At 27.5% G+C, this 57671-nt stretch carries 58 protein-coding genes; 7 read left to right on the forward strand and 51 right to left on the reverse strand.

Features of this window, described 5'->3' with window-relative positions:
* Window positions 1-277: 277 nt before the first annotated feature.
* The 6 genes from VJI93_RS04320 to VJI93_RS04345 form a co-directional block, all read right to left on the reverse strand.
* Window positions 278-604, reverse strand: coding sequence for a hypothetical protein (locus VJI93_RS04320; protein ID WP_323999640.1), 327 nt, complete (start codon window positions 602-604; stop codon window positions 278-280).
* A gap of 516 nt (window positions 605-1120) precedes the next feature.
* Window positions 1121-1720, reverse strand: coding sequence for a molybdenum cofactor guanylyltransferase (locus VJI93_RS04325; RefSeq protein WP_323999638.1), 600 nt, complete (start codon window positions 1718-1720; stop codon window positions 1121-1123).
* A complete protein-coding gene (locus tag VJI93_RS04330) occupies window positions 1717-2181 on the reverse strand; it encodes an aminoacyl-tRNA deacylase (RefSeq protein WP_323999636.1) in 465 nt (154 codons plus the stop codon). Before VJI93_RS04330 ends, VJI93_RS04325 begins: the two co-directional genes overlap by 4 nt.
* Window positions 2168-2803 carry a uridine kinase gene (udk, locus tag VJI93_RS04335; RefSeq protein ID WP_323999634.1) on the reverse strand — a complete coding sequence of 212 codons (636 nt, stop codon included), beginning with the start codon at window positions 2801-2803 and terminating at the stop codon, window positions 2168-2170. The genes VJI93_RS04330 and udk overlap by 14 nt, the downstream gene beginning before the upstream one ends.
* A 9-nt stretch (window positions 2804-2812) precedes the next feature.
* Window positions 2813-4039 carry a tyrosine--tRNA ligase gene (tyrS, locus tag VJI93_RS04340; RefSeq protein ID WP_323999632.1) on the reverse strand — a complete coding sequence of 409 codons (1227 nt, stop codon included), beginning with the start codon at window positions 4037-4039 and terminating at the stop codon, window positions 2813-2815.
* A gap of 182 nt (window positions 4040-4221) precedes the next feature.
* Window positions 4222-4887: an MgtC/SapB family protein gene (locus VJI93_RS04345; protein ID WP_323999630.1), complete on the reverse strand. Its 666-nt coding sequence runs from the start codon at window positions 4885-4887 to the stop codon at window positions 4222-4224.
* A gap of 202 nt (window positions 4888-5089) precedes the next feature.
* Between VJI93_RS04345 and VJI93_RS04350 the strand changes: the two genes are divergently transcribed.
* Complete coding sequence (locus tag VJI93_RS04350) at window positions 5090-5467, forward strand: hypothetical protein (RefSeq protein ID WP_323999628.1); 378 nt, start codon at window positions 5090-5092, stop codon at window positions 5465-5467.
* A gap of 131 nt (window positions 5468-5598) precedes the next feature.
* On the opposite strand, the gene VJI93_RS04355 is transcribed toward VJI93_RS04350, so the two are convergent.
* From VJI93_RS04355 to VJI93_RS04550, 40 genes are all read right to left on the reverse strand, one after another.
* Complete coding sequence (locus VJI93_RS04355) at window positions 5599-7632, reverse strand: TcaA second domain-containing protein (RefSeq protein ID WP_323999627.1); 2034 nt, start codon at window positions 7630-7632, stop codon at window positions 5599-5601.
* Between the two features lie 24 nt (window positions 7633-7656).
* A complete protein-coding gene (gene pepF, locus VJI93_RS04360) occupies window positions 7657-9405 on the reverse strand; it encodes an oligoendopeptidase F (RefSeq protein ID WP_323999625.1) in 1749 nt (582 codons plus the stop codon).
* A gap of 115 nt (window positions 9406-9520) precedes the next feature.
* A complete protein-coding gene (locus VJI93_RS04365) occupies window positions 9521-9844 on the reverse strand; it encodes a DsrE family protein (protein ID WP_323999623.1) in 324 nt (107 codons plus the stop codon).
* 8 nt (window positions 9845-9852) lie between these two features.
* Entirely contained in the window at window positions 9853-11253 is a 1401-nt protein-coding gene (locus VJI93_RS04370) for a peptidoglycan D,D-transpeptidase FtsI family protein (protein WP_323999621.1), read from the reverse strand.
* A gap of 9 nt (window positions 11254-11262) precedes the next feature.
* Window positions 11263-12522, reverse strand: coding sequence for an FtsW/RodA/SpoVE family cell cycle protein (locus VJI93_RS04375; RefSeq protein ID WP_323999620.1), 1260 nt, complete (start codon window positions 12520-12522; stop codon window positions 11263-11265).
* Window positions 12515-13021: an FHA domain-containing protein gene (locus VJI93_RS04380; protein ID WP_323999619.1), complete on the reverse strand. Its 507-nt coding sequence runs from the start codon at window positions 13019-13021 to the stop codon at window positions 12515-12517. Before VJI93_RS04380 ends, VJI93_RS04375 begins: the two co-directional genes overlap by 8 nt.
* Window positions 13022-13120: 99 nt before the next feature.
* A complete protein-coding gene (locus VJI93_RS04385) occupies window positions 13121-14641 on the reverse strand; it encodes an ATP-binding cassette domain-containing protein (protein WP_323999617.1) in 1521 nt (506 codons plus the stop codon).
* A gap of 270 nt (window positions 14642-14911) precedes the next feature.
* Window positions 14912-15073, reverse strand: coding sequence for a hypothetical protein (locus tag VJI93_RS04390; RefSeq protein ID WP_323999615.1), 162 nt, complete (start codon window positions 15071-15073; stop codon window positions 14912-14914).
* Window positions 15074-15120: 47 nt separating this feature from the next.
* Window positions 15121-15768 carry an ABC transporter ATP-binding protein gene (locus VJI93_RS04395; RefSeq protein ID WP_323999614.1) on the reverse strand — a complete coding sequence of 216 codons (648 nt, stop codon included), beginning with the start codon at window positions 15766-15768 and terminating at the stop codon, window positions 15121-15123.
* Window positions 15769-15783: 15 nt separating this feature from the next.
* Window positions 15784-17997, reverse strand: a complete 2214-nt coding sequence (locus VJI93_RS04400; RefSeq protein WP_323999613.1) for a hypothetical protein — start codon at window positions 17995-17997, stop codon at window positions 15784-15786.
* A gap of 83 nt (window positions 17998-18080) precedes the next feature.
* Complete coding sequence (locus tag VJI93_RS04405; protein WP_323999611.1) at window positions 18081-18389, reverse strand: hypothetical protein; 309 nt, start codon at window positions 18387-18389, stop codon at window positions 18081-18083.
* A gap of 160 nt (window positions 18390-18549) precedes the next feature.
* Entirely contained in the window at window positions 18550-18783 is a 234-nt protein-coding gene (locus VJI93_RS04410) for a helix-turn-helix transcriptional regulator (RefSeq protein ID WP_323999610.1), read from the reverse strand.
* Between the two features lie 125 nt (window positions 18784-18908).
* A complete protein-coding gene (locus tag VJI93_RS04415) occupies window positions 18909-19538 on the reverse strand; it encodes a hypothetical protein (RefSeq protein ID WP_323999609.1) in 630 nt (209 codons plus the stop codon).
* A gap of 207 nt (window positions 19539-19745) precedes the next feature.
* A complete protein-coding gene (locus VJI93_RS04420) occupies window positions 19746-20396 on the reverse strand; it encodes a hypothetical protein (protein WP_323999608.1) in 651 nt (216 codons plus the stop codon).
* Entirely contained in the window at window positions 20396-20893 is a 498-nt protein-coding gene (gene trmL / locus VJI93_RS04425) for a tRNA (uridine(34)/cytosine(34)/5-carboxymethylaminomethyluridine(34)-2'-O)-methyltransferase TrmL (protein ID WP_323999607.1), read from the reverse strand. The genes VJI93_RS04420 and trmL overlap by 1 nt, the downstream gene beginning before the upstream one ends.
* Window positions 20894-20904: 11 nt before the next feature.
* Window positions 20905-21561, reverse strand: a complete 657-nt coding sequence (locus VJI93_RS04430) for a YoaK family protein (protein ID WP_323999606.1) — start codon at window positions 21559-21561, stop codon at window positions 20905-20907.
* Between the two features lie 128 nt (window positions 21562-21689).
* Window positions 21690-22868, reverse strand: coding sequence for a DUF819 family protein (locus VJI93_RS04435; RefSeq protein WP_323999605.1), 1179 nt, complete (start codon window positions 22866-22868; stop codon window positions 21690-21692).
* A gap of 187 nt (window positions 22869-23055) precedes the next feature.
* Window positions 23056-23568, reverse strand: coding sequence for a GNAT family N-acetyltransferase (locus tag VJI93_RS04440; RefSeq protein ID WP_323999604.1), 513 nt, complete (start codon window positions 23566-23568; stop codon window positions 23056-23058).
* Window positions 23569-23618: 50 nt separating this feature from the next.
* Window positions 23619-25151, reverse strand: a complete 1533-nt coding sequence (locus VJI93_RS04445; protein WP_323999602.1) for a ClC family H(+)/Cl(-) exchange transporter — start codon at window positions 25149-25151, stop codon at window positions 23619-23621.
* An 81-nt stretch (window positions 25152-25232) separates the two neighbouring features.
* Window positions 25233-25940 (reverse strand): pseudouridine synthase, encoded by a 708-nt coding sequence (locus VJI93_RS04450; RefSeq protein ID WP_323999601.1) that lies wholly within the window; start codon window positions 25938-25940, stop codon window positions 25233-25235.
* Window position 25941: 1 nt separating this feature from the next.
* Window positions 25942-26532 (reverse strand): hypothetical protein, encoded by a 591-nt coding sequence (locus VJI93_RS04455; RefSeq protein ID WP_323999599.1) that lies wholly within the window; start codon window positions 26530-26532, stop codon window positions 25942-25944.
* Window positions 26532-27413, reverse strand: coding sequence for a DMT family transporter (locus tag VJI93_RS04460; protein ID WP_323999597.1), 882 nt, complete (start codon window positions 27411-27413; stop codon window positions 26532-26534). The genes VJI93_RS04455 and VJI93_RS04460 overlap by 1 nt, the downstream gene beginning before the upstream one ends.
* A gap of 34 nt (window positions 27414-27447) precedes the next feature.
* On the reverse strand, window positions 27448-27912 hold the full coding sequence (locus VJI93_RS04465; protein ID WP_323999595.1) for an 8-oxo-dGTP diphosphatase: 465 nt from the start codon (window positions 27910-27912) through the stop codon (window positions 27448-27450).
* A 206-nt stretch (window positions 27913-28118) separates the two neighbouring features.
* Window positions 28119-29294: a D-alanyl-D-alanine carboxypeptidase family protein gene (locus tag VJI93_RS04470; RefSeq protein WP_323999592.1), complete on the reverse strand. Its 1176-nt coding sequence runs from the start codon at window positions 29292-29294 to the stop codon at window positions 28119-28121.
* A 9-nt stretch (window positions 29295-29303) separates the two neighbouring features.
* Complete coding sequence (gene serS / locus VJI93_RS04475) at window positions 29304-30569, reverse strand: serine--tRNA ligase (RefSeq protein ID WP_323999588.1); 1266 nt, start codon at window positions 30567-30569, stop codon at window positions 29304-29306.
* Between the two features lie 2 nt (window positions 30570-30571).
* Entirely contained in the window at window positions 30572-31756 is a 1185-nt protein-coding gene (locus tag VJI93_RS04480) for an AI-2E family transporter (RefSeq protein ID WP_323999585.1), read from the reverse strand.
* Window positions 31757-31765: 9 nt separating this feature from the next.
* Window positions 31766-32746, reverse strand: coding sequence for an ATP-binding protein (locus VJI93_RS04485; protein WP_323999580.1), 981 nt, complete (start codon window positions 32744-32746; stop codon window positions 31766-31768).
* Window positions 32747-32748: 2 nt separating this feature from the next.
* Entirely contained in the window at window positions 32749-33507 is a 759-nt protein-coding gene (locus VJI93_RS04490) for a DnaD domain-containing protein (protein ID WP_323999578.1), read from the reverse strand.
* Window positions 33491-34102, reverse strand: a complete 612-nt coding sequence (locus VJI93_RS04495) for a GNAT family N-acetyltransferase (protein WP_323999575.1) — start codon at window positions 34100-34102, stop codon at window positions 33491-33493. The genes VJI93_RS04490 and VJI93_RS04495 overlap by 17 nt, the downstream gene beginning before the upstream one ends.
* Window positions 34095-35417 carry a replicative DNA helicase gene (dnaB, locus tag VJI93_RS04500; protein WP_323999573.1) on the reverse strand — a complete coding sequence of 441 codons (1323 nt, stop codon included), beginning with the start codon at window positions 35415-35417 and terminating at the stop codon, window positions 34095-34097. Before dnaB ends, VJI93_RS04495 begins: the two co-directional genes overlap by 8 nt.
* Before the next feature lie 3 nt (window positions 35418-35420).
* Window positions 35421-35867 carry a 50S ribosomal protein L9 gene (gene rplI / locus VJI93_RS04505; protein ID WP_323999571.1) on the reverse strand — a complete coding sequence of 149 codons (447 nt, stop codon included), beginning with the start codon at window positions 35865-35867 and terminating at the stop codon, window positions 35421-35423.
* Window positions 35848-37845 (reverse strand): DHH family phosphoesterase, encoded by a 1998-nt coding sequence (locus tag VJI93_RS04510; protein WP_323999570.1) that lies wholly within the window; start codon window positions 37843-37845, stop codon window positions 35848-35850. The genes rplI and VJI93_RS04510 overlap by 20 nt, the downstream gene beginning before the upstream one ends.
* On the reverse strand, window positions 37830-38681 hold the full coding sequence (locus VJI93_RS04515; protein WP_323999568.1) for a hypothetical protein: 852 nt from the start codon (window positions 38679-38681) through the stop codon (window positions 37830-37832). Before VJI93_RS04515 ends, VJI93_RS04510 begins: the two co-directional genes overlap by 16 nt.
* 377 nt (window positions 38682-39058) lie before the next feature.
* Window positions 39059-39607: a hypothetical protein gene (locus VJI93_RS04520; protein WP_323999564.1), complete on the reverse strand. Its 549-nt coding sequence runs from the start codon at window positions 39605-39607 to the stop codon at window positions 39059-39061.
* 54 nt (window positions 39608-39661) lie between these two features.
* The gene (locus tag VJI93_RS04525) at window positions 39662-39862 is read right to left on the reverse strand and encodes a hypothetical protein (protein WP_323999563.1); all 201 of its coding nucleotides are present in this window, start codon (window positions 39860-39862) and stop codon (window positions 39662-39664) included.
* An 18-nt stretch (window positions 39863-39880) separates the two neighbouring features.
* On the reverse strand, window positions 39881-40414 hold the full coding sequence (locus tag VJI93_RS04530) for a hypothetical protein (protein ID WP_323999562.1): 534 nt from the start codon (window positions 40412-40414) through the stop codon (window positions 39881-39883).
* 396 nt (window positions 40415-40810) lie between these two features.
* Complete coding sequence (locus tag VJI93_RS04535) at window positions 40811-41266, reverse strand: GNAT family N-acetyltransferase (protein WP_323999560.1); 456 nt, start codon at window positions 41264-41266, stop codon at window positions 40811-40813.
* Between the two features lie 100 nt (window positions 41267-41366).
* Window positions 41367-41858 carry a GNAT family N-acetyltransferase gene (locus VJI93_RS04540; RefSeq protein ID WP_323999557.1) on the reverse strand — a complete coding sequence of 164 codons (492 nt, stop codon included), beginning with the start codon at window positions 41856-41858 and terminating at the stop codon, window positions 41367-41369.
* Window positions 41859-41999: 141 nt separating this feature from the next.
* Window positions 42000-42380, reverse strand: a complete 381-nt coding sequence (locus VJI93_RS04545; protein ID WP_323999556.1) for a hypothetical protein — start codon at window positions 42378-42380, stop codon at window positions 42000-42002.
* A gap of 264 nt (window positions 42381-42644) precedes the next feature.
* A complete protein-coding gene (locus VJI93_RS04550) occupies window positions 42645-45629 on the reverse strand; it encodes a hypothetical protein (protein WP_314720422.1) in 2985 nt (994 codons plus the stop codon).
* 242 nt (window positions 45630-45871) lie between these two features.
* On the opposite strand from VJI93_RS04550, the gene VJI93_RS04555 reads away from it, so the two are divergent.
* Window positions 45872-46519 (forward strand): TetR/AcrR family transcriptional regulator, encoded by a 648-nt coding sequence (locus VJI93_RS04555; RefSeq protein ID WP_314720424.1) that lies wholly within the window; start codon window positions 45872-45874, stop codon window positions 46517-46519.
* Window positions 46520-46528: 9 nt separating this feature from the next.
* Window positions 46529-47536 (forward strand): alpha/beta fold hydrolase, encoded by a 1008-nt coding sequence (locus VJI93_RS04560; RefSeq protein WP_314720425.1) that lies wholly within the window; start codon window positions 46529-46531, stop codon window positions 47534-47536.
* A gap of 334 nt (window positions 47537-47870) precedes the next feature.
* Here the strand turns inward: VJI93_RS04560 and VJI93_RS04565 are convergent, their stop codons facing one another.
* Window positions 47871-48260, reverse strand: a complete 390-nt coding sequence (locus VJI93_RS04565; protein ID WP_269753262.1) for a nuclear transport factor 2 family protein — start codon at window positions 48258-48260, stop codon at window positions 47871-47873.
* Between the two features lie 137 nt (window positions 48261-48397).
* Here VJI93_RS04565 and VJI93_RS04570 point away from each other — a divergent pair, with 137 nt between their 5' ends.
* Window positions 48398-48742: a winged helix-turn-helix transcriptional regulator gene (locus VJI93_RS04570; protein WP_150262839.1), complete on the forward strand. Its 345-nt coding sequence runs from the start codon at window positions 48398-48400 to the stop codon at window positions 48740-48742.
* 302 nt (window positions 48743-49044) lie between these two features.
* On the opposite strand, the gene VJI93_RS04575 is transcribed toward VJI93_RS04570, so the two are convergent.
* Together VJI93_RS04575 and VJI93_RS04580 are read right to left on the reverse strand one after the other, a co-directional pair.
* Window positions 49045-49758, reverse strand: a complete 714-nt coding sequence (locus VJI93_RS04575) for a carbon-nitrogen hydrolase family protein (RefSeq protein ID WP_323999551.1) — start codon at window positions 49756-49758, stop codon at window positions 49045-49047.
* A 10-nt stretch (window positions 49759-49768) separates the two neighbouring features.
* Window positions 49769-50254, reverse strand: a complete 486-nt coding sequence (locus VJI93_RS04580; RefSeq protein ID WP_323999548.1) for a GNAT family N-acetyltransferase — start codon at window positions 50252-50254, stop codon at window positions 49769-49771.
* A 162-nt stretch (window positions 50255-50416) separates the two neighbouring features.
* On the opposite strand from VJI93_RS04580, the gene VJI93_RS04585 reads away from it, so the two are divergent.
* Window positions 50417-52396 (forward strand): alpha/beta hydrolase family protein, encoded by a 1980-nt coding sequence (locus VJI93_RS04585; RefSeq protein ID WP_323999545.1) that lies wholly within the window; start codon window positions 50417-50419, stop codon window positions 52394-52396.
* A gap of 79 nt (window positions 52397-52475) precedes the next feature.
* Here VJI93_RS04585 and VJI93_RS04590 read toward each other — a convergent pair whose 3' ends face one another.
* Together VJI93_RS04590 and VJI93_RS04595 are read right to left on the reverse strand one after the other, a co-directional pair.
* Window positions 52476-53126, reverse strand: coding sequence for an HAD family hydrolase (locus VJI93_RS04590; protein ID WP_323999543.1), 651 nt, complete (start codon window positions 53124-53126; stop codon window positions 52476-52478).
* 123 nt (window positions 53127-53249) lie between these two features.
* On the reverse strand, window positions 53250-53807 hold the full coding sequence (locus VJI93_RS04595; RefSeq protein WP_323999541.1) for a TetR/AcrR family transcriptional regulator: 558 nt from the start codon (window positions 53805-53807) through the stop codon (window positions 53250-53252).
* Between the two features lie 160 nt (window positions 53808-53967).
* Between VJI93_RS04595 and VJI93_RS04600 the strand changes: the two genes are divergently transcribed.
* Both VJI93_RS04600 and VJI93_RS04605 read left to right on the forward strand, forming a co-directional pair.
* Window positions 53968-55851, forward strand: coding sequence for a heavy metal translocating P-type ATPase (locus VJI93_RS04600; RefSeq protein ID WP_323999539.1), 1884 nt, complete (start codon window positions 53968-53970; stop codon window positions 55849-55851).
* A 103-nt stretch (window positions 55852-55954) separates the two neighbouring features.
* Window positions 55955-57322, forward strand: a complete 1368-nt coding sequence (locus VJI93_RS04605) for an MATE family efflux transporter (RefSeq protein WP_323999537.1) — start codon at window positions 55955-55957, stop codon at window positions 57320-57322.
* The last annotated feature ends 349 nt before the right edge of the window (window positions 57323-57671 follow it).

The following is a 57671-nucleotide window of genomic DNA, read 5'->3' on the forward strand; positions in this document are numbered from 1 at the left end:
GGAATGTCTCCTATTGATTATAGATTACATTCCTTTGAATAATTTATTTAACTGTCCGTGTTTTTGGGTTCAGCTCAAATCGTCATTAATCTTTTTTTATATCTAATAATAAAAATATTATTTAATAAATATATTTGTTCCTATTTCTCTAAGAGCCATATATATTATTTAATTGAATTGATATAACTATAGTAGAAATTATAATAGAAAAAGCTATCAGTATTCTACCAATTAAGGCATATTTATCTCTTTTCCTCATAAACTATCTCCATTAAAATTAATATAAACTAAATTTACCTTTATCACTTATAGGTAATCTATAATAAACTGTTCCTCCACTCGTATAAGATTTTGAAAAACCTAACATGTATAAATTGATGCCAATAGAGTCACTTTCCGATTTTGAAATCTTAGCTAACAATGTGCCACTATATGCATATGAAACTGGATATCCATTGGATTTCCATGTACTTACTGATTTATTTTCTATTTCCATAATTGAAATCGGATTTATTATTCTAAGTCCACTTCCATAAACATCTAGTATTTCTCTAAAACTTCCATTTATATATAAATCAACATGAACATTCACTTCTAATGCCATTTTGCCAATATACTTATGTCTACTAAATATATAGTTCAGTATGTTCTCTCCTATTTAATGCTATCTCTTCAATCTTTTCAAGTAATTTACCAGAATATCTATCAAATATTTTTGCTATTTTTCTAATATTTCTAGTTTCATAAACTACATGTCATTTTTCGAAATCATATCTATCATCTAAAATTTTCAACTTAGTGAATTCTATATTTAAAAGTTTCTTTTCGCTTGCACTTAATATATTATGAATATTTTAAAAAATATCCCAATAATAAAAATCAATACAAATTTTGAAACATTTTTTTATTAAAAATAACATTTCTCATTAAACAAATATCAATTTAAACTAACACATAAATAAATTTCGTATCTCCATTTTTGTACCTACTAAAATTATAATATACCATTCCCGTTTTTCCTCCTAATATGACTACCAACTCAAATTTATTCTTTTTCAATATGATTATATCGTCTTTTAAATCTTTTGTTAAATAAATAAAATGACGATAAAAATCATCATTAATCACTTAATTTGTTCAATAATTTCTTTTTAAATTCTTCCAGTTCCTTTATAGTATTTAAGTTTTCAAATATATTTTTCTTATCAAAAATTTTCCAATCTTCATATTTTAAAAATTTAAAATTATTATCTTCAATAAATCTTACAAATTTTCTATTATCTTTTATCAATTCTTCTCTTAAATTTTCTTTTAAAGAATTTTTGTAAATTCCATTCATTGGTAATATTTTTCCTTCTTCCGAAAGACAAACTAATCCGTCAAAATTTACATCCAATTTTGAAATCAAAAATTTAATGAATTTTTCATCCATATTAGGCATATCACATGCTGTCAAAAAAGAAAATTGACTATTAGAATAACAAAGTCCACTATGAAGTCCAGCCATTGGACCTTTCTTGTAAAAAATATCCCTAACAACTCTAACTTTTAAATCTTTGTAATGCTCTTTATTATTTGAAACGACAACTATATCATCAAAAATATTTTTCAGGACTTCTATTGAATTGTGAATTAAATATTTTTCTTCTATATCTATATATTCTTTTGGAAAAGTCATTCTTATAGAATTTCCACCTGCTAGTATAATACAATTTATCATTGTTCTGCCACCAAATCAGTAAAATCCGCATCACAAAAGTTTGCAAATTCAACAGGATTTACTATAATTGAATTTCTAACCTTTCCTGCACTTACAAGAAATTTTTCCATATTCTTTGCAGTTTCATCAAAAACAGTTTTAAATTTTGTCTTCATGCCAACAGGACTACATCCACCATGAACATAACCCGTTAAAGGCTCTAAGTCTTTTTGTAAAATCATTCTAACACTCTTTAATTTTAAAAATTTACTTACCTTTTTTAAATCCAAATGAGCATCAATCGGAATAACACAGACATAATGATTTTTATCACTTCCCTCTAGGACAAGTGTTTTAAAACAAATATTTCTATCTATTCCAATTTCTTCAAATTCTTTGTCTTCTTCTCTAACTACAAATTCATATTTTATTTTTTTACTATCTAAAATTCTACATACATTTGTCTTACTATTTTTTTTCATTTTTATCCAAAAAAGTCTTTAAATGTTGAACCAACATCTGTATTGCTGGAGTATTTTCTCCCCCACGAGGAATAATTATATCAGCATGTTTTTTGCTCGGCTCAATAAATTCTTCATGCATTGGTTTAACCGTATTTTGATATTGAGTTAAAATACTTTCTAGACTTCTTCCTCTCTTTTTTGTATCTCTTAAAATTCTTCTAATAAGTCTTTCATCGGCATCGGCATCTACATAAACCTTTAAGTCCATAAGCTCTCTAAGTTTTGGATCTTCCAAAATTAAAATACCTTCAATTATTATTACAGACTTTGGATATACTCTTAAAGTTTCTTTACTTCTAGTATGCATTGTATAATCATAAATCGGTAAATCTACTGCTTTTCCTGATTTTAAAATCTTTATATCCTCAATAAGTTTGGAAGTTTCAAAAGACTTCGGATGGTCATAGTTTAACTTTGCCCTTTCTTCTAAAGTCTTGTCATCATTTGCCCAATAATAAAAATCATGGCTAATCATAACTATTTCGTCTTTAAATTGTTCTTTCAACTTTTCAACAATAGTGGTCTTGCCAGAGGCAGAGCCTCCTGCAATCCCTACAACATAAATATCTTCTTTTTTCATCAAAAACTCCTATAAAGCAATTACTCTATGATATATTTTTTTACCTTTTTTAATAACAATTTCTTCTAAATTAAGAGAAACTTTTGTATTTGTATCTGTAATTTTTTCTCCATTTAAAGAAATTCCGCCTTGTTCTATAAGTCTTCTAGCTTCTCCATTAGACTTTGAAAGTTTACAAGTTCTGATTAAATCTAAAATTCCTATTTCTTCATTTTCAAAATCTGATTTTTTTATTTCAGTTGAAGGCATATTTTCATCTAAAAGTTCTCCACTAAATAATGCTCTAGCTGTTTCCAATGCTTTTTGTGCCTTTTCTTCTCCGTGAATAATCTTAGTTACTTCAAAAGCTAAAATTTCTTTAGCTTCATTAATTTTTTCATCCTTATATTTCCCTAATTCTCTACATTTTTCAGTTGGTAAGAAAGTTAGCATTAGTAAGAATTTTTCAACATCTCTATCATCAACATTTCTCATATATTGGAAAAGTTCATAAGGAGAAGTTTTTTCTTCATCCAACCAAACAGCACCCTTTTGAGATTTCCCCATTTTAACACCATCAGCAGTTGTTAAAAGTTTAAAAGTCATCGCATAAACTTTATCTTGTTCAAGTTTTCTAACAAGGTCATATCCACCGAGAATATTACTCCATTGATCAGAACCACCTAATTGTAATTTACAACCATGTTTTCTGTAAAGGTACAAGAAATCATAACTTTGCATTAACATATATGAAAATTCAAAGAATGTAAGACCCTTTTCCATTCTATTTTTATAAGCATCACAAGTTAACATTTTATTTACACTAAAATGAACTCCCACTTCTTTCATAAATTTTATAAAATTTAAGTCTAAAAGCCAATCCTTATTGTTTTCTATTATAGCATTACCATCTGAAAAATCTATAAATCTTGAAAGTTGTTCAAAAAATCTTTGTGCGTTATAATTAATTTGTTCTTCGGTCATTACCATTCTCATATCGCTTCTTCCTGAAGGGTCTCCTATCATTGTAGTTCCACCACCCAAAAGTGCAATTGGAATATGACCATAGTTTTGCATTCTCTTCATAACCATAATTTGAATAAAATGTCCGATTGTCAAGCTATCTGCTGTTGCATCAAAACCTACATAAAACTTTACTCTTTCCTTAGACAATAACTCCTTTAATTCATCTTCATAAGTTGCCTGTTCAAAATATCCTCTATCGACAAGCTCTTCAAAAATATTATTGTATTCCATAAAACCTCCTATAAAAAAAGACCTAAAACTGTGAAAGGACGACTTATCGTGGTACCACCTTTCTTCGCATAGGCCTCATATTGTTTAAGCACAATTACTTTTGAGCTCCTGTGTTGTAAGCACAATCAACGCCCAGTATTAAATATTGAAATAATTATATAAAAAATAGTCAAAAAAGTCAACTACATTTCTATCTTCTTAACTCTCTCATCATCAAAAATTAAATCTTCTAAATGTTCTCTTTCAAAATCTAAAGGAACAACAGTATGAAATTTAACTATCACAGATTTACTTTTCTTTAGGATTTCTACATTTTGAATTTCAAGTTTAAATCTTTCTAAACAATTTCTAATTTCTCTAATGGTATTAAAACTATCTTCTAAACCTATCTCAAATGTTATAGTCAAATGATCCTTATTTAGAAAAGTATCTTTATGCATTAAAATTTGAACAATTACAATTAAAAGAGTTCCAAAAACCGCAACTGCATAAAGTCCTGCTCCCATGGCAAGTCCAATTCCGGCAGTAGCCCAAACTCCTGCAGCAGTCGTAAGTCCATTTACAGCATTATTTTTTATAAAAATAAGTCCAGCTCCTAAAAAGCCAATCCCAGAGACAACTTGAGCTGCAACACGAGCCGCATCGTATTCATCTACATCAAAAAATCCATATTTAGAAACTATAATCATAAGTGCAGATGCCAATGCAACTATTGCATGAGTTCTAATACCCGCTTCTTTATTTCTACTCTTTCTTTCAAAACCGATTATTGCTCCCATAGAGGTTGCAAGAATCATTTTTATCAAAAATTCTAAATTTTGATAAATTATTCCCATATCAATATTCATATAATTCTCCTAACTGAGTTTTACTAATTTAACTATATATTCTACTAAAAAATTCTCTTTTCATTATTAAACTAATATACTATTATCTTATAATTATATCATATTTTCACAAAAATTATTAGTCTTTTATTTATTATTTTTTATGATATAATTAGTTTATAGTGCAAAAGCACTAAATATAATATTGGAGGTGTTCAATAACATGAAAAAATTTTTAAAAAGATGTTTTATTATTACTTTAGTTACTTTAATTTTTTGCTCTTGTTCAGCAAAAGGAGTAAAAATAGAACAGCTAAGCGGTAAAGCTTTCGTCTCAAAAGAAAAACTTTTTATTATTAAAGAAAATAAAAATAATGAAAATTCTTCCGATTCAAAAAAATATTACTTAGTTTTATATGAAAAAACAAAATCTGGTGGTGCTGGTTATATGGTATATGAAAACGCAAAAATATCAAAAAAAGATGGAAAAGAATTTATTACTGCTGATAATTTGAATATGGATTTGGAAATAATAAATGACAAAACCATAAAAGACACAAAAAATAATGTTGAATATGAAGAATATACAAAAGAAGAATAGTCTATTAATTTTGATTAAATTAAGTAAGATAAAAATTACAGAAGATATACAAAAACAAAAAGCTTAAAGCTCATCTAATTTACTTAGATGAGCTTTTGTATACTTTATAAAATTATGTCAACATATTGTTTTTATCTTGCAATCATATCTTTTGATATGTCAACACTTTTTATATTATTTCTCGTAATTGTTCTTGTAGTAAAACCCCAAATGTTACTGTACCAATTTTTCTTTTGTTTATCATAGATAAAATGGAACCCTACTCTAGATTCTACAGGAGTTATTGATGACAGTTGTGGTGGTTTACCATTTTTAGGATAAGTTGTTTCTTGAACTAATAAATGTCCACCTATATACATTTCATAAGTATCCCCATATTCTCTTATATCGAAAGAATTAAGATCAAATTCCATTGAAGGATAACCTCCAACATATTCTCTTCCACTATTTATCAATGATTCCACTCTTCTTTTTTCAACTTGTAAAGATGGATCTATCATTGTAGTTAATAAACTTGCATCTTTTTTCCCTCTTGATTGAACATCTTCTCTTAATAATTCAATAGTTCTGGCGATTGCAACATTCAAAAGTCTTTTATCTGCAAGAGGTGTACTTACATTTATTTTTCTTTCTCCCTGATAAGTAACCCCTTCAGAAATTGTATATCCCCAAGGCATTTTAGTTACAACTTTTAAAATGTCCCCTTTCTTTATATTTGTTCCTGATAATTTGTTAAATTCTTTTACAGTTAATTCTGTATTTTTATCATTTACAAACAAAATACTATTTTCATCTCTTGTTACAATTTTAAATGAGCTTTCTTTTGAATTCGTATCAAGTTTTTCAACTTCGTTGGCTAATTGGTAATCAGTTCCAGCTCCATAAGAAACAGTTTTAACAGTTGACTTTTCATCATAGAAAAGAGAAAATTCTTCTTTTAATTTTACATTGTTATCATAATAAAAAACTGTATACTTTCCTGGAAATAGCTCATATTCTTTATCTGAAACGGCCTCTTCTTTACCATTTAACAAAATAGAAGTTTGTACCTCTTCATTTTTTTCTACTTTCAACTTTATCGGATCTAAATGAATTTTATAATCATCAAAAAGCCCTAAAACTTTTCCACTTTTTTGAAGTCTAACAGGTCTATCGCTCTTATAGTTTTCATCCTTTTTCAAATTTTCAGCATCTTCTTTAAGCCACTTTTTAATTGTAGCTAACTTTGTTTCGTCTTCTTCAAACATAGATATAAGATATTCTGCCTGTTCTTTATCTATAACTTTTCCGTTGAAAACAAAGTTTGAAGTATAAAATCCGATTTTTTTAGACTCAACTCCTGATAAAATACTTGGAAGTTTAACTCCAAGAGAGTGATATGCTTTAAGCCCAAAGAAACCAACTACTGACATTGCCAAAAGCATTGTAAATGTAAAAAGTATCTTTAAAATCTTTGGAACTTTTGGCATATCATATTTATTTACTTCTTTTTTATCTTTATTTTCTTTTGGTTTTGAATTTTCCTTAGTTTTAGGATTTTCCTTAGGCTTAGAATCTTCCTTTGATTTTAAGGTTTCGTCAGCCTTCTCAGTTTCTTTTGGCTTTTTGGCTTCTTTTTGTTCAGTACTTTCTACTGACTTTTGAGAAATTTCTTTTTCTGGAATTTCTTTCTCTTCACTCTCAGTATTTTCTAAAACTTCTAGTTTTTTTTCTTTATTTTTCCCCTTATTTTTATGTTTAGAGGATTTACTTCCTCTACGACGTCTTTCATGTAGAGGAACAACATTTCCATAAATAAGTTGAAGTCTTTGTGTTTCAGTTAAAATTTCATCTTCTTCGTTATTTTCTTCTTTATTCTCTTTTTCTTTTTCATCCTCTGAATTTGTTTTTGATTTTTCTTCATCAGTTGAAAAAGTATGGTCTTCCACTTCTGAATTGATAAGATTTGATTTGAAATCTAAGTCTTCAACTTTATCGGCTTCTTGAATTCTATCAGCCTCTTTTTCTTTAGTGGATTCGAGAACAACTTCTTCAGAAATTTCTTTTTCGGAATAATCTTCTCTCCATTGAGAATAGTCGGATAAAATAGATTTATCAAATCCTCCCTCTGAAAAATTTGAAGAATTTTTTTCAATTTTATTCTTTTTTTTCTTTTTCTTAGACACGAAAAAAACCCTCCTTAAATCTTTCTACGCTTCTAATTCTTTTTCAAGTTCATCAACCAAGCCTTTGAAAACATCAAGAGCTTTATTTATAGAATTTTTATCTTCCATATCTATTCCTGCTGATCTTAATTGTTCTATCGGTTGATGCCTACATCCGTCCTTTAAAAAGTTTCTATAGCTCTTTAATGCTTCCTTATCTCCTTTAATAACTCTGCTTGATAAGAAACTTGCAGCACAGAAACTTGTTGCATATTTATATACGTAGAAATTAGTGTAGAAATGAGGAATTCTTGCCCATAAATAACTAGCTAAATCACTCTTTTCAACATTTTCTCCGTAATATTTGTCATTTAATTTGCTCATAATACTTGTGAAATCATCGGCAGTTAAAGCGTTCCCAGCTTCAACTTCTAAATGTGTATTCTTTTCAAATTCAGCAAACATAGTTTGTCTAAATACCGTTCCGATAAACATATTGATATAATAGTTTAAAATATAAATCTTTTCTTGTTTATCTTTAACATTTTTCAACATATAGTCTAATAGAGTTAATTCATTAAAAGTTGATGCAACTTCTGCAACAAAAATCTTATATTGTGCATATAAATAGTCGTTATCTGATTTTGAATAATAACTATGCATTGAATGTCCAAATTCATGAGCTAATGTAAACATACTGTCTAAAGTATCAGTATAATTCATCAAGATATATGGGTCTGTATCATAACTTCCCCACGAATATGCTCCACCAGCTTTTCCCTCTCTTGGATAAACGTCAACCCAACAATCATCAAAACCTCTATTTAAAACTTCAATATAATCTTCTCCCAAAGGTTTAAGACCTTCAGTTATTAATTCTCTAGCTTTTTCATAAGGGTATTTTTGATTAAATTCTTTTTCTAAATTGATAGAAACATCCCACATATATTGTTTATCTTTCTTTAAAGCTTTCTTTCTCAATCCATAATATTTATGAAGAGACGGCAAATATTCTTCTATACTTTCTATCAATGAGTCATAAACTGTTTCAGGTACACAATCTTGGAATAATTCCATATATCTAGCTGAAGGATAATTCTTAACCTTAGCAAGTATTGTTAAGTTCTTAATCGCACTGTATAAAGTTGTAGCATAAGTATTTTTAAACTTTGAAATAGTTCCATACATTTTATCAAATGCTTCTTTTCTTACTTCTTCATTTTCATCTAAAAGAAAAGTATTGAAATTTGCAGGAGTCAATTTTTCGTCATCTTTGCTCCCAATTTTACCATAATCCATATCAGCAAAACTTAACATATAAAATGAATTTTGACCCGTTCCCATCATTTCACTACAATTTGCAAGAAGTTTTTCTTCATCTGCACTTAAAGTGTGAGGTTTTAGTCTTAAAATATTTTCAAAATGTACTCTATATTTTTCGTTATCTCCCTCTTTGTAAAAGTTTTCTAATTCTTCATCGGATAAACTCATTAAGAAAGGATCGAAAAATGCCATAGCAGAACCTGCTCTTGTTCCCAAAGAATTTACTTCCAAAGCTAGTTTTTGAGATTCGGGAACCCTACTGTCCTCATCTCTTTTCATATATGAATAAGTAAATAATTTTTCCAAAAGTCTATTTGCCTTTTCGGATAAATCCATAATATTTTTTAAGTTTTCAATAGATTTTTCTTCTTTTAAAAGTTTTTCAATAAATTCATCACAAAGTTTTATCTCTGCTCTGGCTTCATCAGAATTCTTGTAAATCTTTTCCAAAGACCAATTATATTTTCCCATCATGCCCTCCAAATAAAAAAATTAAAATTTCACACATTAATTTTACCATTTTTTTCACTTTTTATCAATATTATTATAAAAAAAGAATGTTTGCACATTCTTTTTCAAATAAATTTTATTCTATTGTATATTCAATCCAACCCTCAGATTTCCTCTTAATTACTTCTCCAATTCCTGCTGACACTATTTGAATATTTTTTTGCTCATAATTTGGTTTTAATCCGTTTAGAGCATTTTTACAGAGTTTAACTTGTAAACTTTCGTCTTTAAAAAACTCATCTTCTTCTAAAAAATGTGTAACAACATTACCTGCACAAACAATTTCTATTTCGCAAGTATCACCCATTTCTTCACAATATTTTCTGTAATTTATAATTTTTGCTTTTAATTTATCTATAAGTTTTAATCTTTCAATTCTAAATAGTACTTTATAATTCATACCTACTCCTAATATCCAAGTTCTATTGCTTTATTTACAAGTTTTTTTACAAGAGGAATCATTTCAAGTGCTAATTTATTTTCCTCTTCAAAAAATGCTGTACAAACAATTTTAGGATTATCTGCTGGATAAAAAACTGTTACCCAAGAGTGAATTTTATCCTTTGTTTTTTCGGCAGTTCCTGTCTTACCAGCAACTTTTTTTCCTTTTACAAATCCAACGAAATTCTTATCTCCTGAGGATTTCAAATAATCTTTCATAGCATCCATTATTTTTTTATCAGCAACTTTTGATAAAACTTCAGGTGTAGTCTTTTCGATTACTTTCCCATTAGGATCTAAAATTTCACTTACAATATGAGGTTTCATCATATTTCCACCATTAGCAATTGCACTTGTATACATTGCGACATGCAATGGAGTAACCAAGTCTTTACCTTGTCCAAATGCTGCAGTTCCAAGTTCCAAAGCAGTAGTTTTTTCATTATATGGAATTGGAGAAATGGCAGTTTTTAACTCAAAAGGAATTTCTTGACCAAACATAAATCTTTTACTTATATCAATCATTGAATCAACACCAATTTTTTGTACTTGATCAGCAAAATAAGTGTTTGATGATTTTACCAAAGCTTTTCTCAAATCTATATTTCCATTAGCTTCCTTAGCATAGTTATTTATTTTGTAATGGTCAATAGTTGTTGACCCCTTATCATTGTAATTCAAATCTTTTCCACTGAGTTTTTCAAGTAATGCTGTTCCTGTTATTAATTTATAAACAGACCCGGGTGTGAAAAGTCCGGATGTACTTCTCGCTAAAAGTGGTGCATTTTCTTCATCTGCAATAATATTTGACCAATTTGATTCTATTGTATTTGGATCAAAAGTTGGTCTATCAGCCATTGCTATTATTGAACCAGTTTGTGGATTCATCAAAATCATTGACCCCTTATGTCCTTCTAAAAGAGAAAGTGCATATTTTTGTAATTCAGTATTTGTAGTCAATTTTACTGAATTTCCCTCTTTTTGGTCAACTAAGATTTTCTTTAACTCTGCAATAGGAGTTTTATCCTGTTTATTTAAAAGGGTTGTATTAAATTTCTTCTCAATTCCAGTCTTTCCGTATTTTTTACTATTATATCCGACAATATGAGCATAGGCTTCCCCATAAGGAAAATATCTAAATTTATCTCCCTTTTCATCGGTTTTAGTTTCCGCTAAAATATTTCCTTCAGAATCTAAAATATTTCCTCTTTTTAATTTATTATCATCAACCCAATTTCTTTTATTATCTTCAGAGTTTTTAAGTTTATCCGCTTTTGCAACTTGAAAATAAGTCATATATCCAAGAATTAAAATAAACAATAAACTTATAAATGTTAAAACTCTTTTATATCTTTTTGTTTCAATCATATTATCCTCCTATATATTTTCTTCAGAGGCATACTGTAAAATTCCCAAAGCAATAAAACTTGAAAGAATTGAAGAACCTCCATAACTGACAAAAGGAATTGTAATTCCTGTTAGTGGAATAAGTTTTAAAATTCCTCCGAACATTATCAATGACTGAAAAGCGAAAATTAATGAAAGACAAAAAGCTACATATTTGTAGAATTTATTATGTTGTGCCATAGATGTTTTTAAGCCTCTGTATGTTAAGATTAAGAACAACATAACTACTCCCATTCCCATTAAAATTCCCATTTCTTCACAAATACTTGCAAATATATAATCACTTTCTGCAAAAGGAATATAATCCGGTCTTCCAAGTCCGAGACCTCTACCGAAAAATCCACCACTTGCAATTGCATAGAAACCTTGAATTATTTGATAGCCCATACCATCGGCATATTTAAAAGGATCTAGCCAAATTTTTACTCTGACCTTAACATGAGTAAACAAAACATACCCCAAAATTGCTCCAAAAGAAAGAACTAAAAGATTCGCAAGTATATACTTTCTATGTGGTTCGTACATATACTGTGCAAAGATAAAAACTCCTGAAAACACAAGTACTGTACCTAAGTCTTTTTGTAAAAATAGAAAGCCTAAAAATGTGTAGAAAAAGAAATGTAAACTATATTTTTTAAAAACATCTCTTTCAAACTTTTCTCTATTTTTATAAAAAGCAGCAATAAGGAAAACAAAAGCAATCTTTATAAGCTCAGATGGTTGGAAAGCAAAATTTTTCCCCAATCTTATCCAGTTTTTTGCCCCATTAATTCTACTGCCCAACAGGAATGTTGCAATAAATAAAAGATATGAAATTCCAGCATAAAAATAATACATTTTGCTCCAGATTCTTATATATTTTAAAATTAAATATATAACCCAAAAGGCTACAATTCCAATACAAAACCAAATAATTTGTCTATATGCCAATTTATTATTCAGCCTGTAAATTTCTAAAATTCCAATAGAAAAAAGCATATTTGCAATAAGCATTATATAATAATCGCCCCTAGTAAACTTTTGTACCAATTTCCCTGAAATATATACAAAACCAATCAAAGCAATCATAAAATACAACTTAGTTTTGTCAAAATTTGCAAAATCCCTAGCCATGATTAGAAATAATCCTAAAATTTGAAAGAATAACAAAAGTCCTTGAATACTCTTTGTGCTTACATGGGAATTTACAGTTAAAGTTCTAAATCTTGACATTAATTTTTTACTAATCATCATCAACTTCCTCATTTACAAATAAGAACTCAATTCGACCAACATCAATCAAATCCTTATCTTTAAGTTCAATGGCCTCTGTAATTGCTTCCCCATTAAGCAAAGTTCCATTTGCAGAACCTAAATCTTCAATATAATAAATTCCATCTTCTTTAATAATTCGCATATGTTTTTTAGAAATAAATTTATCATTTATTACAATATCATTAGAGTCTCCACGACCCAAAGTTGTCTCATTATTTATATAATAATGTTCGTGAACTTTAAAAGGCAGACTTTCCTTTCTGTTTATAAGTTTTAAATAGGTATTAGAAATTTCACTCATTTCACTTGTTGTGCTAATATCAAAATATATCATTTTTATTATATTATATATAAAATAATAGATAATAATTACAAAAATATATTTAAAAATAATTGCCATTAAATCATATAGCTTTAAATTTCCAAAGGTTTCAACCGAAAAAATACCCTCCAAAACATCAAAAATCTTATCCATATATCCCCCTGTATTTATGTTAGAGTCCTACTTTATTAGTCTTTATTTTACCATAAATACAAAAAGTAGTCAAAATTTTGCTTATATGCCTTCTCCCTTTTAAATTACAAATTCCAATCCATTTTTGTTAAGCCTATATACCTTATCACAAACCTCATTAATATATTTTTTATCATGAGAAACTGAGATTATTGCTCCTTTATATGATTTTAATAATTTTCTGATTTCAACTGACGAAAAAGGAGATAAATTTCTTGTAGGTTCATCTAAAATCAAAACTTCAGGATTTTCTAAAATCATTTTTAAAAAGTAAATTTTCGCCTTTTGTCCTCCGGAAAGTGATTTTAAATTATGAAACATCTCATCAGCAGTAAACTTCATTGACCCTAAAAATGTTCTGATTTTTGTAGTCTCTTCCTTTTCGTAAGTCTTACTCAAATAATCTATAATACTCATATCAACATTCATCTTATCGTCATAATTCTGTGGCATATAAGCAATCTTTACATTTTTCTTTATATTTTCCAAAATTATCTTTAAAAGAGTTGTCTTTCCTATTCCATTTTCTCCGATTATACAGATTTTATCAGTACCAAATACCTTTAACTCTATATTTTCACTCAAAATTTTAGAACCGATGACAAGTTTTTGCAAATTCAAATCTAAAATTTCCTTTTTTGAAGAATAATTAACAGCTTCATCAAATTTTACAAAAATAGATTCTTCATAATCGGGAAAATCAAGTAAATTCTCCTTTTCTTTTTCAAGTCTTCTCCCGATAGACTTTACAGTATGCATTTTATCTTTAAGATTTCTTCCTATTAAATCGTCTTTTGTACTCCTTATCTCATGTTGTACTCTCTCATAAACTTTTTGATATCTCTTTACCTTCCTATCAAATTCTTCTCTTTGTTTTTTTGCAATTCTTTCCTGTCTTTCAATAGTATTTCCTCTATTCTCAACATAATTTTCATAATCCAACTTTTCAATTGAAATCTTTGGCTTTTGTTTTCTCATAAGCTGTTCAATATGAATAATTACATTTGCACAATTTTCAATTAAATCCTCATCATGAGAAATAAATATTATTGGAATATCAGTATTCTTTATAAAATTCTTAAGCCATTCAATAGAATTTATATCCAAATCATTACTAGGCTCATCCAATAAAAGACAAGTCGGCTCCTTCATAAGTTCACAAAGTAAAATATATTTAATTCTTTCTCCACCTGATAATTCACTTATCCTTTGCTTTTCATTTATTAAATTTTCATCAAAATTTAACTCTTTTAATAATTTGTAAAATAAATTGTAGTCAAAAAATTCCTCTTTAATCTTATTTTCAAGATATTCTTTCGTTGAAAAATCTAAAATATTTGTTTCAAAAATCTGTGGTAAATATCCAATAACTTCATTAGACTTATTTATATCTCCAATTATTTCAGCATATTCTTTTAAGCCCTCATCATCTACTATCGCCTTTAAAATGCTGGACTTTCCATTTCCCTCTTCTCCAATTATACAAACTTTCATTCCGTTTTCTAAAGAAAAACTAAAATTTTCAATTACTGTTCTTAAATCTTTCACTAAATATATCGTTAAATTTTTTATACTAAGCATATATCCTCCTAAATTAAGCCACAAAAAAATGGCAATCCACTTATTGCCATTTCAACATTCATTTTGCAACTCAAAAAGGAGTTCTAAAAAGAACACAAAAAGGAATGCATAACTAAAATGGCAACAAAAAACTAAGCTCCAAAAAGCTATTAAATTTCTGTCTCATAATAGTTATCTAATTAACATTCCTTCCTCCTGAATTTTTTATTAATTTTTGATATATCTCTACATCATTTAAATTCTAACACAAACAAATTAAAGTGTCAAATTTTAATTAAAGTAAATAAGTATTCCCACAATTACTAAAACTAAAAGTATTCCTAAAATAATATTTTTTCTTTCTAATTTTATTTCTCCATCTAATTCTTGAGATTTTTCAAAAAGTACATACACAAAAGGAGATAGCTTTAGACTACCTCCTCTATATATCATATATAATACTTCTAGCCCTTATATCCCATCATACAATATTAGTTCTGTTACAAATTTGATATATCTATAATCATATCTGCTTGATTCGCTATTTCTAGATTATGTGTAACTAAAATGATAGTTTTCCCATATTCATCTCTCAATTTTTTTATTAAATCAAAAACGATATCAGCCATCTTATTATCAAGCGAACCAGTAGGTTCATCTGCTAAAATTAAATCTCCAGGTTTTAAAATACATCTGGCAAGAGCGACTCTTTGTTGTTCTCCTCCAGATAGTGTATTAACTTTCTTATTTGTTAAATGTTTTATTTCCAATTCTCTAAGAATTTTATCAATAAGTTTATTTTTTTCTTTTTTTGATAAATCCATAAACTCCATTGCTATATATAAATTTTCTTCAACGGTTATATCATTTATCAGAGCAAATGACTGAAACAAATAATTAATTATATTTCTTCTAATTAATACAGCTTTATGACTATTAATTGATGGTATCTTTTTACCCCTTATTTTTATAACTCCACTATCAACACTTTCAAGCATTCCTATCATATTCAATATAGTGCTTTTACCAGATCCAGATTTCCCCACAATAGCTATAATAGAGTTTTCAGGTACACTAAATGTTAAATCCTTTATTATATGTCGATCCCCAAATCTTTTATTTACCGAGTCAAGTTCTAATATATTCATCCTAATTCCTCCAAATCATAATTTTAAATAGTCAACTATCTTTTTAAATTCATTATTTATCATAATTATATAAAAAACAATTAACTGTAAAATATTGATTACTGATATATAGATAATACCTATCTTGGACTTCAACATAACTATAGCTACTAAATCAGCTATCATAATAAACAATATTATTAGAATTGGAGTTTTATATATCTTAATGTTATCATAACCCAAAAATCTTTTTACAAATATTATTTCTTTATATGATACTTGAAATAATGATATAATTGTAATTAATAATGATATTATAATAAACGTTATAGCAATTATCATAACGAAAAATAATTGCACTGTCTGCCAAAGTTGCTTTTGAAGGCCATCGACAAATAACTTTATTTTTGAAAACTCTATGTTATTATCATCTAAATTAAATTTTGATAAATATGTTGAATCTAAATACTTTGATACTGCATTTTCATCAAGTTTCATATAACTTGACCTCAAACCCTTTGCAACTAAACTTTCAGATTCTTTATATGTCATATTATTTGGCGTTGTAAGTAAAATAACAGGATTTTTTACATTTAAAGATTTCTCCAAATCAGTATCCCACGAGAAAAAACGACCTTCAAAATGATAATTTATAAAATCAAACTTTTTTTCTTTATTAAATACAGTTTCTATGTCATCTTCTCGAATACCTCTTGTGTCTTTTTCTTTTAACCAATTTTTAATAACATTACTATCATCTTTTGAAATGTTATCTGGTATTAAATATACTCTATATCCTTGTTTTGCCATATTAATAGCATTTTCATTTACATTTATTCCCATTTTTTTCAAATAATTTGGAGACATCTTAAATACCCACAAAGGTCTATTAGGAATAAATTTATACAAATTATTTGCTTTATAATCTTTAAGCATTGTATCTGAAAAGTATGTCGTATTAATAATATAAACCCCTTTCTCTTCAGAAATGGATTTATACCAATTATACATATCCTTATAAAATTCCTTTGACTGATGGTTAAAGCTACTTTGATCATTGCCTACATTAACAGATTTCAATATAAAATAGTCGGACACCTCATTCCACTTTTTAGCAATTTCTGTATTTTTCTGAATCTCGCTATACGGACCATCAATATAACTACATCCAAGTATCATCAAAACATTAAAAATTACATACAATATCAATCCGGATACAATATACATTCTTTTTGGAAATCTATCTATTATTGCATTAATCGGTTTTACCAAAAATATAAAAACAGACGATATCACAAGCAATAACGAAATTATTAATAAATTAATTATTCCTATTGCTAACATAAAACTGAAGTAGAATATCGAAAAGAATGTGCCTTCTGTCAAATAAATACCGTATCCTAAAAATAAGAAAATAGATAAAAAGCCTAGTAAAAAATATGGTGTATATAATTTCACGGCAAAATTAACCCTTGACCATCCTTGTAATATAAGTTTACCAAGTGTAGGGAGTGCCTTTGCAGTCATAACCACAAATAAAGAAAGCAAAACAACACTATGTACTATTAAACTAATCCACAAAAATTTCTGCATTATACCTCTTTCTAAAGTATAACCAGATTTGTTGTTTAAAAGTACATCTTTAGATATTCCACTACTCTTAGACAACCCATCAATAAAAGAATCTATATTTTCTTGAGTCAATCCAAGAATTTTATATTCTCCATTTATGGTTTTTGTTTCTCTAACAATTTGATCTAGTTTTTTCACTACAATATTATTACCAAATCTAAACTTAGGTATTCGACCAATACTATTTAATGACGATTGTTCAATACCAAGTATTGTATCATCCTTACTATCTAATACTTTTTTTATATCGTTTTCTTTTATGACATTCTGCCCCAAGAATGAAAAATCAATCTCATCTTTGTTTTTCTCATAATTTCCATAAACAGCAATATTCAATCCACCAATAGACCCATCCTTATTTAAGATAAAATCTCGTCTTATATAAAAAATTTTATGTTCAAATGAATAATTTTTCATATAATTTAATGTACTATCTATGTTTTTCTCAGGTATTGATTTTAAATTCATATTAACTGCAGAAGTTGGATAATCTAAAATTTTATCTAAATATCTAGCATCCATATGAAAGGACGCTACCAAGGCAAGTAACATACCTTGAGTAACGACCATAACATATGCTAAATACTTTAGAACTCTATTTTTGGAAAAAACATTCATAAAGTATCTCTCCGAACATTATTTAAAAAAAATCAAGCACTCAGTTAATTGAAAAATCTGAGTTCTCAACTTCACAATACATATTATCTACAATTCCAATATGCTCTTGCAGTTCCAGCCCCAACAAATTCTGAAGCCTCCGCCAAAATACCTGGATCTTGCCATCCAGAAGATGTGCTATTGGCTGTTGCTGAATGTTCATATTCAGAAGACTGAACTTTAGAATAGCTATATACTGCCCATTTTCGTCCATATTGCCAATAAACAGCTGAACCTTTATAATATACAGTTTTAGTTGCTGCATATGCTGTAATAGGCATCGCACCTAATATAACTCCTGTTGCCAATATCGCAAATATTTTTTTCTTTAAACTTCTTCTTAAATTTAACATTTAAAACCCTCCTTAACCAGATATAAATTTACAACAATTTCATCCTAAGACTATAATTCATACATCAAACCGGTCTCCATTCTTATACCTTTGAGGATTATAATTATTCATAAAGTTTTCCTTTCCTTTTCACCCTTATACAACTGATTAAATCTAGTTATTATCTACAGCAGTCATGACACGAACATTTATAACTTTCTGTTCCATCTATGTCAAACAGCTGATATACACAAACTCCTAATGCCCTTGCAATATTATCTGCAACCTTTAACGTAGGCATCGTTTTCCCTGTTTCAATCTTATTCATGCTTATTCTTGATATTCCAACCTTTTTACCCAATTTGTGTTGAGATAACCCTAATGGCTTTCTGTATTCTTCAATTCTATTCTTCAAATTTTTACCTTCCTCCTATGGTTAACATAAGTTTACCATAATTATTTTTAATTGTCAATAATTTTTGATTAAAATTTACTATATATATATATATATTGTAAAATCTACATATACAAATATCAAAATTAATTAAAGTAAATAAGTATTCCTGCTATTACAAGCACCAAAAGTATTCCCAAAAGAATATTTTTTCTTTTTATTCTTTTATCTTCATATTCATCTGCAGATTTTTCAAAATCATTAAGTATATCTCTAGGAATTGAAATCCTATTTACCTCTTTTTTTGCTCCGTCTTTATAAGTATAGTAAAGCTGTTCTCCATCAATTATTTCATAGGAATAGTTTCCGATACTATAACCACTTGCATAATTAGAAAAATTAGAATTTGATGCAGAAATAATACTTTTTTCTGTAAACATCTCTGGTTCCAAATTATCAACCATAGTTTTTGCCATTTCTAAATCAAAATTATACTTGTCTTTTACATATTTTACAGCTTCTATTTTTCTATTTTCTCTTATCAAAATATATAAATCATTATCATATATCCTAGAAATAATTGAATTTTTAAACATATCGTGAAAGTCTTCTTTTGATAATCCATGATTTTTTCCTTCAAAATATTCCAAGGTTTTTGTCATCTTATCAACTGTTTCTTTTGCATCTTTAAAATCCATATCATATTTATTTTTTATATATTTTACAGCTTCTTCTTTTCTTTTTTGTTTTAATAAATCATATAATACTTTGTCCATTACTCACTCCGATATAATCTAAGTAAATTTTCAAACTTTTTAAATTTCGAAAAATATTCTACATTATCGTAGGTTATTTTTACCTTTTGTATTTGCAAAATAAATATTTGAATTTGGATTTTTTGCGAAAAACTTTGATTTTTTCTTAGACAAAAAGTTTTAACTTATCTTAATAATCAAAGCTTATTCTTTTTAGAATGTCAAATTTTAATTAAAGTAAATAAGTATTCCTGCTATTACTATAATTAATAGAATCCCCAAAATAATATTTTTTCTTTTTGCTTTTCTATCTTCATAGTCCTCTGCATATTTTTCAAAGTTTTGTTCAAAGCCTTTTAGTATATCTCTAGGAATTGCAGTCCTATTGACTTCTCTTTTTTCTCCATCTTTATATACATAGTAATGTTGTTCTCCATTCCTCATTTCATAAGAATAGCCTTCACTAGTATAATCATTTCCATAATTAGAATTTATTGACTTTGATGCAGAAATAATATTTTTTTCTGTAAATGTCTTTGGATCATTTATATCTAAACTATCAACTATATTTTTTGATATTTTTAAATCAAAATTATATTTTTCTCTTACATATTTTATAGCATCTACTTTTCTATTTTCCTTTACCAAAGCATATAAGTCATCATCAGATATTTCAGATTCCTCTAAATTTCTATCTTTATACAACAAATCTTCTTCTGATAAGTCAAGATTTTTTCCATTAAAATATTCTACCTTTTCTATCAACTTATCAACAGTTTCTTTTGCTGTTTTAAAATCCATATCGTATTTATTTCTAATGTACTTTACAGCTTCTACTTTTCTTTTTTGTTTTAATAAATCATATAATTCTTTATCCATTATTCACTCCAATGTAATCTATGTAAATTCCCAAATTTTTCAAGTTCTGAAAAATCTTGTTGTCTTAGTGCTTCATATAAAACTATTGATACCGAATTTGATAAATTTAAGGAACGAATTTCTCCCCACATCGGTATTCTTACACAATGTTCTTCATTTTTAACTAAAATTTCTTCTGGTATTCCTTTACTCTCTTTTCCAAACATTATATAATCATTTGGAGAATATTCTACCTTATCATAGGTTCTTTTTGCCTTTGTAGTTGCAAAATAGATATTCGCATTCGGATTTTTTTCGTAAAAATCTTCAATATTTTCATAGACAAAAAGTTTTAACTTATCCCAATAGTCAAGACCTGATCTCTTTACCATTTTATCATCAAGTGAAAAACCTAAAGGTTTTATCAAATGTAATCTAGTGTCGGTTGCGACACATGTTCTACCAATAGCTCCCGTATTAAAAGGAATCTCGGGTTCTAATAAAACTATATTAAACAAAATCTCCTCCTTTATTTTTCTCTATCTATAAACATAATAAAAACACAAATAACAAGTGAAATAGCACTTATTAAAATTGTCTTTATTCCTAAAAAATTACTAAATTTACTACCTATAATCGCTCCAATAATAAAACATAGTATAACTCCAAAATACATTAAACTATATTCTAAAAACTTTTTATTTTTAGTATAAAAATACTCAGCTAGATTGTGAGTTCCACCTCTTAAATTTCCAATACACATTGTTGTAGAAAAATCTATTCCACATACTTTTTTAAAACTTTGAACTTGTATCCCACAGGCAAAAGATGTCATTGCATTTGCTGTTTCGTTCATATTTTCCGGAATAAAAGCCACACAAATAAGTAAAAATATCTCAAAAATAACGGCATTTTGTCGCCAATGTAATTTATAATCCCCTTTTTTTCTAAATAAATCAGCTAAAAAAATTCCAAGAGTAAAAAACGATATTGGAAAAGCATATTTTAAGCACATTGCCCAATTTCCTTGAGATGCATGAACACCCAATAACAACATATTTCCAGTTTGTGCATTTGCAAAAACTTGTCCTCTTAAAAGGTACGAATATGCATCCATAAGTCCACCACTTAACGCTAAAAATAATGCAACTTCAATGGATTCGGACATTTGTATTGCTTTTTTCATATATAAAACTCCTTTTAAAACATTCCCAAAATAGTATATACCAAAAGAACTTTTTTTACAAGTTTTATATTTGTATATTTTCATAAAAAAGAATGGTCTACAAAATAGACCATTCCACTAAAAAATTGTTATGCTAACATCGTCAAGAATTTTGCAACTCCAATTCCGAAAAAGGTTCCGGTGATAACTCCGATTAATGCCATTAATACAGCTATAGGTACCAATGATTGTGAATATGCAGCTGCAAGTACGGGTGAAGAAGCTACTCCGCCTATGTTTGAAAGAGAAGCTATACCACAAGTGAATAAATCAAGTTTGAATACTTTTCCAATTATAGCCATTAAAATTCCATGAATTGCAAGAATTACAAAACCTGCTAAAATATATGCCGGAGCTTGAGTAAGTTCCAAGAAATTTGCATTTGATGCAATTAATCCTATTAGCATATATAATAGTACATTTGAAACTTCAGGAGATCCTGGAATTCTTGCAAGTGGTGTCATTGCAAAAATAACTCCTAGGATTGTTGTTATGATTATAGTCCAACCTGTTGCTCCCATAAATGCAAGTGCAGGAACTTTTACCATTTCATTTCCTATTATTGTTGTAACTGCTGTAACTCCAAGTGCAACACTCAATAAGAAAAATATATCTTGGAAAGTTATCTCTTTACTTATTGTTGAAAATTTTGCAGTTAGATGTTCGTTTATATTATCAATTTTTGAAGTATCAGCCTTTGTCCACTTATTAAATTTATTTGCAAATGGAACTAAGAATAATAAGAACATTATCCATATTGAATAATCTATTGAGTCAATCAATAATGTATAACCCATTCCTGAACCTTCAAGTCCTACTGCTTGTTGTACCGCAACCATATTTTGTGTTCCGCCAACCCAACTTCCAGCTAAAGCTCCAAAAGTTAAAGGTGCATTAGATGCAAGATTTCCTTTGAAGATAAGAAATGCCACAACAAAACCAATCATTATAGTAAATGTTGCAGTAAAGAATGAAATTATCATTCTAGGACCTAATTTTGCTATATCTCTAAGGTCCGCTCTTAACAACATTAAAAATATCATTGATGGTAATATCGCATCTTTTAAAACGCTTCTAGCTTTTGATACACCTTCAACACTCATATCCCAAACACCTAGTGTTGATAAAATCATAGCACCAAAATAGATTATAACCAATGCTGGAACATATTTAAAAAATATTCCATTTTTAAACTTCTTTTCCAAGTAAATTACTATACCTGAAACAAAAAATAACAGAGCAACAAATTGAAATCCATCTGTAATCATAAAAAAACCTCCTAAAATAAATTTTCGACAAGAAAAAAATCAAAAAAATGTATTGATAAATTTTTCTTATCCACTTCATTTTACCACTATAGGCAATCGTTGTCAAATATTTGATAATAAATATCTATATTTGCATTGCTTTATTACACAAAAAATGATTAGACTTTAATCTAACCATTTTAAAAAACTATTTATTTAAACATAATATAATTGACGTTTCATAATCTCCATTAGGATATTCAAATGGATTTACCAAATCTTTAAATCCTAGTTTATGATAAAAATTGATTATTTTATCATTATTAAATTTCTTAGTGGATAATAAAATTTTATCCCCTTCAAAATTTTCAATTAAACATTTCATCAATTTTTTTCCATATCCCCTACCTTGATATTTTTCAATAACTGCCAATTCATTAAGCTCAAAAGTGCCTTTATACCAATCAATTCCACTTGGCAACTGTGAATCTACTTGCATTGCCCACCAATTTTCTTTTAAAAAGTCAAAGCCATATACAAATCCAATTAACTTTTCATTTTCAAAAGCTCCAACAATTTTTATATTATTTTTCAAACTGTCATCAATTCTAGTAATTAAAAAATTAGCAGAAAAATCATCAGCCTTAAAAACCTCTTTGTATATCTTTGCCATTTCGACTTTATACTTTTCAATTTCCTCTAAAGTTAATATTTTAATCATAAAATTACCCCCAATTTTTTAATCAATAATTCTAAATCATTCCTCATTTTTTAATTATTTTGGCAAATCTTTTGTAATTCATTAAATGTATCAAATAATTTGTTTTCACTTACAAGTATATTTATAACATCTCCGTTTATTATTGTAGTTTCGCCATTTGGTATTATTTCTTCGACTCCTCTGTCAATATTTATAATTAACATACCCTTTGGAAATTCTACTTCTTTTATCTTCTTGTTTTCTATCTCACTTCCGATTTCAACAACTATACTCATAGTCATTTTTTCTCCATCTTTTGAGCTTGCAATATGTTCTTTTTCCATTAATCTCTCTAAAAGATATTCGTAAATAGGTAGTGATTTTAAATAATTTGGTATGGAATAAGTTATAAGGCAAATTATTGAAAGTGGTAATAAATAGGAAAGATTACCAGTCATTTCAAAAATTAAAATTATTGAAGTAAGTGGTGCTCTAACTATTGCAGTCAAATATCCTGCCATTCCAAGAATTATAAAACTATTTATATAAATAGGATCTATGATTTTTCCAAAAATTGTTCCGATAGTTGCTCCCAAAACTAATATAGGGAAGAAAATTCCACCAGGAACTCCTGAACTAAAACAAATTATTGAGAATAGTAATTTTACTACAAAAAGTAAAATCAACATATAAATTGGAAAATCAACAGTTTGTAACTCTTTCATCAAGAAACCGCCACCACCTAACAAATTAGGTGTAAATATTAAAATTACTATAGGTAGTAGAAAATACGGAATCAGTTTAAATTCTTTTTTTAATTTTAATCCATCTTGAATTTTCATAAAAAATTCCATTAAAAATATATAAAGAACTCCCAAAACAGATAACACAACTGCAAATAAAATTAAAGTCCAATAATTTATCAATGGTAATTTTTCAGCTAGACTAAAATTAAATACTGTTTCTGTTCCATATAGTATTTTTGAAACTAAATCTGCAGTTATTGTAGCTGCCATACAAACTACCAAAAGTTTTTTACTAATATGGCGATGTACTTCTTCAACCGCAAATAAAATCCCTGCAACAGGTGCATTAAATGCAGCTGCAAGTCCTGCACTTGCACCGCAAGTTATTAAAAACTTTTCAACTGTTTTGTTTTTCTTTAATTTTCTTGAAACTAATTTTCCACTCATTGCCCCTATTTGAATTGATGGACCTTCTCGACCAACTGAAAAACCTGCCAAAGCAGTTAAAGCTCCACCAAAAATTTTTGCAAATAAAACTTTTGCAGGATTTGGATTGATATATCCCTTTATTTCTGCTTCAACTTGTGGTATTCCTGATCCTCCACAAAATCTTGACATTCTCTTAATTTTTGTAACTAAAAAAGAAATAAAAACAAGTGCAAAAAAAATAATTGGATAAATATAAAAATGACCTTTACTGAAATTTATGATTGCTCCTAAAATACCTTCTATTCCATGAATAATATAACGATAGAAACTTGAAAATCCCCCTGCAACTATCCCAATCAAGATTCCATAAAAAAGTAATTTTAAATCTTCCTCTCTCTGATTATTACTAACATTTTCTAAATTTTTCATAAAAACTCCTAAAAATAAATATCTTACAATTATTTTATCATAAAAAGAGCAATAAAAAAAGTTTTGACAATAATCAAAACTTTATTTAAATATTTCTTTTAATTCATTACTTGTAATTTCTCGATACTCTCCAAGTTTAAGACTATCGTCTAAATTCAAATTTCCGATGCATACTCTTTTTAGTTCTACAACTTCGTTTCCCACATATTCCAACATTCTTTTTACTTGATGAAATTTTCCTTCTGAAATTGTAAGGTAAATTTCCTTTTTTGAAATTTCTTCAACCTTTGCATTTTCAGTTGTAAAATCTTCTTTTTCAAAGTAAATTCCACTTTCAAGACTTTCAATTTGTTTCTCTGTAATCTCATTTCTTAAAGTAACAAAATATTTTTTATTTACTTTTTTCTTTGGATTTGTTACATTATAGGAAAATTTTCCGTCATTTGTTAAAATCAAAAATCCTGTTGTATCTATATCAAGTCGCCCAACTGGAAATAATTCCATATTGGAGTATGGAAATTCAAGCAACTCTAAAACTGTAGGAAGTTTTGTATCAAAGGTTGCACTGATATAGTCCTTTGGCTTATTCAACATCAAATAAGTAAATTCTTTATAAATTACAATTTCATCTTCAAAAGAAATCTCATCTTTTTCAATGTCAACCTGTGTATTTGGATTTTTTTCAAATTTTTCATTCAGCTTAACTCTACAAGTTTTTAAAAACTTTTTAACTTCACTTCTTGAGCCAATTCCCATATGGCAAAGAAATCTATCAATTCTAATCTTCATTTTATCTTGTAATTAACTTATTGCTATTAGTAATATTTTTATATTTTAATGAATATTTTTCGAAAAGTCCATTTACAAAAGCCTCTCTAAGTTCGTGATATACAGAAACTTCCATATCAAATTCATTAAAATATTGTTTATGAATGTCATTATAAAGTACAAATTCCAACTCATTTTCTTCTTCCCTAATTACAGAAATTGAAACATCACAAGGTAGTCCGTCAAGTAAAGTGTCCATTAGTAATTCATAAGCATCTTGTAAGGATGAAATTTCATATTCTGGAAAAGTTGTTCCATACTCAAAAGCAACTTTTTTAATTTCTTCAAGTGAAATTTTCTTATCAAGTAGTTTTTTTACAACATAGGCAAATCTTATCTCAACATTTGAAACTGCCATATGTAACCAGCCATGAATGTTACTTTGATCTATTACTTCTCCTAAATCTTCAGAAATCAAAGCAGGAAATAGACTTTCTACTTCATCTCTTTCTTCTTTATTTAAAAATTTTTCTTCTACTGAAAAAGTTAATTTTTGTGCTATTAAAATCTTATCATACATCCAAAAATGTATTGGTGCTAAAAATGCGCTCATTATTTTTTTCTCCTTCTCAAATCATTATTTAAAGATAGTAGCAATACTGCTAAAACAATCAATCCACAACCTATAACTTTAAAAATAGTCATAGATTCGTTAAGGAAGAATATACCCAAAATTACACTTGTTATTGGTTCAAATGTACATAAAATTGATGCTGTTGTGGCTCCACAATATTTAACCCCAAGTTGCAAAAATGCATTACCAAAAATTGAAGTTAAAAATGAAATTAAGATTGTAAGTCCCCAAGCCATTGGTGTAAGGACAAAAGTAAGCTGTCCACTAACTTTACCAAGTGCAAAAAGTCCTACAATATTGAATAAACTGATGTATAAAGTACATTTGAAAGGATCCATATGTTTAAAACCACTTTTATCCAGATATACTAAGAACAAACTATATGTTACACCTGATAGTGCAGCTAGAAATATCCCTAGTGCACTTCCTCCTGTAATCTCATCAACCAACATTACAATTCCTATCATTGAAAAAATAAGTGCAGATAATTTTTTTAAAGTAACTTTTTCTTTAAAAAATAAAATACAAATAAAATAAACAACACAAGGATAGATAAAATGTATAGTAGTTGCCATTCCAACAGAAATATAATTATATGAAGCATAGAGTGCTGTTGTAGTTATTCCTATACCTAAAAAAGAAAGCACAATAAAATGAAGAAACTCTTTTTTTGTAATCTTCATAGGAGTATGGTTTTTTCTCATTCCTACATATAAAAACGGTAGTCCCAACAATGCCCTTAAAAATGTAAGAGTGATAGCATTGTTCCCACCATCATAGGTAAGTTTTGCAAGAATTGGTGTAAAGCCGAAAACAAATGCAGAAATAATTGTAAAAATAATACCTTTAATAAAATTCATAACTACCTCCTAACTTCATAATATTTATATTTTCTTAAAAAAATATTTCAGATACAATTTCGTCATTCTGACCCCATTTTATCATCAATTCAGTATAATTATCACTTAAATACAAAGCAAAAATCTTATCTATGCTATAGCTCTTTCCATCAGCATTTTTAAATTCTTCCATTCCCATCCAAAATAGTTTTCCTTCAATATTATTTTCTATTAATTCTCCTGAAAAATCTTCTGTATAATATAAAAATCCCAATTCTCTTATATCGTTAATTTCATCAATCCAACTGACAGTTCCTTTTAATTTTAAATTTTTTACATTTAATCCCGTCTCTTCAAAAACTTCTCTTACACATGAATCATATATAACTTCGTCCTTTTCAACATGTCCCCCAACAAAAGTAAGTCCTTCCCAACCATGTTTTTTTACTTTATCTAGAATTAAAATTTTATCATTATCTCTATCATAAATCATACACATATTTACTAAAACTGTTTCCATAAATCCTCCAATAATATGGTATAAAATCGTTACTATACTATTATATCATTTAATACTGTAAACATACAATACACAACTTTATCGAGATAATAAAAAGTGGAAAATTAATAAATAACTGGGAATAATAACTAAAACTTAATTTAGATATTATTGCAAGATTTTTCACAAAAAAATCCGACTCAAAAGTCGGATTTGTCTTAAAATTTTTATGGTAAAATTGTTTCAACTACTTCAAAAACTGTTTTGAAAAATCTTCCAATTCTTTTAACAATTCCTGCTTTTGAATAGTCTTCTTTAGCAACTAAATCAACAGTTGCAATAACTTCTTTTGAATTTTTAACTTTAATTTCGCCAACTTTATCACCTTTTTTTAAAGGCAATTTTACGTCATCAACAGTTACTTCTGTATCATAATTAATACCTTTCATTGAAACTCTTTCAAGATCTTCTTTAGCAACTAATTCAATATAACCTTGATTTGCTGATTTTACTTCAACTCTTTTAGTAAATTTTTCTGCATCCACAAGTTTTCTAGTTTCTATATTTTGTTTTACATAATTTAGCATATCTTTCATATATTGAGCTCTATCAGCTTTTGTTTTTGCTCCCATTAATACAGAAATTACTCTAAATTCAGAATCTCCTTTTTTGATTTTCATAGTAGAAACTAAACAATAACCGGCTTCATCAGTATGTCCTGTCTTTAAACCGTCAACTCCTTCAACTTGTCCAACTAGAGGAATTGTACTCTCTTTTTTGAAATTTCTTGCAGGTTGTTCTAAAACTGTAGTCTTAGCATATTCTAAAACTTCAGGATATTTTTCAATTATTGCCTTTGAAAGAGTAAAGATATCTCTTGTTGACATTTTATTATCTTGACCATTTTTTGTAAGACCAGATGCATTTGTAAAAGTTGAATTTTCAAGTCCGAGTTCCTTTGCTTTTTCATTCATCATTGTTACAAAGTTACTTTCACTTTCAGCTACTGCCTCTGCAAGTGCAACAGCTGAGTCGTTTCCCGAAACAATCATCAATCCGTCAAGTAAATCTTTAATGCTAATTTGCTCTCCCGCTTTCAAATTCAAGCTTGAGCCCTCTTCTCTACTTGCGTTCCTAGACACTTTAACTTTATCTTCTAATTTAAGTTTTCTCTCTGCTATTTTTTCTTTGACTAAATAATAAGTCATAAGTTTTGAAATGCTTGCTACCGGTAAGGATTCATCAACATTTTCTGCAACAAATAAACCTCCTGACTTTGCATCTCCGATTAAAGAAGCTGTAGTTTTCTTTTCTATTCCAAAGATTGCAAAAGTCTTTCCAGCTCCTACAAAACAAATTGAAAAAATAAGTATTAAACTAAGTAATGATTTTTTAAATTTCATAACACTCCCCTATTTTCTTATTTCATCCAAACCCATATATTTTCTTAAAACATATGGAATTTCTATACTTCCATCTTCTCTTTGATAGTTTTCCAATACAGCAGCAAAAGTTCTACCAACAGCTAAACCTGAACCGTTTAGTGTATGAACAAATTTAACTTTACCGTCTGTATCTCTATACCTAATATTTGCACGTCTAGCTTGGAAATCTTCAAAGTTTGAGCAAGAAGAAATTTCTACATATCTTCCATAACTTGGCATCCAAACTTCTATATCATAAGTCTTTGCACTTGTAAAACCAATATCTCCAGTACATAAACAAACTACTCTGTATGGAATTTCTAAGAGTTTTAAAATTTCCTCAGCATCATTTGTAAGTTTTTCCAATTCATCATAACTATTTTCAGGATTTACAAATTTAACCATTTCAACTTTATCAAATTGATGGTTTCTGATTAAACCTCTTGTATCTCTACCTGCTGAGCCCGCTTCTTGTCTAAAACAATAAGTAAAAGCTGTATAGTAAGTTGGAAGTTTTTCAAATTCTAAAATTTCATTTGCTAAAAGATTAGTAACAGGAACTTCAGCAGTTGGTGCTAAAAACATATCTTTTGAAGGAACATGGAACATATCATCTTCAAATTTAGGTATTTGTCCTGTTCCATACATTGAATTTCTATTAATCAAAACAGGAACTCCCACTTCTTCATAGCCTTGATTACTATGTAAATCAAGCATAAAGTTTATTAATGCTCTTTCAAGTTTTGCACCCAAACCTTTAAATACTGAAAATCTTGACCCAGATATTTTAACTGCTCTTTCAAAATCTAAAATATCTAAATCTACACCTAAATCCCAATGAGCTTTAACTTCAAAATCAAATTTTTTAGGTTCTAAAAATTTTCTGATTTCAACATTATCTTCATCACTTTTTCCAATTGGAATATCTTTATTTGGTGTATTAGGAATACTCAAAAGTTCTTTTCTAATTTCCTCATCCAAGTCTTTAACTTTAGTATCAAGTTCTTTTATTTCATCTGAAAGTGCTTTCATTTCCTTAAAAAGATCTGAAACATCTACTCCATCTTTCTTTAATTTTGGAACTTGTTTTGAAACTTCATTTTGTCTTGCTTTTTTATTTTCAACTTCAAAAATTATTTCTCTTCTCTTTTCATCAAGTTCCAGAACTTTATCAATATTGTAATTTCCAAAACGAGAATTCAAGCTTTCAATTACTTCTTCTTTATTCATTCTAATTCTCTTTATATCTAGCATAATTAAACCTCTTTCTTTTCAAACTCTTCAGCAGGATTTTTTAACGAATAGCCCTTTTTTGCCAATCTAGCTTCTATATATTCCTTTAATGTAGTATAGATTACAACAAAGATTGGAACTGATAGTAAAAATCCTATAACTCCAAATAAACTTCCACCAAGAACCAACGCAAATATAACCCAAAACGAGCTTATTCCTAAACTCTTTCCTGAAACTCTAGGTGATATTACATTTGCATCTATCATCGAAACAATTACTACAATTACCATAAACCATAAAACTGTATTTAATGTCGAAGTAAACAGCAATACTATTACTATTGGGACAGCTCCAAGATAACAGCCAAACCATGGAATTAAGTTTGTAAAACCAAGAATAAAAGCAAATAACAATGCGTAATCAATCTTCATAAATAATAAAATTATATAAAAAGTAATTCCAACTATTATTGCTCCGATTCCCTTAGCTAAAAGATAGGACCTTAGAGTATAGTCAAATCTCTTTACTATTTTAAAAGTAACCCTATTTGCATTATCAGGAAAAACTGCTATCATAAATTTTTTCAAAATTCTTGAAAAATTTTCTTTGTCATATAATAAATATACTGATATTATTATAGCTAAAATTATATTTAAAAACAAGGATATAACTCTAGTTGCAAATGTTGCAACCAAAGGAATCATATCTGTTAAGAATGTTGTTGAAAAAGTCGCAAATTCCGTTAATTTACCATTGATAAAAGTTCTAATTTCAGAGCTTATCTCAACATTTTGTAACATATATTTTGCTTTTTCAACTCCCAAATCAATAAATGCAGGAGTTCTATCCACAAATAGTTTTATATTTGAATAAAATTGTGGAATAATGTATTTTAAAAGTAAAACTATAAATGCAAAAAATATGAAATAAGTTATAATCATTGCAAACATTCTAACATGTTTAACTTTTAATTTTCTAAAAAACTCAAATTTTAAAAAACTATTTTCAAAAAACTTTACAAAAAAGTTTAAAATATAAGCTATTGCTCCTCCCAATATAAAAGGCATCAATACATATTTTAGATTTGAAGTATATGAAACTATGGATTTCATATTAGAAAATATAAAATAACAAAGTATTGAAATAGCAAATATTAAAACTCCAGTTATAACATTTACTGTATTCTTTTGTTCCCAGTTAAATTTCATAACTACCCCCTACAATTTTATATTTTTACCAATTTTTTCTCTTAAATCAAACGGTGGAAAAATGAAAAATTTAAAATTCCCCCTAATTCTGCTCGCCACTCTTGAATCATAGGATTCGGCTAGGTCATATTCCGAAAGGTTTGAAGTTATTACTGTATTTAAACCTTTCTCAAGTCTATAATCCAAAAGTGAACTTAAAAAACTATTATTATTTTTATTAGAAATTTCATTTCCAAGATCATCAATCACTAGAAAATCAACATTTCTTATAAAATCAATTCTATCTTGTAATTCTTTTTTATCTCTGTAAAAGCTGTAACTATAATTTGCCATAAGCTCAAAAAATTCCGTCGAAGTAACAAAACAAGCACGCTTTCCCTTATCCAACATATAATTTACCATTGCTGATGCAAAATAAGTCTTTCCAGCACCGCTTTTACCATAAAAGAATATTCCATAATCCTTAATTTTAAAATTATCACAATATTCTTTTGAAAAAGATATAAGTTTTTCAATATATTCCTTCGAGTTTACAAGTCTATTACCATGTTCGAAATTTCCATCAAAAAGAGAAAATTCAAAATTGGAAAAGCTCTGTTCCCTTTTTTTATTTGAAAAACCACTTTCCAAAACCCTGTCCTCAACTAAATCATTCATTATACAATTACAAACAGAACCATTAAGATATCCTGTATCTTTACATTCTTCACAGACATAAATTTTGTTTAGATAATCTTTTGAAAAGCCATTTATTGTAAGTATCTCCTCAATACTTTTTTCTAGTTTTTCAAATTCTCTTTTCTCAACTGTAAAATCTTGATTTAAAAGAGTCATTTTCATAATTTTTGTGGCTAAATTATTTTTCTTCGATATTAAATTTTCAATGTTTTCAATAGAGGAATATACTTTTTTTCTTCTTTCTTCTTTTATTTTTTCTCTTATTATTGGTCTTTTGCTAAGACTTTTTAAAACTAATTCATCTAAATTCATAATTAATACCTATCAAGCAATTCTGTTGTAGCCGAATTTTTATTATTCTTAAGTTTTTCTCTTTTTTCTTCTTCTGTTAAAATATGTTCTTTTTCAATATATTTTTTAGTATTTTTACTATATCTTTTGATTTTATTTTTATCTTTATTTTCAAGGAAATAATTCAAATCTTCAACTGTTAAAATATTATTATCCCTTTTCCAAGCTCTTAAAATGCCAATAACATAATCTACTGACATACTTTTCCCTTCGCTCTTTGCATATTCATAAGCCCTATAAACTAAGTCCATACAATGTGTGGTTTCTTCAATATGCTCAACAATTTTAGTTATCTCATGAGGTTTTAGGCTTAAGCCTGTAATTTTTTCAATTTTAGTGAAATATTCCTTATTATCAATCATCGGTTTTTCTATAACTTTTTCTTCTACATTGCCGTCATAGACCCCACCTGCATAGAGAGCAAAATTATTTACGAATTCAATCTTTTCAACACTCCCTTTTTCATCCAAAGTGTAATCTAAAAGTTGATTATTTTTCCAATATTTTAGAGCATTCATAATCTGAACTTCAGAAAATCTTAGCTCTTCTGCTATACATTTTATCGACAATTCACTTTTATACGACCCAAAAAGTCTTTTATATAAAAATAAATATACCTTTAATGAAATTTCATCAACTATTGGCAAGTAATTATCCAAAAACATATTCTCAATAGGAGTTACTCCGGGTTGAATTATTGACTTTTTAAAACTTATTTCCACTCCTATCCCACCTTTCTAAAAATTTTAATCTATCCAATTTCATCGTGAAAATTTTGGAATAAATCACACCATTTTTTTCTTCAAAATATTCCTTAGTTTCTTCATATCTCTTCAATTTTTGCATTTTTTGAACTTCAAAATCTCCAAGAAATTCACTTATTTTTTCAAATCCAATTTTTTCGTATAAATGTATTGCTCTTTGATTAAAAGCATTTACATTTAGCCAAATAGAATATTTGTCAAAATTTTCAAAATAGTATTCTAAAAACAGTCTAAGCGATTTAAAACCATAACCTTTTGAACAAAACTTTTCATCTAAACATAAAGAAAGTTCAAAATTGCTATTTAGAAAACTTATCCTGCTTATAGAAATATATCCTATCAAAACCTCCTTTAAAAAAATGGCAAAATAATTATTCCTTTTCGATTTTACTTTCTTTTCCCAATTTTTAATTTCTGATTCAGTCAAAAAGCAAAGATTGTAATCAGTAAGTAAAATATCATCATATGGAGAAAATTTTTTGAAATTTTTAAAATAACTCTTTTCAAATTTTTTAATCTTAATATCTTCATCTTCAATTAAAAAATTATCCATTGAAAAGCTCCTTATCTCTATCAGTTTGAAGATCTATAAATCTTGTACACTCTTTAATAAAGTTAAGTTCAACACTTCCTGTTTCCCCATTTCTATGTTTTGCTATAATCAATTCTATTTGGTTTTTAACTTCTGCTTCTTCATTTTGATAATCTTCTCTATAAAGTAAAATTACAACATCAGCATCTTGTTCGATTGCTCCTGATTCCCTAAGATCGCTTAGTTTTGGTTTCCTTCCACTTTTCTCACTATCACGAGATAGCTGACTCAACGCCAAAATAGGAACATCTAATTCCTTGGCTAACGCTTTTAAATTTCTTGAAATAGTAGATATTTCTTGTTGTCTATTTTCATTTCTGCCCTCAGAAGTCATAAGTTGCAAATAGTCTATCATTATAAAGTCAAGTCCACTATCTGCTTTAAGTCTTCTACATTTACTCCTAAGCTCAGTAATGGAAATTCCTGCAGTATCATCCATATAAATTGAATTTCCAGCTATTATCGAACTGGCCTCAAAAATATCTTGCCACTCTGTTATATCTCCACTGATTAATTGTTTTAAATTAACAAGAGAAAGCGAACTTAACATTCTTTGTGCTAATTGTGTTTTACTCATTTCCAAAGAAAATATCGCGACCTTATAATCTTTTTGTGCAGCATTTAAAGCGATATTAACAGCCAATGCCGTTTTCCCTACAGATGGTCTTGCAGCAAGTAAAATCAAATCTTTTCTTTGCATTCCAAGTAAAATTCTGTCCAAATCTGCAAAACCTGTAGGAATTCCAGTTACTGAACCCTTATTTTTACTTCTATCATCAAGTATCTCAATAAGCTCTGTAAGAGTATCTTTTATATGTGTAAGACCTGTTCTATTTTCATTTTGAGACAATTCAAAAATTTGTCCTTCGATAGACTCTAAAACTTTGTCATAATCTTCGTTTTTATATGCTCTATCCTTTATATTATCAAGAATAAAAAGTAAATTTCTAGTATCTGCTTTATCCTTTACAATCTTACAATAATTTTCTATATTTGAAGGAAAGGCGACAGCATTTACAATTTCAACAACTCCAACAATTCCATTATTAGATTCCGTATCAAAACCCATTGCTTCCATTTTATTAATTACTGTAATAGGATCTACATTTGTATTTTCTCTTGATAATTCCAAGATTGCACTAAATATATCTTTATGCCAACCTAAATAAAAATCTTTTCTCTTTAATTTTTCAAAAACATATTCCCTTTTATTTGGCTCTGTAATCATTATCGACAAGACGCATTTTTCAGCTTCCAAGTCGTAAATATTATGCATAAATTACTCCTTTTCAATAGAAACCTTAACAGTTGCAACTATTTCAGGATAAACCCTGATTGGAACTGTCAAAGCACAAAGTGATTTTATATTTTCCTTTAATTCTATTTTTCTTTTGTCAATTTCTATTTTATGTTGTTTTTTCAAAGCATCGCTGATGTCTTGAGAAGTTATTGAACCAAAAAGTTTATCCCCACTTCCTGTTTTAGTCTTTATAACTACTTCTAATTTTTCTAAAACTTCTTTTAATTCTTTTGCATTTTTTATATTTTCAGCTTCAATTCTCTTTAATTCAGCTTGTTCTTTTTCCCAAATTTCAAGATTTTCTTTAGTAGCTTCTTTAGCTAATCCATTGGGAATCAAGAAATTTCTAGCATATCCTGTCTTTGCATTGACAAGTTCGCCAGCTTTCCCAAAACTTTTAACATCTTTAATTAAAATTACTTTCATCTATATCTTCCTCCAATAAATACTCATCTATGGCTTTCTTTAATTTTTCTATCGCTTCATCCATTGAACAATCAAGTCTTGCTCCGGCAGAAGTATAATGTCCTCCACCACCAAGTTTTTCTAAAATTAATTGAACTGAAATTTTTCCCAAACTTCTTCCACTAATATGAATTTGTCCAGAAACAATAGTTAAAACAAAACTACATTCAATATCTAAAACTCCAAGCAAATCATCAGCAGCCTGTGCTGCAATCAACATAGATTCCTCAATTTCTTCCGGAAATACCCCAATGCAAATATAATTTTTGTATGATATTGCATTAGATAAAACATTAGATTTTAATTTTATTGTATTAAAATTATCTTTGAAAAGATGTTTTACTGCAATACTATCTGCTCCAAATCGTTTCAAATAGGATGCCATTTCAAAAGTCCTTACTCCTGTTTGGTAATAGAAGTTTTTAGTATCCACTACAATTCCTGCAAGCAGAGCTTCTGCAACTTCTTTATCCAAATTAATTTTTTCAAACATATAGTAGATAATTTCTGTTACAAGCTCACATGCAGAAGACGCATAAGGTTCAAGATAAGTCAACATCGGATTTTCAACAAAATCTTTTCCTATTCTATGATGATCAATTACAACAATTTTTGAAGTAACATCTAACAAATAAGGAGCTTCTGTTGAAGCTGTTCTCGAATTATCCACCAATATAACTGAACTTGTATCCTTACATATATCATAAGCTTTTTCTGGAGAAATCATCATTTCTACATACTCAGGTTCTGCAAGTCTTATCCTATCATATACATTTCTTATTGTAATAGGGACATCTTCTAAAACCATATAACAGTCTTTTTTCAATTCTTTACAAATTCCCATAACACCGATTCCCGCTCCAAAGCAATCCATGTCCGGATTCTTATGTCCCATCACAAAAATCTCTGAAGATTCTCTTATTATATTTTCAAGTGCTTGAGAAATAACTCTTGCCTTTACTTTATTTCTTTCAACACCCTTATTGTTCTTGCCCCCATAGAACTCTAAATCTTCACCATTTTTAAAGACAACTTGAGCTCCTCCACGTCCTAATGCCATATCAAGAGCAGTTTGAGCTTCCTTATATCTTTCAAAAGGATTATTTCCACCAAGACCTACACCGATACTTAAAGTCGGTTTTATATTACCTGAAATTTCTATTTCTCTTAATTTTTCTATTATACTAAATTTATCAGTTTTTATTTTTTGTAAAATTGAATTATTTGAGATAACAATATATTTCCCATAATCATATTTTCTTACTATTGCACCTAAATTTGAAAAATAACTTATAATCAGTTTATCCATTTCAGCAGTCAATAATGTCTTAAAATCTTCGTTAGTGTTGTTACGAACATCTTCAAAATTATCAATGTAGATTAAAATAGAATTTAGAGTATCGTCTTCATATTGCTTTTGAAGTTTTGAAAATTCTAAATTATCTATCAAATAAATAATCGTATTAACTTCCCCATTATCATCATCTTTTACAACATTATAATAAACCAAATAATTAAATTTTTCTGTTTCCCAATTTACTTTTCCAGAACCTTTTTTCAAAACTTCAGAAATATTAAAATTTGAAATTTTTGAATTAATATCAATTCCAATAACATCTTTTCCTGAAAAGAGCTCTGAAAACTCTGGGCTATACCATTTAACTCTACCTTTATTGTTAAGTACAGCAATAGGAAAAGGCATCTTATAAACTACTTCACTTGCAATATTATCTAAAGAATCTTTATGTCTCTTTATATCCTCTTCATATTCAACATTTTTATTTTTTACATAGTATAAGACTACAATAAATGAAATAAAAGTCAATATAAAAGATACAATCCCAAATATTAATTTAAAATAAAGTACAAAAGCTGAGATTATAACCATAAATAAAAATAAAATATAAAAATCTGATAATTTAACTATTTTCTTTCCCATTTCACACCTCGCAAAATTGAACTATAAATTCCATAAATAACATAAACTGCATAAATTATCCCCAAAAATATTGAACAGAAACTTAGCAAATTTGCTAATATTTTATTCAACTTCTTCTTTAAAAATGCATTAGCCTTTATAAAACCTTGAACTATCATTATTCCTATAAAAACTATAATTAAATTATAGCAAATTAAAAATACCTGATAAAAATCCTCTAAACTAGTAGTAAATATCATTACAACAATTACAACTAAACTAATAAAGAAAAATTTCATATCTAGGGGTATAATAACATCATCTGAATCTTTGTAATTTTTATAAATTTTCTTGGATAAAAACAAATATCCAATAGTTTCGAAAATATATGCTATTGTAAATGAAACTGAAGGATAAATATTCATCATTCTATTGACAAAATCTTCAGCATTTTTTATATTAAAAATTTCTTTGTAATTTTCAAAACGATTCAAAAACTCACTTATGTTGTTTAAAAATAATTCATAAGACTTTGCATTAATCCTTAATAGCAAAAAATCACTTACAAGCAAAACTGTCATAACAAGAGCACTTACAAGCAAAACTTTATATCCATCTTTTTCACTATCCATTCCTTTTATAACTATAAAAGAACTAAAAACAGGTATAAGTGAAGTGAAATTTCGCAAAATAATTAAAGATAATACTATAAACATTCCTGCAGATAGGATATACGTTCTAAAATCTGATTTTTTATATAAAATTACCATTGGAACAAAACTTAATAAATTGAAAATAGGAAATAAAATCATTCCTGCAGCCAAAAAATAATATAAAAAGATTTTTTTATTTTGCATTTTATACCTCTATTTCATAAACTAACTTTAATAAATTTTCATTTATTAATTCTCTATAACACATATTTTTTAAAAATAATATTGTCTTTATACAAATGCATAAAGTTATTAATATTATACCATATTTCCGACTATAAATAAATGAATTGAAAATTTAATTTTCGCAAAGGTAGGTAATAAAATTTCGTATATTGTAATATAATTTAATGATTTTTTGCTATTTTATTAACAATTTCAATAATAATTTTGCAAAAAATGTAAAAAAATAGTGTATAAAATTTTATGTTTTTACACACTACTTTTAACTACTTTCTGTATATAATATCTTATTGTATAACTCATAGTTCCTATGTCTTTTCTAGTTAGTCATATATAAATTATCCTATAGGAATAAAAAATATATATGGTGCTGTAAATATTGCTATGGCTAATGCCAATTTTTTCTTTTTTTCTTCCTCTATGTCAATGTTTAAAAATGTAATTCTTTTATTTAATTGATAATTTAAAATCCTTAACAATAGGATTATAGAACACAATACTGCTAATGCAAATACATTCGAAAATGGATTTCTTTCCAATGCCCTTAGAAATACATTTTTATACCAATGATATGAATCTAAATCCAAATCAATAAAATCTTCTCCTGTTTCAAGTAAGAGTAAAAATACAACAACTATTAAATCGCATAAAAAGCTAAAACAAGTTATTTGTATTATTGTTTTTCTAAGTATTTTAAAACAATCTTTCATTTTTAAATATAACATAGATATATACATTACTATTGAACATAATATAGCAGTTGCTGGTATAATAGCAATCCAACAAATAAGCATTACCCAAAAAGCCCATAATGGTATAGTAAGGTCAATGTATCTATCGAAAGATAGCAAATATACTCCTGATAAAACACTATAAAAAGTACTCATTTTTTCCTCCTTTTTATAAAGTAGGAGAATATAATTCTCCCACTTCATTTTTTACTATTTTTTAATATTTTCATTTTTTGATGCAGAAATTTTTTCATCAACTTTTCCATCTTTGTTTTTATCTATTTGCAGAACTGTATCTTTATCTTTGTTTATCCCTGTTTTAATTACCATATCTTTTGTAACAGATATTTCAAAGGTTCTTTCATCCAATAATTTATCATTTCTATCAAAATATCTTATTGTATACCTCATAATTCCCAATTACATTATTTAAATAGTTATTGTAAAGAAGAACATATATGGTGCTGTAAATATTGCTATGGCTAATGCTAATTTTTTCTTTTTTTCTTCCTCAATATCAAGTTTTGAAAAAGTATATCTTTTATTTAATTTGTAATTTATAATTCTTGACAAAAGAATTGCAACACCCAATATCAATACCTCAACTATATTCATAGGTATCTTTACAACTAAAGAATACAAAAAAGACCCATACCAATTGAAAAAACCTAGAGTTGGTTTGATAAAAATTTCTAAAGTTCCTACAATCAAAAACATCAATATAATAGCAATTATATCGCATAAAAACCCAAAAAAAGTTACTCTGACTATTATTTTTTTTAAAGGAATTTCTACTTTCAAACATAACATAAATATATACAAAACAGTTGAATAGAAAACTAATAACATTGGTATAATAAAAGGCCACAATATAGGCAGTACCCATAAAATCCATAATGGAATAGTAAAGGTAACATCACCCCAAAATGCCGTTGAAGAGAAAACACTATAAAAAATATTCATTTTTTATCTCCTTTTTTGTGAAGTGAGAGAATTTAATTCTCTCACTTCAATAATATATTTTTTCATAAAAAAGTTTATTTTTATGAAAAATTAAATTCAAGTTATTATATCATACCATATTTATAATTTCAATAATATGAGAAAACTTTTTAGTGATTTTTATGCTAAGTTTTAATATGATATATAATTGAATAAAACAAGTCTTCGTTAGATATTATATAATTAAAAAATACCAAAAGTAATATACTTTTATAGATTTTTATCAAGAATTTTAAAAATGACAATCCTTTTGGGCATTCACATAGGAAGGTACATCTTCTAGATATAATTCTCCTTAAAATTTAATTTTGACAAAGAAAAACAGCAAATCTTTTGAATTGCTGTTTTAAAAATTTATTATCTATATTTTTTCATTATATACTTAAGTTTTGGTGTTTCAATAACTTCATCAATTTCAAAGCCCAGTTTAGTATAAAGATTTTTTGCATTTTTATTAGAATCAAAAACATTTAAAGAAATACTTTTTATATTTTCATATTTAAAAATCAAATCTATAAAACTTTTTATTGCCTCTTTTCCAAAACCCATTCCTTGCTTTTTAGGATTTATTATAAATCTACCTATATGTATATTATCTTTTTCAATTCTTACTTGTTGAATCATTCCCAAAAAATCATCTTCATTGAATATAGAAAATACATTTTCCATTTCTTTAATTTTATCATGAGTCAATGGATAGGAAATTTTTAGTCCCATCCATTGTTCCTGAAAAGCCTCTCCTATATCATTTGACCATTCACATAAGAGAGTGGCATTTTCTCTATTTATTCCTCTTTCAAATCTAATATCCATATAAAACCTCAATTTTATTATAATTTTTATTTTCTATACAAATAATTTTCTCCTTTAAATTTAATTTGTATTTAGTTTCTCAACTCTATAAATTTAAATTTTATCTATCTTTAAGTTTTAGTATTGCAATAACTTCATCTCCATCCATGTCTCCATTTTCAACAAATCCAAATGAATGATACAACTCTTTGGCAGTTATATTTTCCTGTTCATAAGACAACCAACAATACTCTGCTTTACCACAAGGAAATGATTTAATAAAATCTAAAGCAAGTTTCATAGCTTTTTTCCCAAAGCCTTTTTGTTGATAAGTCTCATCAATCATCAAACGCCAAAGATTATAGTTTCCCTTTGCTATATTTGGAACATTTTCCCAAGTTTCATCTACATCATAGCCAATCATCAGAAAACCAACAGGTATATCGTCATCATAGATTCCAAAGGGAAAAACAACTCCATTTGCAGTAATAGTTAGATATGCTTCAATAATGCTTACGTCATTAGATGCAACAAAATTTTTTTGTGATTCAGATACCTTTAATTTAAGTATTTCCCATATATTTTTTCCGTTTATTTTTTCTAAATGAAGCACAACTACCTCCAAGTTTTTTAATTTATTTTATTCTTATTATAGCATAAGATTATTTATTAATAAGTCGTTTATCATATGATTACAAATAAATGCGTTGAAAATTAAATTTTCAAAAATCAAAACCACCAGCTGAGGTGGTGGTTATGATTTAGTATCATTAAGCTCTTCAATCTTTGGAATCATTATTTCGTCCATATACTTACATATAATATTGTAAGCCTCTTCTAATTTTTCTTCATTTGATATATCAAGAAAAATTTCATTATTCCACAATGAATGATTTAATAACTGATGATCCTCACTTTGTCTTGGATCAAAAGGACGACGATTTATAATATAACATACGTCTAAATCCATTCTTTGACTTGTTTTAAAACCAAATGAAAAGAAAGCTACCAAATATGTAAAGTTTTCGCTCTCCATTTCCAACATTCTCTCATCTTTTTTATATTTAAACCCTATACTACTATATTTTTCTTCTAATCTATTTCCAAGAATATTAACTGTATTTCTAAATTCCATACAACCTCCTATAATTGATTAATAAACTTTTTAACTCTAATTTTTAAAAAACAATATAGTTATTATATATCTACAATTGTTATTATAACATATTTCTAATTATAAATAAATATTGAAAATTTAATTTTCGCAACAAAAACCCCACCCTTCCACAATGCTTCGCATCGGCTGGATGCCCGCAAACCTTGTTGTTCCACAACAAAAACCCCAAATCTTTTATTCTGATTTGGGGCTTTACATTATAAGCTAATTACATTTTGTTATCTATTTTTTCTTTTTTGAATAAAGAAAACCTACTAAACTTGTTACTGCTAACAATATACTTGAATTTGAAATATTAGTTTTTGGAAGACCCTTGTTAATTTTTGTATTCTTTTGTTTTGTTTGTATAACTTTATTTTTATCTTTTTTAGAATCTTCCTTCTTATTTAAAACATGAATTTGTGTTTTTGCATAACCATTTTTAAATTTAAACTCAAGATTATGATTTCCTTCTGTTAAAGAATTTTTAAATTCATTAGTAAACTCTACGATTGTACTACCTGATTTTACAGTGTACATTGATGGGTCAACAAGCTTGCCATCTAAATATACATTTTCAAAGTTTTTAACATCTTCATCCAATCTAAAGAATAATTTATGACCATCATTTTTTGTTACAGTTTGATTTTTACCATATAAAAATTCAATTATCTTAGGATTGTTGTTATTTTGTTTATCTGATGAATTATTATTCTTTCCTTTTTCAAGCTTAGCTTTTAGAGAATTTACTTTTTCTTCAAGTTCTTTTATTCTTTTGTTAAGCTCATCAATTTCATTTTGTTTTTTACTTCCGGATTGTTTTGCCTTTTCTAACTCTTGCTTAGCTTTTTCAAGTTCTTGTTTGATTTTTTCAAGCTCTTTTTTAATTTTTTCTGAATCTTGTTTAGATTTTTCGAGTTCTTGCTTAATTTTTTCAAGTTCTTCCTTGATTTTTTCAAGCTCTTTTTTAGTTTTTTCTAAATCTTTTTCAAGTTTTTGTTTTTCTTTTTCTCCAACTATTGACGGAGCGTTTTCTGTACTTAATTTATCCAATAAGTCTTTATTCGGAGCAGTATATCCATTCCAATTCGGTGTTTCATTTTGAAGTTTAGAGTCTTCAATCGAATTTGTAGATTTTTTACCATCTATTGCATATCCTCTTGTTTTTTTGTCAATAGTTATTGAGTCAAGAACAGCTTTTCCACCTTCATTCTTACTCATATAACTATTTCCACCACGCAAATATGCATTATCAACAGAAATTGTTCCATTACCTGAAACTCCATTTCCGCCTTTGCCCGAAAATCGACCATTTCCTCCAACAGCAATTAAAGTTCCTTTTCCTGTTACCGTTCCCTCTAATTTTAAAGCGTCTCCTCCATTACTTGTAAGAGCATAGCGACCGCCTGCAAAAAGTCCAAGTTTTGAATCTTTTTCAATAGTTAATGTTTTACCTTTTGCAATCTCCATTGCTCCTTGTCCTTTATATTGTTCACCTGTAGGAGCTTCATCTCCACGTATAAATACATTACCTTTTATAGTTGCATTACCTTGAACACTTACAACTGGAGTTTGTATATGTTTTGCATTTTTTCCATCAGTTAAATAATTGGCATTTGAATAAATAACAGAGTTTTGTAATGTTGCACCATCTTTTAAAATTATTTGACCATTTATAGAAGATCCGCTTGCAAAACTCTTATGATAGTCATCATAATTTACTTCAAGAGTTCCACCCTTTTCAACAGTTATTTTGCCATATAGTGATGAATCTGAAAGATTAAGTTTACCACCGTCTTTTACAACGATATTTACAGAACTTAAAATTTTCATATTTATAAGATAAAGTTCTCCTGTTACAACTAAAGTTTGAGTAGTAGATTTATTTTCTTCAATAGAATAGCCTAGTTCTGAATATTTTCCACTTTCTCTTGAACCAAACCAAAGTTTTAGATTTTTTGGAACAGTTACTTCTTCTTTATTTTTTCCAAACTTTTTGATTACCCAAGGTTTCATATCCCATTCTTTTTTTGTATCAGGATGTTTTAAAGGTTTAAACTCTTTATCTACCAATCTTTCCTCAAGAGTTACTTCATTTGTATCAAAAACTTCAAAATCTAATTCATTTGATTTTAATTTTCCGTCTTTTGATTGTACAAAAACCTTATAAGTTCCTTTTTTAGAAGGAATTCCAGATAATTTAACACTATTATCTATTTTGGAGTATTTTGCCACCATACCGGAATCATCTGAAACCATTTTTGCTTCTAGTTGTAAATCATGTGTTACTTCTTTAGCATCCTTAAAATCTGAATCAGCTGGTGTTTCCTTGTCTGTATAAGCAATTTGTAATTTTACATTACTATTTTTATTTGAATTTACTCCTCCACCTGTAGCAGATGAAATAGAATCATATTTTTGTTGACCGATAATTGCTGCCTCAAATGAACCTACAATTCTTAAATAATATTTTTTTGCAGAATGATTGTCTTTTTTAACAAATTCTTTTCCTTTTCTTTCAAATGAAACAGATGACCCGTCATTAAAGACAAATTTAACTATATGTCCATCCGGTACTTTTTGTCCAAGATATAAAATTTTATTCACTTCATCTACAAAATAAGTTGACCCAAAAACAGCAACCTTACTGCTTACTTTTCTGTATTCCTCATCATTTACAAAGATTTGCTTAATTTGTGCAATTTTATCCTTTAATTCAAGAGAATATTTATTATCATAATTTTTTTCTTCAATCACTTTTAATGAAAAATCATTTTGCCCTTTGTTATCAGGAGTTTCATTTGGTGTAGAAGGTTTTTTATTATTTTTTTCTTCTATTTTTATAAAATTGTCTCCATCTTTTCTAAATGAAACAGTACTTTTGTCTTTAAATTCAATTTTTATTACTTCTTTATCCTTTAAATCTTGACCAAGGTATAAACAGTTATCTGATAAATCAACAAAAAATGTCTTTCCAAATACTGCAGCTTTATTATCTTTCTTTTCATATTCATTATTTTCTACAAAAATTTTTGCTATTTCCTTTAATTTATCTTTAGGTGTGATTTCATATTTATCTCTACTTCCAAATTTACCTTTGATAAATTTTAAAGAAATATCATCTTTTTGTTCCTGTGTTGTCGTTTTTGCATTTAAAACTTGCATTTGACTAATTGGAATTAAGCACATTGAAAGACTTAAAACAATTGCTGTAAGTTTTTTCTTCATATAAACCTCCGAAATATTTTTTTAATATAGATTAATTTTCAATATCGCTATTGATTATATTATATATCAATATATAAAGTCAAGGTTTTTTTATAAATTTTTTCTAACATATCATTTAAAAGTGTTTAATTATAGATTATTAAAAATTTCTAATTCCATTTCATTAATATTGACTATTCAGTCAAAAGATAATATACTTTAATTACAACAAATTGACTATCGGGTCAATAAAGGAGGTATTTATGGCTACTAAAAATTTTGAAAAAATTCCAGAAGATAAAAAACAAATGATAATAAATAAAGGGATAGAGATTTTCTCAAAATTTTCATTTGTAGAAGCAAAAACTGATTTAATAGTTAAGGAAGCTGGTATTTCTAAGGGTTTATTATTTTACTATTTTGATAATAAAAAGAATTTTTATCTATACCTACTTAATTATGCAGTAAATTTATTGACACAAAATTTAGAATGTAAAACATATTATGATTTTTTCGATAACATTTTTAGTATTATGGATCAAAAATGTAATTTAATAAAAAAATATCCTAATGAAACTAAATTTTTAAATATGGCTTCTAGGGAAACAAGCAAAGAAGTTGAAAAAGAAATTAAGGATATTTTTAGTGAATATCACAAAAAATCAAATGAAAAATTAAAAATACAAATCTCTAATTCTATTAAAATATTTAACTTAAGAAAAGATATTGATCATGAATTAGTTGTGGATGCTTTATCTTTATATATTGATGCGATTGTAATAAAACATCTCAATCAATATCAAGACAATCCAATGGATTTATTCGACAATTATGATGAATTTAAAAATAGTATTAAGAAATATCTACATTTAATGCTTTATGGATTTCTTAATACAGATTGCTTAAGATAGGAGGATAAAATGTTTTATAAAAACCCTTATGAAAACTTATCAGGAAAACTTGAAAATAAAAAGCTTATTAATGCTGGCTTTTCGGAAAAAACTTATGATACAGGAACTGTTAAACTTAACTATGTTGTTGGTCCCAAAAACGGGCCTAGTTTATTGCTAATTCCTGCTCAAATGGGAATGTGGGAGAGTTATAAAAAAGTACTAATACCTTTATCTAAAATTTTTCAAGTTTATTCAATAGATATAAGAGGACATGGAAAATCTACTTGGACACCTGGTTATTATTCTTGGAAAATTGTAGGTGAAGACTTAAAAATGTTTATCAAAAATGTAATAAAAGAAAAAGTAATTATAAGTGGAAATTCATCTGGAGGTATTCTTGCCTTATGGTGTGCAGTTAATATTCCTGAATATGTTTCTGGAATTGTTCTCGAGGATGCCCCAATCTTTTCTACAGAGATGCCAAGATTTAAAGAACAAGATAAATTTGTTTACAATGGATTAAAACATCTTGTTGACAAAATTGGAAATATTGAAGATAGAGATTTAGCAGATTATTTTAGAGATATGGAAATGCCAGCTTCTGAAAAGAGAATTAAAAAAATTCCAAATTGGTTTGCCAATTGGCTATCAAGAAAGATAAAGAAATTTCAAAACAAATACCCTAATAAACCTATTGCAGTAGGATTCCCAGATAGTTTACGACTACTTATTAAATCATTGTCTATGTTTGATCCCGATTTTTCTAGAGCTTTTGTTGATGGAAGATTTTATGATGGTATTAACCACGAAGAAGCCTTTAAAAAAACAAAATGTCCAATAATGCTTATTCATGCTGACTGGAAAAGGTATGAAAATTTTGGACTTGTAGGAGCATTTGATGAAGATGATGCTAAACATGCAATTTCTTTAGCTCCACAAATTATATATAAAAAAGTTTCTGCTAATCATGTAATTCACGCTTTTAAACCTAAAAAATTTATTGAATTATTAACTGAATTTAAAGAAAGTATATAAATTTATTAATCTATTTAGAATAAAAAGAGCTGATAGCTAAGATTTAAAATCTATAATCAGTTCTTTTTCTAAAATTCAGAATCTTTTTTTATATCTCAACGATTAAAATATCTTCTTTATCCAACTCTAAACTCTTTTCAATTTTTCCGTTTTTAAAATAATACGACCCACTCTACCTCAATGCTTCACGTTGAGTGGGTATCCGAGAACCTTTTTGTTTCACAACAGAAAAGAAGACTTATATTTTTTGATATAAATCTTCTCTTTTTAAAAATTTGACATTCATTATTTTATTTTACATATCTCTTACATTTTGTTATAAAAATAAATTCACCTATTTCCAAAATTTATCTTCTTCCTCTTGTTGTTCTGCAAAAGTCCATACTTCTTGTATTTTTCCATTCTCTATTCTAAATAAATCAATACCGGGGTCATTTAGTTTTTGATCTTCTTTTTCAGCTAAAGAAACAACACTTGCAACAACAAAACAATCATTACTTGCAGCCCAATTTGTAATTACTCTAAATGTCCCATTGCTTCTTTTGGTAAATTCTCCTAAACGTTCTCCCAATGCCTCTTTTCCTTTAACAATTCCTGAAAGTGGACCTTCTCCTCCCATATGCCATACAATATTATCAGACATTGTTTCAAAAACAGACTTAAAATCTCCCTTTAATAATGCTTCTGTATAAGCATTATATACTTTCATAATTTCACTTTTCATAGCTAATCTCCTTTCTTTTTGAGGATTGATTTTCCTCTTACTGTTATTATACTTTTTAAGTCTTGACTTTAAAAGTACGAACATTTATAATACATAGTATCTGATACGATACTATTACACAGCTTAAGGAGGTTTTTATGTCAACTATTTATGATAAATGCCCTTATGTTACTACTCAGAAAGTTTTACAAGGAAAATGGGCAATTGTAGTTTTATATCATTTAAGTACAGGTACTAAAAGATTTAATGAACTTGAAAGATTAATTCCTGAAGTTACTCGAACTGTTTTAACAAGGCAACTGCGTCAATTAGAACAAGATAAATTAATCACAAGAAAAGTTTTTGCTGAAGTACCTCCTCATGTTGAATACTCTTTAAGTACATTAGGTACTAAATTTCAGAAAGTTTTGAACGAAATAGAAATTTTTGGACTAGATTATATTTCTGAACTTAACAAAATTAATAATCCAAAGGATAAATAAACTTATCTATTTAATTATGAAGTAGATTTATTTATATAAGATTTATAATATAAATTAAGTGCTTATATTTTTTATATTATGAATAAAAAATGTAATTTCATTAGCCCCACAAATTATATATAAAAAAGTTTCTGGTAATCATGTAATTCACGCTTTTAAACCTAAAAAATTTACTGAATTATTAACAGAATTTAGAGAAAATATCTAAATGTTGATTTATTAATATCTATTTAGAACAAAAAGAGCAGATTTTGAGATTAAAACCTCTAGTCAGCTCTTTTTCTAAATTTCAGAATCTTTTTTTATATCTCAACGATTAAAATATCTTCTTTATCCAACTCTAAACTCTTTTCAATTTTTCCATTTTTAAAATAATATGCCCCACCAACGCTTATTGGCTCGTCTTTTGTTATTGAATTTACCAAAAGCACATTATCCGATGCTAATTTAGATTGCTTAGCATAATCATATTGTTCAGTATTTTCCCATTCATCTTTTGAGAAATTACAATAAACAGGCCAAAGCAAAATTCCATTTGTTTTAAATTTTTCGGGGCAAATCCACATATCTCCACATAAGGTAATTTTAAATTCTCTGTTCTTATAGATAAATGTATCTGAAAACTCTCCTTCACAATAATGTTTATCAGTAATAGAATATTCTTTCCAATTTTTAGTAATTCTTTTATAGTTGTGAATTATTTTTCCTTTTTCAATAATTACAAAAGAAGAGTAAATCTGCTCTCTTTCTCTTTCGATATATCCGACACCAAGATCAATATTGTATTTTTCACTAAGATTTTTTAATTTTTCCATAGTTACAGACTCTTTTGTAATTGCAATACTTTTATCTATTTCATAATTCCAAGAAAGTGAGTCAAAGCCTTGCAAAAAAGTTTCTCCAAAACAAAGTAAATCTACTTTCCCAGTAGCAGATATAATCGCCTTTTCTATTTTTTTAATATTATATTCAATTTTCCCATTTTTAAATTCGTAAGAAACCAGTCCTATTTTCATATTAGCTCCATTAAAATATTTTTGACATCATATACTCATCAACATATTTTCCGTTTACATACATTGTCTTTTTCTTAGTGCCTTCGATTGAAAATCCCATTTTTTCATATAATTTTATTGCAAATACATTTTCACATTCAACTGTCAACTCTAGTCTTATAATTTTGTTTTTAACTGCCCAATTATCAAGCATTTGAAATAGTTTTGTTCCTATTTTTCTATTACAGTAATTTTTTTGTATCCCAATTACTACATAAGCAGTATGTCTTATTCTTCTAAAAACACCCCTCTTAGCAGATAAAAATCCTACTATTTTTTCGTCCTCTATCACTCCTAAAAATAAATTATTTTCATCTTTTAAATTTTTTGCAAGTTTTTCCCCATTCCAAGCTCTTTCGTCAGGTTCAAACATCATAAAATCCGTTTCGCTGTCAATAATTTTAAGACAATTATAAAACTCTTTAGCATCTGTATCTATCAATCTTCTAATTTCCATAATAATCTCCATTTTTAATTTCATTTAATATATCTATTTTATCATATAATTAGAATTTATCAAAAATTATTTTTTTGTAATTTTTTTCTTTTTGTAGTATAATCAAACTGCAAGGGAATTTCAATAAGATAATCCTTGTAAATTGTTGTTTAAGGAGGCAATATGAAAAGTATAAAAATTGATGAATTTAAAAACTTTAAGTTTTTGGGAAATTTACATTTAAGTAAAAACGAAAAAAATCTATTCTATAGTGTTTCTAATATGAATTTAGAAAAAAATTCTTATGAACATAGAATTTATAAAATGGATTTAGAAACTAAAAAGTCCTTTGTTTTTACTAATGGTGCTAAGGAAAGTTCTTTCATTGAGCTTTTAGACGGTTCTATTCTCTTTGCAGGTGATAGAGAAGGTAAAAAAGACGAGTCTGATACAACTAAATTTTACAAAATATGTACTTCTGGTGGAGAAGCTGTTTTAGACTTTACTGTTCCTGCTTTAGTAAATACAATAAAACAAATAAATGATGAAGAATTTTTAGTTTTAGCTAATTTCAATAGAACAAAAGAATTAGAAAAAATAGAAAAAGAATCTAAAAAAGAAGAAAACAAAGAAAAAACTTATGATGATTCTAAGGATTACCTAGTTGCAACTGAAATACCTTTCTGGGGAAATAATATTGGTTTTACAAATGAAGATAGAAGCAGACTTTATCATTTCAACAAAAAGACTTCTGAATTTATTCCATTAAGCGATGATATCACTGATATTTATGGTTTGGAATTAAATGAGGACAAAACTAAGGCTGTTTTTATTGCAACAACTTTTACAGGAAAAATGCCTCTTGTAAATGAGGTTAAAATTTTAGATATTAAAACTAAAACAGTTGACCTTTTAGCAAAAGATTATTCTTTTGCTTATGCAAACTTTATCGATCCTGAAAATATTATAACCGTAGCAACAGATATGAAGGAATATGGTATAAATGAAAATTCAAATATCTATATTATAAATATTAAAGATAAATCTTTTGAAAAAATTGTAAATGACAATTTTGATATGTGTATGAATAACTCTGTTGGAACAGATATGAGATTAACTGGTGGTAAAAGTGTTTTAGTAAAAGAAAGATTTATGTACTTCATAAATACTGAAGTAAATAGTTCATATATTTATAGAATTGACAAAAATGGAAATCTTGAAAGATTAAACGAAAAATCAGGTTCTATCGATTGTATCGATATTTCAAAAGATGGAAAAATTTATGCTGTTGCACTAAAAGATTCCAATTTACAAGATATTTATGAAATTTCTATGGAAGAAGAAAATAGAATTTCCTTCCACAATGATACAGCAGAATATTCACTTTCAGAAATTGAAGAAATCAACTTTACAAATGATGGAATTGGATTTATAGGATATGTTATGAAACCTGTTGATTATGATCCAAATAAAAAATATCCTGGTGTACTCCATGTTCATGGAGGCCCTAAGACAGTTTTCGGAAAAATATTCCATCACGAAATGCAATTTTTAGCAAATAATGGATATTTTGTATTTTTCACAAATCCTAGAGGATCTGACGGTAGAGGTAAAGAATTTGCAGATATTCGTGGAAAATATGGAGAAATCGACTTTGATGACTTAATGAAATTTACTGATGCTGTAATTAAAAATTACCCTGCACTTGATGAAAAAAGACTTGCCATTATGGGTGGAAGTTATGGTGGTTTTATGACAAATTGGGCAATTGGACACACAAACAGATTTAAAGCTGCTTGTTCACAACGTTCAATTTCAAATATGACTACTGAATTTTTACTTACAGATATAGGATATTATTTCATTGATGACCAAATTTCTGCAACTCCATGGAATAATTATGAAAAATTATGGTATCATTCCCCACTTAAATATGCAAATAAAGCACAAACACCTACTCTTTTCATTCATTCAGATGAAGATTATAGATGTTGGATACCTGAGGGAATTCAAATGTTCTCTGCATTAAAATATCATGATGTACCTGCAAGACTTGTTATGTTCAAAGGTGAAAATCATGAACTTTCAAGAAGTGGTAAACCAATGCATAGAATAAGAAGATTAAAAGAAATATTAGAATGGTTTGATAATTATTTAAAATAATTTAGAGAATTATCAAGATTAGACAAAAAGAGCTATGTTAAATTTTCACAACACAGCTCTTTTTTCATTATAATTTTGTTTAAAGCCCAATTCTTTTTAAATTTTCAACAGAAATTGTATCCATTTTATAGTCAAAATCCGTTGTCGTACCAAAATACTCTCCATTTGTCAAAGGTTCATAAACCAAAACTGTTTTAATTCCCCTTTTCTTTGCAGTTTTTAAAGGAGCCTCAGTATCGTCAAAGAATATAATTTCTTCTGTATCTTCATTATGTTTTTTTATTGCCCAATCATAATATCTTTCATCATCTTTTAAATATCCACAATCATCACAAGTTTGGATATAGTCAAAATACTTCATAAGTCCTGTTCTTTCTAAACAATTTTTACAAAGTCCAATATTTGTAGCAGTATTCAAAGAAATCTTATAACCTTTTTCTTTTAAATACTCTAAAGCATTCATCACATTATCTTTTGCTCCGAAAATTTCGTCATATCCCTCTTTTACATATTTTAAATTTTTGGCATAAATTTCATCCGGAGTTAAATCGAGATTATAATATTTTCCTATTGCTATTCCTCTTGCATAAAGTTTTTTTCCTTTAAACAACTCTTTTAGTTCATCCATTTCTTCTAAATTCATCTCTTTAAGAAAATATGAACAACTTCCAAACCATCCCCCAATAGAATCAATCAAAGTCCCGTCCATATCAAACATTATACACTTCATAATTTCCCCCTGATATAAAAAATATAATTATAATAAAAAAATATTGATTTATCATAATACGCAAAGTCCTATTCATTTTATCATATTTTGGCTAATTTCTCAAACCATTATATACTAAATATATTATATTATAGGGTCTACTACTTTTAAAAAGTAGTCTGCTATCTGTTCTGGACTTTCTTCCATTTGATTTTTTATCCACCACTTTATTGTTTCCACAAATGTACAACAAATATGATTTTTTAAAAACTTTTTAAACTTTTCATCTTCAGTCTTTTCAATAAAAATATACTCATCAATCAGCTTATCCAGATATTTTTTGAAATAACTCAAAAACAAATCATTACTTTCACAACTTAAAACTTTTATAAACTTTTCCTTATTTTCCTTTAAATGATAAAGTATATGTGTAATTAAAATTTTAGGATTTTTCTTTGAATTTTCAAAAATTTTTGAACATTCTCTACTTAAATCATTAGAAAATATATGTTCAAACAACTCACGACAAATTTCTTTTAATAAATCATCCTTAGTTTCAAAATGAGAATAAAAAGTACTTCTCCCTATATCCGCAAGGTCTATAATTTCTTGAACCGTTATTTTATTATAATTTTTCTTGGATAAAAGCTCTGTAAAAGCCATAAAAATTGATTTTCTAGTTTTAATTTGTTGTCTATTCATAAAATCCTCCATACATTTTTTAAAAAATGTTCAAAGTATAACTTTTTTGATTAATTGATTATTGACATCTAATATCTATAGTGATACAATTAAATCAAACAAAGTGTTCGTTATTAAATTAATTGTAGCATTATAGATAAAAAAAATCAAGGAGGATATTATGATAGATAAAATGAAAGAACTTTTCAGCGGTTTCTATTTTACTATAATTTCAATAGTATTTTTTATACTAAATGTTGTTTTAAACCTTTTAAAGATAGAAACTGTATTTAAACCAGTATGGATAAGTATTTTTATCTCTGCTTTTCCCTTCTTGGTTGGTGCCGTTAAAAACTTAATAAAATTTAAAATTAAAAATTCACTTTTAATCTCAATTGCTGTAATTGCATCAGTATTTGTTGGCGAATATTTCGCAGCAGCTGAAATTGCAATTCTTATGGCAATTGGGGAACTTTTAGAAGACTATACAGTTGACAGAGCTAAAAAAGGTCTTAACGACTTAATCTCTTCTGCTCCAAAAAAGGCAAAGAAACTTTTTAAAACTGATGACTCTTATATTGTTAAGGAAGTTCCAATTGAAGAAATTGAAAATGGAGATATAATTCGAGTAATGCCGGGAGAAATAATTTCAGTTGATGGGATTATAAAAGATGGTTTCGCTTCTATCGATCAGTCAATTCTAACAGGTGAAAGTTTACCTGTTGATAAAACCGTGGGAGATAAAGTCTTTTGTGGTTCTATGAACTGTTTTGGAAGTATCGACATCGTAGCAAAAGATGTTGAAAACTCTTCTTTACAAAAATTTATCGACTTGGTTGAAAGAGCTGAAAAAGAACAAACTCCTATGCAGACTCTAATTGATAGACTTGCTGTTAAGCTAGTTCCAACTGCACTTTTAATTGCAATTGCAACTTTTGTAATAATGATGTTCTCTAAATTTGATTTATATACTTCAATAAATAGAGCGGTTACAGTTTTAGTTGTATTTTGTCCTTGTGCCCTATTCTTATCCACACCGACCGCTGTTATGGCTTCAATCGGTCAAGCAAGTAAACATGGTGTTATAATAAAAACTTTTAATGCTCTTGAAAAACTAGCAAAAGTAAATAAAATAGCCTTTGACAAAACTGGAACTTTAACTTATGGAAAATTAAATGTAAATGATATAGAAAATTTTTCAGAATTATCTGACGAAAAAATAATGTCCTTAATCTCAAGTTTAGAATCAAAAAGTGAACATCCTATCGCAAAATCTATAACAGAGTATTTAGATAAAAAAAATATCAAAAAAGAAGTTGTTGAAAACTTTAAAATGAAAATTGCAAGAGGAGTTGAAGGAGAAATTTTAGGAAATAAATATTTCTGTGGTAATGAAAAATACTTAAAAGAAAATAATATAAATATAAAAGAAAAAGTAAAAGAAAAAATTGAAAAATACTCAAGTGAAGCTAAAAACATAATCCTTTTTGGAGATGAAAAAGAAGTTTTATCAATCGTAACTCTATCCGACACTCTAAGAGAGAGCGCAAAAGAAATGGTTGAAAATTTAAAAAGCTTTGAAATTGAGCCACTACTTCTAACAGGAGATAATCTTTCAACTGCAAAATATTTTTCTGAAAAAGTTGGAATAACAGAAGTTAAAGCAGAACTTTCCCCTGAAGAAAAATTTGAAAATGTAAAAAATTTAAAAGAAAATAATGTTGTCTGTATGATTGGAGACGGCATAAACGACGCTCCTGCTCTTAAACTTGCAGATGTTTCAGTAGCAATGGGAAAAACAGGTAGCGACATTTCAATCGAAAGTGCAAATATTGTGTTAATGGGACATGATGTTTCAAAAATAGTTTATCTAAAAAAACTTGCAAACGCAACAGTAAAGACGATAAAATTTAACATTATCATATCTCTTTTAATTAACTTTGTAGCAGTAATTTTATCAGTACTTGGAGTTTTAAATCCATTAGTTGGCGCAATAGTCCACAATCTAGGCTCAATACTCGTAATTTTAAATGCGTCATTATTGTATGATAGAAAATTTAATTAGAAACCTTTAAGAGAAGCAATTTTGCTTCTCTTTTATCATTGCAAAAAGACTAAAAATATGTTATCATTTTAGAATAATTTTAAACATTTTTACGGAGGATATAATGGTTAAAAGCAATGAAATAGATATGATAAATGGAAAGACCTTGAAAAAAATGATATTTTTTTCAATTCCAATTATCTTTACAAGTGTTTTTCAATTACTTTTTAATACAATAGATATAATAGTTGTTGGACGTTACTCTGGAAGTACCGCACTTGCAGGAGTTGGTGCGACTTCATCACTAATAAATTTACTCGTTAGTTTATTAATTGGAATTTCTATGGGAATCAGTGTTACAATGGGAAAATATTGTGGAGCAAGAGACTATAAAAATGCGTCTGACACTGTTCACAATGCAATTGGTCTTGCCATTATTTCCGGAACAATTTTACTTTTCGTGGGACTTATTGTTTCAAAACCTATGTTACATCTTATGGGAACACCTGATGAAATAATAGATTTGTCCGCACTTTATATGAGAATAATCTTTTTAGGAAGTCCCGCTGCAGCCATATATAATTTTGGTGCAGCACTTTTAAGAGCAATTGGAGATACAAAAAGACCACTTTTTTTTCTAATAGTTTCCGGTATTTTAAATGTTTTTTTGAATTTATTTTTTGTTATAGTTTTAAATATGAGTGTTGATGGAGTAGCAATAGCAACAATAATTTCTCAATATGTTTCAGCAATTATGATGATATCATTCTTAACAAAAAATGTAGGTTATATGCATTTGAATTTAAGAAAAATAAAATTGCAAAAAGATAAAGTTATTAGTATTTTAAGAATAGGACTTCCAGCTGGACTTCAAGGTATTGTATTTAGTATCTCAAATGTATTGATTCAATCTTCAATAAATACATTCGGAAAGCTCGTTATCGCAGGAAATACAGCAGCGATAAATATTGAAGGCTTTGTATATATGTCAATGAATTCAATTTATCAATCAACACTTAGCTTTACAAGTCAAAATATGGGAGCAAAAAAATATCATAGAATAGATAAAATTTTATTGCAAGGTCTTGGAATTGTTGCAGTAGTTGGTCTTGTACTAGGTGTTGGTGCATATTCTTTAGGAAATATTCTACTCGGAATATTCACAGATGATCCAAAAGTAATTATGTATGGACTTAACAGAATGAAAATTGTTTCAGCAACCTATCTACTATGTGGGCTAATGGACGTAACAGTTGGTTCTCTAAGAGGAATGGGATACTCCATTTTACCAATGGTCGTTTCTTTAACGGGTGCTTGTCTGTTTAGAGTAATTTGGATATTTACTATATTTCAAATTTATAAAACACAAGAATCCCTTTACATTTCCTATCCAATTTCTTGGGCTTTGACAACCACAGCACATATCTGTTGCTATTTAGTGATAAGAAAAAAATTATTAAAACAAAATGAAAAAGGAGCTCTCGCTCCTTAGAAATGCAGACAAAAATGTCTGCTTTTTTTGTGTAATAATTCACATCATAATTTTAAACGAAAATTAATTAAATTTTAAATGAAAATTAATTAAAATATCTTAGTAGCTGATGTATCTTCGATACATTTTACTTTTGATTGTTCACAATAAAAAGTATGAGATTTCTGCAGTCGATTGTACCCAAATCAAAGATTTGGACAATCTTTGCATCAGACCTACTATAGATTATTTACAAGTAAATAATCTAAGTTATGGCTAAATTCACTTCGTTCAAAATGACGTATAAGGGAGAACCGTTGTTTAATAGCCTAACGTTAAAAGCAAATAAACTTATAATGATGTCCATATA

The organism is Parvimonas sp. M20, assembly GCF_035282425.1.
Taxonomy (GTDB): Bacteria; Bacillota; Clostridia; order Tissierellales; family Peptoniphilaceae; genus Parvimonas.

What these genes read in the sequence shown, in the direction of transcription:
- VJI93_RS04470 (WP_323999592.1), bottom strand. Translation starts at nt 29,294, where the DNA reads ATGAAATTTAAAAAATCATTACTTAGTTTAATACTTATTTTTTCAATT.
- VJI93_RS04325 (WP_323999638.1), bottom strand. Translation starts at nt 1,720, where the DNA reads ATGATAAATTGTATTATACTAGCAGGTGGAAATTCTATAAGAATGACT.
- VJI93_RS04395 (WP_323999614.1), bottom strand. Translation starts at nt 15,768, where the DNA reads ATGAATATATTAGAACTTGACTCGGTAAATAAAAGATTTGGGGATCGA.
- tyrS (WP_323999632.1), bottom strand. Translation starts at nt 4,039, where the DNA reads ATGGAATACAATAATATTTTTGAAGAGCTTGTCGATAGAGGATATTTT.
- VJI93_RS04330 (WP_323999636.1), bottom strand. Translation starts at nt 2,181, where the DNA reads ATGAAAAAAAATAGTAAGACAAATGTATGTAGAATTTTAGATAGTAAA.
- VJI93_RS04510 (WP_323999570.1), bottom strand. Translation starts at nt 37,845, where the DNA reads ATGGGAAAGAAAATAGTTAAATTATCAGATTTTTATATTTTATTTTTA.
- VJI93_RS04495 (WP_323999575.1), bottom strand. Translation starts at nt 34,102, where the DNA reads ATGGATAATTTTTTAATTGAAGATGAAGATATTAAGATTAAAAAATTT.
- VJI93_RS04420 (WP_323999608.1), bottom strand. Translation starts at nt 20,396, where the DNA reads ATGGATAAAGAATTATATGATTTATTAAAACAAAAAAGAAAAGTAGAA.
- VJI93_RS04365 (WP_323999623.1), bottom strand. Translation starts at nt 9,844, where the DNA reads ATGAATTATAAAGTACTATTTAGAATTGAAAGATTAAAACTTATAGAT.
- udk (WP_323999634.1), bottom strand. Translation starts at nt 2,803, where the DNA reads ATGAAAAAAGAAGATATTTATGTTGTAGGGATTGCAGGAGGCTCTGCC.
- VJI93_RS04375 (WP_323999620.1), bottom strand. Translation starts at nt 12,522, where the DNA reads ATGATTAGTAAAAAATTAATGTCAAGATTTAGAACTTTAACTGTAAAT.
- VJI93_RS04605 (WP_323999537.1), top strand. Translation starts at nt 55,955, where the DNA reads ATGGTTAAAAGCAATGAAATAGATATGATAAATGGAAAGACCTTGAAA.
- VJI93_RS04560 (WP_314720425.1), top strand. Translation starts at nt 46,529, where the DNA reads ATGTTTTATAAAAACCCTTATGAAAACTTATCAGGAAAACTTGAAAAT.
- VJI93_RS04580 (WP_323999548.1), bottom strand. Translation starts at nt 50,254, where the DNA reads ATGGAAATTAGAAGATTGATAGATACAGATGCTAAAGAGTTTTATAAT.
- VJI93_RS04480 (WP_323999585.1), bottom strand. Translation starts at nt 31,756, where the DNA reads ATGAAATTTAACTGGGAACAAAAGAATACAGTAAATGTTATAACTGGA.
- VJI93_RS04380 (WP_323999619.1), bottom strand. Translation starts at nt 13,021, where the DNA reads ATGGATAAGATTTTTGATGTTTTGGAGGGTATTTTTTCGGTTGAAACC.
- VJI93_RS04435 (WP_323999605.1), bottom strand. Translation starts at nt 22,868, where the DNA reads ATGATTACAGATGGATTTCAATTTGTTGCTCTGTTATTTTTTGTTTCA.
- VJI93_RS04550 (WP_314720422.1), bottom strand. Translation starts at nt 45,629, where the DNA reads ATGAAGAAAAAACTTACAGCAATTGTTTTAAGTCTTTCAATGTGCTTA.
- VJI93_RS04570 (WP_150262839.1), top strand. Translation starts at nt 48,398, where the DNA reads ATGTCAACTATTTATGATAAATGCCCTTATGTTACTACTCAGAAAGTT.
- VJI93_RS04405 (WP_323999611.1), bottom strand. Translation starts at nt 18,389, where the DNA reads ATGTTAAATTTAAGAAGAAGTTTAAAGAAAAAAATATTTGCGATATTG.
- VJI93_RS04565 (WP_269753262.1), bottom strand. Translation starts at nt 48,260, where the DNA reads ATGAAAAGTGAAATTATGAAAGTATATAATGCTTATACAGAAGCATTA.
- VJI93_RS04345 (WP_323999630.1), bottom strand. Translation starts at nt 4,887, where the DNA reads ATGAATATTGATATGGGAATAATTTATCAAAATTTAGAATTTTTGATA.
- VJI93_RS04400 (WP_323999613.1), bottom strand. Translation starts at nt 17,997, where the DNA reads ATGAATGTTTTTTCCAAAAATAGAGTTCTAAAGTATTTAGCATATGTT.
- VJI93_RS04600 (WP_323999539.1), top strand. Translation starts at nt 53,968, where the DNA reads ATGATAGATAAAATGAAAGAACTTTTCAGCGGTTTCTATTTTACTATA.
- VJI93_RS04450 (WP_323999601.1), bottom strand. Translation starts at nt 25,940, where the DNA reads ATGAAGATTAGAATTGATAGATTTCTTTGCCATATGGGAATTGGCTCA.
- pepF (WP_323999625.1), bottom strand. Translation starts at nt 9,405, where the DNA reads ATGGGAAAATATAATTGGTCTTTGGAAAAGATTTACAAGAATTCTGAT.
- dnaB (WP_323999573.1), bottom strand. Translation starts at nt 35,417, where the DNA reads ATGCATAATATTTACGACTTGGAAGCTGAAAAATGCGTCTTGTCGATA.
- VJI93_RS04595 (WP_323999541.1), bottom strand. Translation starts at nt 53,807, where the DNA reads ATGAATAGACAACAAATTAAAACTAGAAAATCAATTTTTATGGCTTTT.
- VJI93_RS04545 (WP_323999556.1), bottom strand. Translation starts at nt 42,380, where the DNA reads ATGGAATTTAGAAATACAGTTAATATTCTTGGAAATAGATTAGAAGAA.
- rplI (WP_323999571.1), bottom strand. Translation starts at nt 35,867, where the DNA reads ATGAAAGTAATTTTAATTAAAGATGTTAAAAGTTTTGGGAAAGCTGGC.
- VJI93_RS04455 (WP_323999599.1), bottom strand. Translation starts at nt 26,532, where the DNA reads ATGAGCGCATTTTTAGCACCAATACATTTTTGGATGTATGATAAGATT.
- VJI93_RS04445 (WP_323999602.1), bottom strand. Translation starts at nt 25,151, where the DNA reads ATGAAAAATTTAGAAAATGTTAGTAATAATCAGAGAGAGGAAGATTTA.
- VJI93_RS04440 (WP_323999604.1), bottom strand. Translation starts at nt 23,568, where the DNA reads ATGATTAAAATATTAACTTTAGAGGAAATTGAAAAGTATAAAGTCGAA.
- VJI93_RS04460 (WP_323999597.1), bottom strand. Translation starts at nt 27,413, where the DNA reads ATGAATTTTATTAAAGGTATTATTTTTACAATTATTTCTGCATTTGTT.
- VJI93_RS04350 (WP_323999628.1), top strand. Translation starts at nt 5,090, where the DNA reads ATGAAAAAATTTTTAAAAAGATGTTTTATTATTACTTTAGTTACTTTA.
- VJI93_RS04430 (WP_323999606.1), bottom strand. Translation starts at nt 21,561, where the DNA reads ATGAAAAAAGCAATACAAATGTCCGAATCCATTGAAGTTGCATTATTT.
- VJI93_RS04530 (WP_323999562.1), bottom strand. Translation starts at nt 40,414, where the DNA reads ATGAATATTTTTTATAGTGTTTTCTCTTCAACGGCATTTTGGGGTGAT.
- VJI93_RS04520 (WP_323999564.1), bottom strand. Translation starts at nt 39,607, where the DNA reads ATGAGTACTTTTTATAGTGTTTTATCAGGAGTATATTTGCTATCTTTC.
- VJI93_RS04585 (WP_323999545.1), top strand. Translation starts at nt 50,417, where the DNA reads ATGAAAAGTATAAAAATTGATGAATTTAAAAACTTTAAGTTTTTGGGA.
- VJI93_RS04320 (WP_323999640.1), bottom strand. Translation starts at nt 604, where the DNA reads ATGGCATTAGAAGTGAATGTTCATGTTGATTTATATATAAATGGAAGT.
- VJI93_RS04535 (WP_323999560.1), bottom strand. Translation starts at nt 41,266, where the DNA reads ATGGATATTAGATTTGAAAGAGGAATAAATAGAGAAAATGCCACTCTC.
- VJI93_RS04385 (WP_323999617.1), bottom strand. Translation starts at nt 14,641, where the DNA reads ATGCTTAGTATAAAAAATTTAACGATATATTTAGTGAAAGATTTAAGA.
- VJI93_RS04415 (WP_323999609.1), bottom strand. Translation starts at nt 19,538, where the DNA reads ATGGACAAAGTATTATATGATTTATTAAAACAAAAAAGAAAAGAAGAA.
- VJI93_RS04515 (WP_323999568.1), bottom strand. Translation starts at nt 38,681, where the DNA reads ATGCAAAATAAAAAAATCTTTTTATATTATTTTTTGGCTGCAGGAATG.
- VJI93_RS04485 (WP_323999580.1), bottom strand. Translation starts at nt 32,746, where the DNA reads ATGAATTTAGATGAATTAGTTTTAAAAAGTCTTAGCAAAAGACCAATA.
- VJI93_RS04525 (WP_323999563.1), bottom strand. Translation starts at nt 39,862, where the DNA reads ATGAGGTATACAATAAGATATTTTGATAGAAATGATAAATTATTGGAT.
- VJI93_RS04590 (WP_323999543.1), bottom strand. Translation starts at nt 53,126, where the DNA reads ATGAAGTGTATAATGTTTGATATGGACGGGACTTTGATTGATTCTATT.
- serS (WP_323999588.1), bottom strand. Translation starts at nt 30,569, where the DNA reads ATGCTAGATATAAAGAGAATTAGAATGAATAAAGAAGAAGTAATTGAA.
- VJI93_RS04555 (WP_314720424.1), top strand. Translation starts at nt 45,872, where the DNA reads ATGGCTACTAAAAATTTTGAAAAAATTCCAGAAGATAAAAAACAAATG.
- VJI93_RS04465 (WP_323999595.1), bottom strand. Translation starts at nt 27,912, where the DNA reads ATGGAAACAGTTTTAGTAAATATGTGTATGATTTATGATAGAGATAAT.
- VJI93_RS04370 (WP_323999621.1), bottom strand. Translation starts at nt 11,253, where the DNA reads ATGATTGAAACAAAAAGATATAAAAGAGTTTTAACATTTATAAGTTTA.
- VJI93_RS04390 (WP_323999615.1), bottom strand. Translation starts at nt 15,073, where the DNA reads ATGATATATAGAGGAGGTAGTCTAAAGCTATCTCCTTTTGTGTATGTA.
- VJI93_RS04575 (WP_323999551.1), bottom strand. Translation starts at nt 49,758, where the DNA reads ATGAAAATAGGACTGGTTTCTTACGAATTTAAAAATGGGAAAATTGAA.